Annotated in this window: 55 protein-coding genes, 1 tRNA gene and 2 pseudogenes (1 of these 58 cut by a window edge); 29 read left to right on the forward strand and 29 right to left on the reverse strand. The window is 70.0% G+C overall.

The annotated features are described in order from the left end of the window. Positions 1 to 96: 96 nt before the first annotated feature. The 5 genes from ACZ6ZQ_RS31985 to ACZ6ZQ_RS32005 all read right to left on the reverse strand — a co-directional run bounded on the left by ACZ6ZQ_RS31985 (position 97) and on the right by ACZ6ZQ_RS32005 (position 5,254). Positions 97 to 927: an MBL fold metallo-hydrolase gene (locus ACZ6ZQ_RS31985; RefSeq protein WP_469772015.1), complete on the reverse strand. Its 831-nt coding sequence runs from the start codon at positions 925 to 927 to the stop codon at positions 97 to 99. Then, entirely contained in the window at positions 924 to 1,799 is an 876-nt protein-coding gene (locus tag ACZ6ZQ_RS31990; RefSeq protein WP_469772016.1) for an NUDIX hydrolase, read from the reverse strand. The genes ACZ6ZQ_RS31985 and ACZ6ZQ_RS31990 overlap by 4 nt, the downstream gene beginning before the upstream one ends. Positions 1,800 to 1,881: 82 nt before the next feature. Next, positions 1,882 to 4,377, reverse strand: coding sequence for a PQQ-dependent sugar dehydrogenase (locus ACZ6ZQ_RS31995; RefSeq protein WP_469772017.1), 2,496 nt, complete (start codon positions 4,375 to 4,377; stop codon positions 1,882 to 1,884). 242 nt (positions 4,378 to 4,619) lie between these two features. After that, positions 4,620 to 5,087, reverse strand: a complete 468-nt coding sequence (locus tag ACZ6ZQ_RS32000) for a RidA family protein (protein ID WP_469772071.1) — start codon at positions 5,085 to 5,087, stop codon at positions 4,620 to 4,622. Between the two features lie 8 nt (positions 5,088 to 5,095). Continuing rightward, positions 5,096 to 5,254: a DUF4177 domain-containing protein gene (locus tag ACZ6ZQ_RS32005; RefSeq protein WP_003967454.1), complete on the reverse strand. Its 159-nt coding sequence runs from the start codon at positions 5,252 to 5,254 to the stop codon at positions 5,096 to 5,098. Between the two features lie 391 nt (positions 5,255 to 5,645). Between ACZ6ZQ_RS32005 and bagA the strand changes: the two genes are divergently transcribed. Together bagA and bagB are read left to right on the forward strand one after the other, a co-directional pair. Continuing rightward, a complete protein-coding gene (gene bagA, locus ACZ6ZQ_RS32010; protein WP_469772018.1) occupies positions 5,646 to 6,620 on the forward strand; it encodes an ATPase BagA in 975 nt (324 codons plus the stop codon). 3 nt (positions 6,621 to 6,623) lie between these two features. After that, entirely contained in the window at positions 6,624 to 7,901 is a 1,278-nt protein-coding gene (gene bagB / locus ACZ6ZQ_RS32015) for an ATPase BagB (protein ID WP_469772019.1), read from the forward strand. A 64-nt stretch (positions 7,902 to 7,965) separates the two neighbouring features. On the opposite strand, the gene ACZ6ZQ_RS32020 is transcribed toward bagB, so the two are convergent. Beyond that, positions 7,966 to 8,310, reverse strand: coding sequence for a WhiB family transcriptional regulator (locus ACZ6ZQ_RS32020; RefSeq protein WP_266381103.1), 345 nt, complete (start codon positions 8,308 to 8,310; stop codon positions 7,966 to 7,968). Between the two features lie 381 nt (positions 8,311 to 8,691). Between ACZ6ZQ_RS32020 and ACZ6ZQ_RS32025 the strand changes: the two genes are divergently transcribed. Then, positions 8,692 to 10,905: a transglycosylase domain-containing protein gene (locus ACZ6ZQ_RS32025; RefSeq protein WP_469772020.1), complete on the forward strand. Its 2,214-nt coding sequence runs from the start codon at positions 8,692 to 8,694 to the stop codon at positions 10,903 to 10,905. Positions 10,906 to 10,997: 92 nt separating this feature from the next. On the opposite strand, the gene ACZ6ZQ_RS32030 is transcribed toward ACZ6ZQ_RS32025, so the two are convergent. Together ACZ6ZQ_RS32030 and ACZ6ZQ_RS32035 are read right to left on the reverse strand one after the other, a co-directional pair. Beyond that, complete coding sequence (locus ACZ6ZQ_RS32030) at positions 10,998 to 11,462, reverse strand: GatB/YqeY domain-containing protein (RefSeq protein ID WP_469772021.1); 465 nt, start codon at positions 11,460 to 11,462, stop codon at positions 10,998 to 11,000. Positions 11,463 to 12,002: 540 nt separating this feature from the next. Next, positions 12,003 to 12,203 (reverse strand): VapA/VapB family virulence-associated protein, encoded by a 201-nt coding sequence (locus ACZ6ZQ_RS32035; RefSeq protein WP_469772022.1) that lies wholly within the window; start codon positions 12,201 to 12,203, stop codon positions 12,003 to 12,005. A gap of 190 nt (positions 12,204 to 12,393) precedes the next feature. On the opposite strand from ACZ6ZQ_RS32035, the gene mptB reads away from it, so the two are divergent. From mptB to ACZ6ZQ_RS32055, 4 genes are all read left to right on the forward strand, one after another. Beyond that, complete coding sequence (mptB, locus tag ACZ6ZQ_RS32040) at positions 12,394 to 13,860, forward strand: polyprenol phosphomannose-dependent alpha 1,6 mannosyltransferase MptB (RefSeq protein WP_469772072.1); 1,467 nt, start codon at positions 12,394 to 12,396, stop codon at positions 13,858 to 13,860. Then, a complete protein-coding gene (locus tag ACZ6ZQ_RS32045) occupies positions 13,857 to 15,206 on the forward strand; it encodes a glycosyltransferase 87 family protein (protein ID WP_469772023.1) in 1,350 nt (449 codons plus the stop codon). The genes mptB and ACZ6ZQ_RS32045 overlap by 4 nt, the downstream gene beginning before the upstream one ends. Continuing rightward, entirely contained in the window at positions 15,089 to 16,030 is a 942-nt protein-coding gene (locus tag ACZ6ZQ_RS32050; RefSeq protein ID WP_469772024.1) for a metallophosphoesterase, read from the forward strand. The genes ACZ6ZQ_RS32045 and ACZ6ZQ_RS32050 overlap by 118 nt, the downstream gene beginning before the upstream one ends. A 106-nt stretch (positions 16,031 to 16,136) precedes the next feature. Further along, positions 16,137 to 16,210: transfer RNA gene (locus ACZ6ZQ_RS32055), tRNA-Pro, on the forward strand. Positions 16,211 to 16,305: 95 nt separating this feature from the next. Here the strand turns inward: ACZ6ZQ_RS32055 and ACZ6ZQ_RS32060 are convergent. From ACZ6ZQ_RS32060 to ACZ6ZQ_RS32110, 11 genes and pseudogenes are all read right to left on the reverse strand, one after another. Then, on the reverse strand, positions 16,306 to 17,475 hold the full coding sequence (locus ACZ6ZQ_RS32060) for a site-specific integrase (protein WP_469772025.1): 1,170 nt from the start codon (positions 17,473 to 17,475) through the stop codon (positions 16,306 to 16,308). Beyond that, entirely contained in the window at positions 17,475 to 17,663 is a 189-nt protein-coding gene (locus ACZ6ZQ_RS32065) for a helix-turn-helix domain-containing protein (protein WP_469772026.1), read from the reverse strand. The genes ACZ6ZQ_RS32060 and ACZ6ZQ_RS32065 overlap by 1 nt, the downstream gene beginning before the upstream one ends. Continuing rightward, a complete protein-coding gene (locus ACZ6ZQ_RS32070; RefSeq protein WP_469772073.1) occupies positions 17,660 to 18,937 on the reverse strand; it encodes a replication initiator in 1,278 nt (425 codons plus the stop codon). Before ACZ6ZQ_RS32070 ends, ACZ6ZQ_RS32065 begins: the two co-directional genes overlap by 4 nt. 151 nt (positions 18,938 to 19,088) lie before the next feature. Next, entirely contained in the window at positions 19,089 to 19,292 is a 204-nt protein-coding gene (locus ACZ6ZQ_RS32075; RefSeq protein WP_469772027.1) for a hypothetical protein, read from the reverse strand. A gap of 91 nt (positions 19,293 to 19,383) precedes the next feature. After that, positions 19,384 to 19,698, reverse strand: coding sequence for a SpdD-like protein (locus ACZ6ZQ_RS32080; RefSeq protein ID WP_469772028.1), 315 nt, complete (start codon positions 19,696 to 19,698; stop codon positions 19,384 to 19,386). A gap of 25 nt (positions 19,699 to 19,723) precedes the next feature. Further along, positions 19,724 to 19,879, reverse strand: coding sequence for a hypothetical protein (locus tag ACZ6ZQ_RS32085; RefSeq protein ID WP_329163099.1), 156 nt, complete (start codon positions 19,877 to 19,879; stop codon positions 19,724 to 19,726). A gap of 17 nt (positions 19,880 to 19,896) precedes the next feature. Further along, positions 19,897 to 20,091: a mobile element transfer protein gene (locus ACZ6ZQ_RS32090; RefSeq protein ID WP_018892242.1), complete on the reverse strand. Its 195-nt coding sequence runs from the start codon at positions 20,089 to 20,091 to the stop codon at positions 19,897 to 19,899. A gap of 1 nt (position 20,092) precedes the next feature. Then, the gene (locus ACZ6ZQ_RS32095; RefSeq protein ID WP_469772029.1) at positions 20,093 to 20,287 is read right to left on the reverse strand and encodes a hypothetical protein; all 195 of its coding nucleotides are present in this window, start codon (positions 20,285 to 20,287) and stop codon (positions 20,093 to 20,095) included. Between the two features lie 19 nt (positions 20,288 to 20,306). Continuing rightward, positions 20,307 to 20,995: pseudogene (locus tag ACZ6ZQ_RS32100) on the reverse strand (DUF2637 domain-containing protein). Between the two features lie 148 nt (positions 20,996 to 21,143). Continuing rightward, positions 21,144 to 22,505: an FtsK/SpoIIIE domain-containing protein gene (locus tag ACZ6ZQ_RS32105; protein WP_469772030.1), complete on the reverse strand. Its 1,362-nt coding sequence runs from the start codon at positions 22,503 to 22,505 to the stop codon at positions 21,144 to 21,146. A gap of 6 nt (positions 22,506 to 22,511) precedes the next feature. Beyond that, positions 22,512 to 22,838, reverse strand: a complete 327-nt coding sequence (locus ACZ6ZQ_RS32110; RefSeq protein ID WP_384556912.1) for an SCO3933 family regulatory protein — start codon at positions 22,836 to 22,838, stop codon at positions 22,512 to 22,514. A gap of 168 nt (positions 22,839 to 23,006) precedes the next feature. Here ACZ6ZQ_RS32110 and ACZ6ZQ_RS32115 point away from each other — a divergent pair, with 168 nt between their 5' ends. Both ACZ6ZQ_RS32115 and ACZ6ZQ_RS32120 read left to right on the forward strand, forming a co-directional pair. Continuing rightward, the gene (locus tag ACZ6ZQ_RS32115) at positions 23,007 to 23,843 is read left to right on the forward strand and encodes a sigma-70 family RNA polymerase sigma factor (protein WP_469772031.1); all 837 of its coding nucleotides are present in this window, start codon (positions 23,007 to 23,009) and stop codon (positions 23,841 to 23,843) included. 1 nt (position 23,844) lies between these two features. Continuing rightward, positions 23,845 to 24,660, forward strand: coding sequence for a protein phosphatase 2C domain-containing protein (locus tag ACZ6ZQ_RS32120; protein ID WP_469772032.1), 816 nt, complete (start codon positions 23,845 to 23,847; stop codon positions 24,658 to 24,660). A gap of 381 nt (positions 24,661 to 25,041) precedes the next feature. On the opposite strand, the gene ACZ6ZQ_RS32125 is transcribed toward ACZ6ZQ_RS32120, so the two are convergent. Continuing rightward, entirely contained in the window at positions 25,042 to 25,584 is a 543-nt protein-coding gene (locus tag ACZ6ZQ_RS32125) for a tetratricopeptide repeat protein (protein ID WP_469772033.1), read from the reverse strand. A gap of 986 nt (positions 25,585 to 26,570) precedes the next feature. Between ACZ6ZQ_RS32125 and ACZ6ZQ_RS32130 the strand changes: the two genes are divergently transcribed. Both ACZ6ZQ_RS32130 and ACZ6ZQ_RS32135 read left to right on the forward strand, forming a co-directional pair. Next, complete coding sequence (locus ACZ6ZQ_RS32130) at positions 26,571 to 26,774, forward strand: hypothetical protein (RefSeq protein ID WP_469772034.1); 204 nt, start codon at positions 26,571 to 26,573, stop codon at positions 26,772 to 26,774. Positions 26,775 to 27,302: 528 nt separating this feature from the next. After that, positions 27,303 to 27,542 carry a DUF7660 family protein gene (locus ACZ6ZQ_RS32135; RefSeq protein WP_469772035.1) on the forward strand — a complete coding sequence of 80 codons (240 nt, stop codon included), beginning with the start codon at positions 27,303 to 27,305 and terminating at the stop codon, positions 27,540 to 27,542. Between the two features lie 392 nt (positions 27,543 to 27,934). Here ACZ6ZQ_RS32135 and ACZ6ZQ_RS32140 read toward each other — a convergent pair whose 3' ends face one another. Continuing rightward, positions 27,935 to 28,948, reverse strand: coding sequence for a hypothetical protein (locus ACZ6ZQ_RS32140; protein WP_469772036.1), 1,014 nt, complete (start codon positions 28,946 to 28,948; stop codon positions 27,935 to 27,937). Positions 28,949 to 29,086: 138 nt separating this feature from the next. Here ACZ6ZQ_RS32140 and ACZ6ZQ_RS32145 point away from each other — a divergent pair. Then, positions 29,087 to 29,224, forward strand: a pseudogene (locus tag ACZ6ZQ_RS32145) (short-chain dehydrogenase); the annotation flags it as partial. A 200-nt stretch (positions 29,225 to 29,424) separates the two neighbouring features. Here ACZ6ZQ_RS32145 and ACZ6ZQ_RS32150 read toward each other — a convergent pair. The 7 genes from ACZ6ZQ_RS32150 to ACZ6ZQ_RS32180 all read right to left on the reverse strand — a co-directional run bounded on the left by ACZ6ZQ_RS32150 (position 29,425) and on the right by ACZ6ZQ_RS32180 (position 37,163). Continuing rightward, positions 29,425 to 31,158 (reverse strand): type IV secretory system conjugative DNA transfer family protein, encoded by a 1,734-nt coding sequence (locus ACZ6ZQ_RS32150; RefSeq protein WP_469772037.1) that lies wholly within the window; start codon positions 31,156 to 31,158, stop codon positions 29,425 to 29,427. A 51-nt stretch (positions 31,159 to 31,209) separates the two neighbouring features. Next, complete coding sequence (locus ACZ6ZQ_RS32155; protein WP_469772038.1) at positions 31,210 to 33,312, reverse strand: peptidoglycan DD-metalloendopeptidase family protein; 2,103 nt, start codon at positions 33,310 to 33,312, stop codon at positions 31,210 to 31,212. 9 nt (positions 33,313 to 33,321) lie between these two features. Beyond that, entirely contained in the window at positions 33,322 to 34,008 is a 687-nt protein-coding gene (locus tag ACZ6ZQ_RS32160) for a hypothetical protein (RefSeq protein ID WP_469772039.1), read from the reverse strand. 211 nt (positions 34,009 to 34,219) lie between these two features. Beyond that, entirely contained in the window at positions 34,220 to 34,930 is a 711-nt protein-coding gene (locus tag ACZ6ZQ_RS32165) for a DUF4913 domain-containing protein (protein WP_469772040.1), read from the reverse strand. Between the two features lie 22 nt (positions 34,931 to 34,952). Beyond that, a complete protein-coding gene (locus ACZ6ZQ_RS32170) occupies positions 34,953 to 35,975 on the reverse strand; it encodes a hypothetical protein (RefSeq protein ID WP_469772041.1) in 1,023 nt (340 codons plus the stop codon). Continuing rightward, entirely contained in the window at positions 35,972 to 36,595 is a 624-nt protein-coding gene (locus tag ACZ6ZQ_RS32175) for a hypothetical protein (protein WP_469772042.1), read from the reverse strand. Before ACZ6ZQ_RS32175 ends, ACZ6ZQ_RS32170 begins: the two co-directional genes overlap by 4 nt. Before the next feature lie 67 nt (positions 36,596 to 36,662). After that, entirely contained in the window at positions 36,663 to 37,163 is a 501-nt protein-coding gene (locus ACZ6ZQ_RS32180; protein WP_469772043.1) for a hypothetical protein, read from the reverse strand. 303 nt (positions 37,164 to 37,466) lie between these two features. Here ACZ6ZQ_RS32180 and ACZ6ZQ_RS32185 point away from each other — a divergent pair, with 303 nt between their 5' ends. From ACZ6ZQ_RS32185 to ACZ6ZQ_RS32260, 16 genes are all read left to right on the forward strand, one after another. Continuing rightward, positions 37,467 to 39,299: a conjugal transfer protein gene (locus ACZ6ZQ_RS32185; RefSeq protein WP_469772044.1), complete on the forward strand. Its 1,833-nt coding sequence runs from the start codon at positions 37,467 to 37,469 to the stop codon at positions 39,297 to 39,299. A 56-nt stretch (positions 39,300 to 39,355) separates the two neighbouring features. After that, the gene (locus ACZ6ZQ_RS32190; protein ID WP_469772045.1) at positions 39,356 to 39,622 is read left to right on the forward strand and encodes a hypothetical protein; all 267 of its coding nucleotides are present in this window, start codon (positions 39,356 to 39,358) and stop codon (positions 39,620 to 39,622) included. A 156-nt stretch (positions 39,623 to 39,778) separates the two neighbouring features. Continuing rightward, a complete protein-coding gene (locus ACZ6ZQ_RS32195) occupies positions 39,779 to 40,297 on the forward strand; it encodes a hypothetical protein (protein ID WP_469772046.1) in 519 nt (172 codons plus the stop codon). Between the two features lie 7 nt (positions 40,298 to 40,304). Then, a complete protein-coding gene (locus ACZ6ZQ_RS32200) occupies positions 40,305 to 43,277 on the forward strand; it encodes an ATP-binding protein (RefSeq protein ID WP_469772047.1) in 2,973 nt (990 codons plus the stop codon). Positions 43,278 to 43,332: 55 nt separating this feature from the next. Beyond that, positions 43,333 to 43,848, forward strand: coding sequence for a hypothetical protein (locus ACZ6ZQ_RS32205; protein WP_469772048.1), 516 nt, complete (start codon positions 43,333 to 43,335; stop codon positions 43,846 to 43,848). A 52-nt stretch (positions 43,849 to 43,900) separates the two neighbouring features. Beyond that, positions 43,901 to 46,096, forward strand: coding sequence for a hypothetical protein (locus ACZ6ZQ_RS32210; RefSeq protein ID WP_469772049.1), 2,196 nt, complete (start codon positions 43,901 to 43,903; stop codon positions 46,094 to 46,096). A gap of 12 nt (positions 46,097 to 46,108) precedes the next feature. Beyond that, a complete protein-coding gene (locus ACZ6ZQ_RS32215; protein WP_469772050.1) occupies positions 46,109 to 46,741 on the forward strand; it encodes a hypothetical protein in 633 nt (210 codons plus the stop codon). 37 nt (positions 46,742 to 46,778) lie between these two features. Next, positions 46,779 to 47,402 (forward strand): hypothetical protein, encoded by a 624-nt coding sequence (locus ACZ6ZQ_RS32220; RefSeq protein ID WP_469772051.1) that lies wholly within the window; start codon positions 46,779 to 46,781, stop codon positions 47,400 to 47,402. Further along, positions 47,399 to 48,589 carry a hypothetical protein gene (locus tag ACZ6ZQ_RS32225; protein WP_469772052.1) on the forward strand — a complete coding sequence of 397 codons (1,191 nt, stop codon included), beginning with the start codon at positions 47,399 to 47,401 and terminating at the stop codon, positions 48,587 to 48,589. The genes ACZ6ZQ_RS32220 and ACZ6ZQ_RS32225 overlap by 4 nt, the downstream gene beginning before the upstream one ends. Next, the gene (locus ACZ6ZQ_RS32230) at positions 48,586 to 49,197 is read left to right on the forward strand and encodes a hypothetical protein (RefSeq protein WP_469772053.1); all 612 of its coding nucleotides are present in this window, start codon (positions 48,586 to 48,588) and stop codon (positions 49,195 to 49,197) included. The genes ACZ6ZQ_RS32225 and ACZ6ZQ_RS32230 overlap by 4 nt, the downstream gene beginning before the upstream one ends. Before the next feature lie 283 nt (positions 49,198 to 49,480). Next, the gene (locus ACZ6ZQ_RS32235) at positions 49,481 to 50,800 is read left to right on the forward strand and encodes a WhiB family transcriptional regulator (protein WP_469772054.1); all 1,320 of its coding nucleotides are present in this window, start codon (positions 49,481 to 49,483) and stop codon (positions 50,798 to 50,800) included. Between the two features lie 11 nt (positions 50,801 to 50,811). Next, complete coding sequence (locus ACZ6ZQ_RS32240) at positions 50,812 to 51,051, forward strand: hypothetical protein (RefSeq protein ID WP_469772055.1); 240 nt, start codon at positions 50,812 to 50,814, stop codon at positions 51,049 to 51,051. Positions 51,052 to 51,438: 387 nt separating this feature from the next. Beyond that, positions 51,439 to 51,573, forward strand: a complete 135-nt coding sequence (locus tag ACZ6ZQ_RS32245) for a hypothetical protein (protein WP_469772056.1) — start codon at positions 51,439 to 51,441, stop codon at positions 51,571 to 51,573. Next, positions 51,570 to 52,226: an MOSC domain-containing protein gene (locus tag ACZ6ZQ_RS32250; protein ID WP_469772057.1), complete on the forward strand. Its 657-nt coding sequence runs from the start codon at positions 51,570 to 51,572 to the stop codon at positions 52,224 to 52,226. The genes ACZ6ZQ_RS32245 and ACZ6ZQ_RS32250 overlap by 4 nt, the downstream gene beginning before the upstream one ends. After that, positions 52,223 to 52,456, forward strand: coding sequence for a hypothetical protein (locus tag ACZ6ZQ_RS32255; RefSeq protein WP_469772058.1), 234 nt, complete (start codon positions 52,223 to 52,225; stop codon positions 52,454 to 52,456). Before ACZ6ZQ_RS32250 ends, ACZ6ZQ_RS32255 begins: the two co-directional genes overlap by 4 nt. A gap of 98 nt (positions 52,457 to 52,554) precedes the next feature. Then, positions 52,555 to 53,238, forward strand: a complete 684-nt coding sequence (locus ACZ6ZQ_RS32260) for an HAD family hydrolase (protein ID WP_469772074.1) — start codon at positions 52,555 to 52,557, stop codon at positions 53,236 to 53,238. 87 nt (positions 53,239 to 53,325) lie between these two features. Here the strand turns inward: ACZ6ZQ_RS32260 and ACZ6ZQ_RS32265 are convergent, their stop codons facing one another. Further along, positions 53,326 to 53,700 carry a nuclear transport factor 2 family protein gene (locus ACZ6ZQ_RS32265; protein WP_469772059.1) on the reverse strand — a complete coding sequence of 125 codons (375 nt, stop codon included), beginning with the start codon at positions 53,698 to 53,700 and terminating at the stop codon, positions 53,326 to 53,328. A gap of 118 nt (positions 53,701 to 53,818) precedes the next feature. Between ACZ6ZQ_RS32265 and ACZ6ZQ_RS32270 the strand changes: the two genes are divergently transcribed. Further along, positions 53,819 to 55,627, forward strand: partial view of a S9 family peptidase gene (locus ACZ6ZQ_RS32270; protein ID WP_469772060.1) — the 5' portion only. The gene runs 9 nt beyond the window's last position; only the first 1,809 of its 1,818 coding nucleotides appear in the window; it begins with the start codon at positions 53,819 to 53,821; its stop codon lies beyond the right edge, outside the window.

Consider the following 55,627-nt stretch of genomic DNA (forward strand, 5'->3'; position numbering starts at 1 on the left):
TGTCGCAATCCACACCAGGCCAGAAGGCCCTCACCCATTTCAAGATCGATCAGCCGTGACCCCTGTCACCGTCCACAACCTCCCAGGACAGAACAACTAGATCAGGCCGTGCTCCCGCAGATACTCCAGCTGCGCCCTGACGGAGAGCTCCGCCGCGGGCCACAGGGACCGGTCCACGTCCGCGTACACATGCGCCACCACGTCGGCCGCCGTGCTGTGACCGTTCTCGACGGCCGTCTCGACCTGGGCGAGGCGGTTCGCGCGGTGGGCGAGGTAGAACTCGACAGCGCCCTGGGCGTCCTCCAGGACCGGTCCATGGCCCGGAAGCACCCTGTGCACCCCGTCGTCGACCGTCAGCGAGCGGAGCCGGCGCAGCGAGTCGAGATAGTCGCCCAGGCGGCCGTCGGGATGCGCGACGACCGTCGTGCCGCGGCCGAGGATCGTGTCGCCGGTGAGTACGGCCCCGTCGGCCGGCAGATGGAAGCAGAGTGAGTCGGCGGTGTGGCCGGGGGTGGGAACGACCCGCAGCTCGAGCCCGCCGGTACGGATGACCTCGCCCGCCACGAGCCCCTCGTCACCGAGGCGCAGCGCAGGGTCGAGGGCACGTACCTTGGTGCGCGTCAGCTCGGCGAACCGTCCCGCCCCCTCCGCGTGGTCCGGGTGCCCGTGGGTGAGAAGGGTCAGGGCGACCCGCTTCCCGGCCTTCTCGGCGGTCGCGACGACGTTCTGCAGGTGTGTGTCGTCCAGGGGCCCCGGGTCGATGACGACGGCGAGTTCGGAGTCCGGCTCGGAGACGATCCAGGTGTTGGTGCCGTCCAGGGTCATCGGCGACGCGTTGGGGGCCAGCACGTTGACCGCCCGCACTGTCGCCGGACCGGACACGACCGCGTCGCGCGGCTGCCCCGGCAGCGCCGATGCGTTCGTCATCGGGGGCCTCCCGTGGATCCCTGCGGGATGTGCTTCGTGAATTCGTCGTGGCCGGGCCAGCTGAGGATCAGCTCGTCGCCCTCCAAGCGTGCCTGAGCGAGGATCGGAGTGAGATCCTGCTCGGCGGCCGCCGCGAGGGCGTCCCCGGCGGCCGCGTACCGGCCGAGCACCCGCAGCGTGGCGATCGTCGGCGGCATCATCAGCAGCTCGCCCTTGTCGTACCCCGCGGCGGCCGCCTCAGGCCTGATCCACACCGTACGGTCGGCCTCCGTGGAGGCGTTCCTGGTCCGCTGGCCCTCCGGGAGGGCCGCCACGAAGAACCAGGTGTCGAAGCGCCGCGGCTCGAATTCCGGGGTGATCCAGCGGGCCCACGCGCCCAGCAGATCCGAGCGCAGCACCAGGCCACGGCGGTCAAGGAACTCGGCGAACGACAGCTCCCGGTCGACGAGCGCCGCCCGGTCCGCCTCCCAGTCGTCGCCCGTGGTGTCGCCGACGACCGAGTCTGCGGTCTCACCGGCGAGCAGGACGCCCGCCTCCTCATATGTCTCACGGACCGCCGCACACACGATGGCCTGCGCGGACGGCTCGTCCTCGACGCCGAGCCGGTCCTTCCACTCCGCGAGGGCGGGACCCGCCCACCGGACCGGCCTGGAGTCCCGCTCGTCCACGCCGCCGCCGGGGTACACGTACGCGCCTCCGGCGAAGGCCATGGAAGCGCGCCGGCGCAGCATGTGGACGTGTACGCCCTCGGGGCTGTCCTTGAGCAGCATCACGGTCGCCGCCCGTCTCGGGGTGACGGCGGCGAGCGCGCCCTCGGCGAGCGCCCGGATCCGGCCGGGCCATTCCGGTGGGTACCACTGACCATTGGACATGGGCGGATGCTATGCGCTCACGCCCGGATGTTCGAGGGGTGACCGGCCCGCCGCACCGCGGGCCGGTCACCGCCCGGTCACCTCACGCAGCGGCGTCGGAGTTACCGCGGAGCTTCACGTTCGCGGTGCTCGCGTTCTTGATCGCCGTCTCGATCCGATCCATCGTCGACCCGGAGCCGATCCCCGGCACGGTGGCCGTGTTCAGCGCGTACAGCGTGAAGGTGTACGGATGGGTCGAGCCGCCGGGGCAGGGGCCGAAGTACTTCTGGGAGTTCCCCCCGCTGCCCATGGCCTTCTGTTTCGCCGGGCTCTGGCCCGGCACGTCGAACCCTGAGCCGAGCCCCTCCGGCAGGGAGAGCCTGGCCGCGGGGATGTCCCAGATCGCCCAGTGGAGCTTGTTGCCGCCGTTCGCGACATCGGCGAAGACGATCGCGTACGCCTTGGCCGCGGTCGTGCCCGCGCCCCACGCCAGCGGCGGCGAGGGGTCCTGGCCCGCGGTGCCGTCCCCCGCGCAGGTGTACTTCGCCGGGATGGACGCGTTGTCGTTGAAGGCACCGCTGGTCAGCTTGAACTCACCAGGGGTCGTACCGCCCGAGTAGACGATGTCGATCCGCAGGATCCGGTCGTTTCCGGCCGTTCCGTCCTTGTCGGTGGACGTGGTCAGCCAGATGTCGCCGTCGTGGTCGACCTCGACGGTGCGCAGCCGGTCGTACGTCCCCTGGAAGTACGTCTTCTGCTCGACCAGGCCGGCGGAGGAGTCGATCCGCATCCGGTAGACCCGCTCGCCGCGCGTCGTGGCGACGAAGACATGGTCGTTGATGATCGTCAGGCCGCTGGGCGAGGCCGAGGAGACCGGCCAGGTCTTCTTCGGCGCGATGTAGCCGGAGCAACTGCCCGACGTGCCCTCGCAGTCGGGCCAGCCGTAGTTGCCGCCCTTCTGGATGAGGTTGACCTCGTCCATGGTGCCGTCGCCGAACTCCGCCTGCCACAGCCGGCCCTTGGAGTCGAAGTCCAGGCCCTGCGGGTTGCGGTGGCCCTTCGACCAGACCGCGTTGCCGAAGGGGTTGTCGGACGGGACGGAGCCGTCGGGGTTGATCCGCAGGATCTTGCCGTTGAGCGAGGTGTTGTCCTGCGCCCGGGACTCGGTCTGGGCGTCGCCCATCGACGCGTACAGCTTGCCGTCGGGACCGAAGCGCAGCCGGCCGCCGTTGTGGAACCTGCTCTTCTCCATGCCCTGCAGCAGCACCTTGTAGCCGCTGAGGGTGTTGTTCTCCAGGGTCATCCGTGCGATGCGGTTGCCCTCGGAGGAGGTGTGGAGGAAGTAGAGGTAGTGGTCGGTGGTGAACGTCGGGCTGATCTCGATGCCCATCAGGCCGCCTTCGCCGCCCGTGGTCTGGGAGTTGGGCACCTTGCCGACCAGCGTCTTCGTACCGGACTTGGTCAGCTTGTAGACGTTGAAGGTGTTGCGCTCGGTGTAGATGCCGGTGCCGTCGGGAAGGAAGCCGAGGCCCCAGGCGACGTCCACGCCGCTCGCGAGGGTGGAGACCGCGCCCGGGTCGGGGGTGCCGCCCGGCCGGCTGCCGGCGGTCGTCACGGTGATCTCGGGGCTGAAGCCGGACTTGTTGCCCTTCGCGTCGTACGCCCTGACCTTGAACGTGTAGGCGGTTTCGGCGGTCAGGCCCGCGACGCTGGTGCCGGCCGTGTCGGAGGTGCCCGACAGAACTCCGTCGCGGTGGATCTCGTATCCGGTGACCTTCACATTGTCGGTCGAGGCGTCCCAGGCGAGGTCGACGGTGGTCGCGGTCTTCGCCGGGGAGCGCAGGTTCGCGGGGGCCGTCGGAGCCTGGTCGTCCGGCGGGGCGGGCAGAGTGGCGATGGTGACGGCGTTGCTCGCGACGGAGGCGTTGCCGGCCGCGTCGCGGGCGAAGACGGTCCAGTCGTACGTCGTCCCGGGGTCGAGGTTCTCGACGGTCGCCGCGAGCGTCGTACCGCCGACCTTCTTCATCAGCTGGCCGTGCTGGTAGATGTCGTAGCCGGTGACGCCGACGTTGTCGGTGGCGGCGTCCCAGGCGAGCGAGACGGTGGTGGCCGTCGGCTCCTTGTCCTTGCGCAGATTCGGCGGCGCGGTGGGCCGCTCGGTGTCGGCCGGGCCTGTCGCGGTCACGGTCAGCTTGTCGAGGTTCGGCCCGTCGACGCCCGAGGTCGTGGCGCGGATCTTGTTGCTGCCCGCCTTCAGTACGGCGTTGACGGAGACGGTCCGCCAGGTCGTCCAGGCACCGGTGGCCGGGAACGACCGGTCGTCGGCGACGGTGACACCGCCCACGGCGATGTCCAGCGGACGGTCGGCGGTGGCGCTGGCGTAGCGGAAGTCCAGCTGCACGTCGGCGGCCTGCGCCGAGTCGACGGTGAACTCGACGTACGCGCCGCTGACGGCCGCGAAGTTGACGAAACCGGTTCCGGAGTGGCCGGCGTGGTTGGACTCGACGGCGCCCTGCGAAACGGTCGCCGCCTCGGCCTCGTACCGTACGACGGCGGCGGCCGCGGGCTGGGCGGCCGAGCTCGGATTCGGCAGCGCCACGGCTAACGCCGCGGTGGCCGCGGCCACGAGGGCACCGACCGCTCGGCGCGGTCTGCGGGGGATTGGTGCCACGGGGATCCTCCCGATTCAGATGGATAGGAAAGGTTCCTAACCGTGAACAGAGCACACCCGTGGGCATGATCACGTCAAGAGAGCGCGCAGGGGATTGCCGAAAACGCGAGTGCGACCCCGAGCCCGCCGGGAAACGGGGGCTCAGGGCCGCATGCGTACTGACCGACGATTCAGTCCTGGGCGAGCTCCACCTGGATCTCGATCTCGACCGGGGCGTCCAGCGGCAGCACCGCGACACCCACGGCGCTGCGCGCGTGCACGCCCTTGTCGCCGAGCACCGCACCGAGCAGCTCGCTGGCGCCGTTGATGACGCCCGGCTGCCCGGTGAAGTCGGAGGCGGAGGCGACAAAGCCGACGACCTTCACGACACGGGCGATACGGTCCAGGTCGCCGGCGACCGACTTCACGGCGGCCAGCGCGTTCAGCGCACAGGTGGCGGCCAGCTCCTTGGCCTCCTCCGCGGTGACCTCGGCGCCCACCTTGCCGGTGACCGGAAGCTTGCCCTCCACCATCGGGAGCTGACCCGCGGTGTAGACGTACGGGCCGGACTGCACGGCCGGCTGGTACGCGGCCAGCGGCGGTACGACCTCCGGCAGCGTCAGGCCGAGCTCGGCGAGTTTCGCCTCAACGGCGCCCACCGCGGTCATCAGGCCTTCTCCCGCTTCAGGTAGGCCACGAGCTGCTCGGGGTTGTTCGGCCCGGGAACGACCTGGACGAGCTCCCAGCCGTCCTCGCCCCAGGTGTCCAGGATCTGCTTGGTCGCGTGCACGAGAAGGGGCACGGTCGCGTATTCCCACTTGGTCATGGTGCCGACTGTAGCCGCACGGGCGGGCAGCCTCGTGACGCAGCCCGGCCGGGCCCCGTGCCGCGGCCCGGGTCGACCCGTCGACGCAGGCCGGCCGGCCCGGTGACGCAGCCCGTGCGCAGCCTCGTGCTCAAGCGACCCCAAGCCGGCTTGGGCGGCGTCGCGTGCCGATGACTCCCGCCCGGCCGCGTTGTCGTCAGTCGCCAACTCCCCCGTAGCCCTTCGGGCACGGGAGGTGCCCCCACCGCGTAGCCTCCTTCCTCCGCCTTGCCGGACTCGGCCCTCGGCCCTCCCCCGTAGCCCTTCGGGCACGGGAGGTGCCCCCACCTTCACCCACCCAAGCCGACCCGGGGTCGCTTAGGCGGCGGGGCGACTGGTTAGGCTCGAAGGCGTGAGCAGGCTTCAGGTCGTCAGCGGCAAGGGCGGTACCGGTAAGACGACGGTCGCCGCGGCCCTCGCGCTCGCCCTCGCGACCGAGGGAAAGCGCACCCTCCTCGTCGAGGTCGAGGGCAGGCAAGGCATCGCGCAGCTCTTCGAGACGGAGGCGCTGCCGTACGAGGAACGGAAGATCGCCGTCGCCCCAGGCGGCGGCGAGGTCTTCGCGCTGGCCATCGACGCCGAGCAGGCCCTCCTCGACTACCTCCAGATGTTCTACAAGCTGGGCTCGGCGGGCCGCGCCCTGAAGAAGCTCGGCGCCATCGACTTCGCGACGACGATCGCCCCGGGCGTCCGGGACGTGCTGCTGACCGGCAAAGCGTGCGAGGCCGTACGCCGTCGGGACAAGAAGGGGCAGTACGCCTACGACCACGTCGTCATGGACGCCCCGCCCACCGGCCGCATCACCCGCTTCCTGAACGTCAACGACGAGGTGGCGGGCCTCGCGAAGATCGGCCCGATACACAATCAGGCGCAGGCCGTGATGCGGGTCCTCAAGTCGGCGGAGACGGCGGTGCACTTGGTGACGCTGCTGGAGGAGATGCCGGTCCAGGAGACCGCGGACGGCGTCGCCGAGCTGCGCGACGCGAGCCTCCCCACCGGCAAGGTGATCGTCAACATGGTGCGGCCGCACATCCTCGACGAGGAGGCGGTGCGCACCGCCGCGACCACGAGCCGCCGCAAGGACATCGCCGCGTCGCTCACCGCGGCGGGTGTCAGCGGCGCGGCCAGACTGGTCACGCCGCTGCTGGAGCAGGCCGCCGAGCACGCGCAGCGCGTCGAGCTGGAGCGCGAGCAGCGCGGCGTGCTGAGCGCGCTCGATCTGCCGACGTACGAACTTCCCCTGCTGAGCGAGGGGGTCGATCTGGCCGGGCTGTACCAGCTGGCGGCCGAACTGCGGAAGCTCGGTGTGAACGGGGAGAACGGATAACGCATGACGCCGTCCATGACGCATGGCATCGCGCTGCAGGACACGCCGCTGCTCGACATCGATCCCCTGCTGGCCGACCCGGGGACCCGCATCATCGTGTGCTGCGGCGCGGGCGGGGTCGGCAAGACGACGACTGCTGCGGCCCTGGGAGTACGGGCGGCGGAGCGCGGCCGCAAGGTGGTCGTCCTCACCATCGACCCGGCCCGCCGGCTGGCCCAGTCGATGGGGATCGATCTGCTCGACAACACCCCGCGCCGGGTGGAGGGCATCAAGGGCTCCGGGGAACTGCACGCCATGATGCTCGACATGAAGCGCACCTTCGACGAGATCGTCGAGGCGCACGCGGACCCGGCACGGGCCCGCGCCATCCTGGAGAACCCCTTCTACCAGTCCCTGTCGGCCGGCTTCGCGGGCACACAGGAGTACATGGCGATGGAGAAGCTGGGGCAGCTGCGGGCGCGCGACGAGTGGGACCTGATCGTGGTCGACACTCCGCCGTCGCGCTCGGCGCTGGACTTCCTGGACGCGCCGAAGCGGCTCGGCTCGTTCCTGGACGGCAAGTTCATCCGGCTATTGATGGCCCCGGCGAAGATGGGCGGTCGAGCCGGGATGAAGTTCCTCAATGTCGGTATGTCGATGATGACCGGCACGCTCGGCAAGCTGCTCGGCGGTCAGCTCCTGCGCGACGTACAGACCTTCGTGGCCGCGATGGACACCATGTTCGGCGGGTTCCGCACCCGCGCGGATGCCACATACCGGCTGCTGCAGGCGCCCGGCACGGCGTTCCTCGTGGTCGCCGCCCCGGAGCGGGACGCGCTGCGTGAGGCGGCCTACTTCGTGGAGCGCCTGGCGGCGGAGGAAATGCCACTGGCCGGACTGGTGCTCAATCGGGTCCATGGCAGCGGCGCCGCCCGGCTGTCGGCCGAGCGGGCGCTCGCCGCCGCAGAAAATCTTGATGAGGGCCGCATTGTGGATCAGGAGGCCGGGAAGGCTGGTGTTCGTGACACCACGGACCCCTCTCCCGCCGTGGAGTCGGCGCCCGAACCCTCCCCCTCATCGCAGGCGACCCCCGAGCTGACCGCAGGTCTGCTGCGCCTGCATGCCGAACGGATGCAGGTGCTCGCGCGTGAACAGCGAACGCGCGACCGCTTCACCGCACTCCACCCCGAGGTGCCTGTGGCCGAGGTGGCAGCCCTGCCGGGGGATGTGCACGATCTCGCAGGACTTCGGGCCATCGGTGACCGGCTCGCGACCGGTGGGTCTCCGGCCGGAGCTGCGTAACGGCACCTGCGTACCGGCGGACAGGCCCTAGTGCCGCGACCGGCAAAGCTTGCCGGGAGGGGCACTAGCCCACAGCCGCGTACGTCTCGTAGGTCTCGTCGTCCTCCAGGCCCACGGGCAGGATGCCCGCGCTCCGCTCGTACTCGGTACGTGCGGTCTCGAGCAGCCGGCGCCAGGAGGTCACTGTGGGGCGCCTGCGCAGCAATGCGCGCCGCTCCCGCTCGGTCATGCCACCCCATACGCCGAACTCGACACGATTGTCGAGCGCGTCGGCCAGGCACTCGGTCCGCACCGGGCATCCGGTGCACACCGCCTTGGCCCTGTTCTGCGCCGCTCCTTGTACGAACAGTTCATCCGGATCGGTAGTGCGGCAGGCTGCCTGCGCACTCCAGTCGGTTACCCAGCCCATGCCGGCGCCGTCCTCTCCCGAATCGAGGCTCCCCCACGGCGGCAGCGGCATATTCACCGCTGCCAGTTGAGGACGTTACGGAAGGTGGGCACAGCGCAACACCCCCTTCGGGCCCAATCTTGAATGGCCCGAACGGACTATGCGTACGCGGCAGATCACCCAGGGGAGTGAGCTGAGGGCATACGTAACAATTCCGACAATTCCGGGCAGTTGAGTCCGGGCGGCGGGGGAGGTTGTCGCCTCGGGACAGCCGGGGGTGGGGCGAAGATGGGTGGGGGTGTCACGGAGTATTGATACGCAACCGCACTGCTGTGACAGTTGAGAGCAGCTTAGGCCAAGGCCTATACGCGTGTCCGGCGAATGAGAACGTAGGCTGCCCCCATGGCAAACAAGCGCTCGGGCGGAGGTCTGACCGGGACCCAGCAGGCCGCCAAGTTCCTCGGTGTCAGTGTGCTCTCCGGAGCGGTGCTGGCAGGCATCGCCCTGCCCGCCGCCGGCGCGCTGGGGCTCGCGGCCAAGGGCACGGTCGAGGGGTTCGACGAGATCCCCGCGAACCTCAAGACTCCCCCGCTGAGTCAGCGCACGACCATCCTGGACGCCAAGGGCGGCCAGATCGCCACGGTCTACTCGCGCGACCGCACGGTCGTCGCGCTCAAGGACATCTCGCCGTACATGCAGAAGGCGATCGTCGCGATCGAGGACGCGCGCTTCTACGAGCACGGGGCGATCGACCTCAAGGGCGTGCTGCGCGCGGCCAACCGCAACGCGCAGGAGGGCGGCGCCGCCCAGGGCGCCTCGACCCTCACCCAGCAGTACGTCAAGAACGTCTTCGTCGAGGAGGCCGGTGACGACCCGGACAAGGTCGCCCAGGCCAACCAGAAGACCATCGGCCGCAAGGTCCGCGAGCTCAAGTACGCGATCCAGGTCGAGGAGGAGCTCGGGAAGAAGAAGATCCTCGAGAACTACCTCAACATCACCTTCTTCGGCCAGCAGGCCTACGGCATCGAGGCGGCGTCCAAGCGCTACTTCTCCAAGTCCGCGAAGGACCTGAAGCTGGAGGAGGCGGCGATGCTCGCCGGCATCGTCCAGTCGCCGAGCCGCTACGACCCGGTCAACGACGAGAAGGAAGCCACCATGCGGCGCAACACCGTGCTGCAGCGGATGGCCGACATCGGTGACATCTCCCAGGCCGAGGCCGACAAGGCCAAGGAGACCCCGGTCAAGCTGAAGGTCAGCAAGCCGAAGAACGGCTGCATCACGGCCGTCAACGGCTCGGGCTTCTTCTGCGACTACGTCCGCGAGGTCTTCCTCTCCGACCCCGTCTTCGGCAAGACGAGGGAGGACCGGGCGAAGATCTGGAACCAGGGCGGCCTGACGATCCGTACGACCCTGGACCCGCAGGCGCAGCGGTCGGCACAGGACTCCCTGAAGGATCACGTCTACCAGGGCGACAAGGTCGCGGCGGCGGTCACGATGGTCGAGCCGGGCACCGGCAAGATCGTCGCGATGGGCCAGTCCAAGCCGTACGGGTTCGGTACGAACGAGACGCAGATCAACTACTCGGTCAACCAGAAGATGGGCGGCTCGAACTTCGGCTTCCCGGTGGGCTCGACGTTCAAGCCGTTCGTGGCCGCGGCCGCGCTCGAGCAGGGCAGGCCGCCGACGCAGACGTACCCGGCCCCGTACCAGATGCCGTACCCGGACTCGATCTCCACCTGCACCGACAAGCCGTGGCGGAACCAGGGCTTCTCGCTGGAGAACGAGAACGAGAAGGAGGTCGGCCCCTACGCCCTCAAGGAAGCGATGGCGAAGTCGGTCAACACCTACTTCGTGCAGATGATCGCGGACATAGGACTCTGCCCGGTCGTGGAGATGACCGACAAGCTGGGTGTGGTGCAGGGCAACGGCGCCAAGCTGCCCGTGTCGCCGTCCCCGCTGACCCTCGGCTCCACCGGTATCGCACCGCTGACGATGGCCAACGCGTACGCGACGTTCGCGAACCGCGGTACGTACTGCACGCCGACCGCGATCGAGTCGATCAGGACGGCCGACGGCAAGAGCCTCAAGGTGCCGAAGTCCGAGTGCGGCCAGGTGATGTCGGAGCGGACCGCTGACACCGTCAACACGCTGCTGCGCGGTGTGGTCGACTCCGGTACCGGCCAGCAGGCCGGGCTGACCGACCGGGACAACGCGGGCAAGACGGGTACGACGGACGAGCGGCGGAACGCCTGGTTCGTCGGCTACACCCCGAACCTGGCGGGTGCGGTCTGGGTCGGCAGCGCCAGCCAGAAGGTGCAGATGGTGAACATCACCATCGGCGGGCAGTACCACGACAAGGTCTTCGGTGGTCAGGTCCCCGGTCCGATCTGGAAGGACGCGATGTCGGGTGCGCTGGAGGGCAAGGAGGCCCCCGGCTTCAACACGATCGACATCCCGGACCCGCAGAAGGACAAGGACGAGGAAGGTCCCGACGGCAGGCCCGGGAAGCCGGGCAAGCCCGCCAAGCCGAAGCCGCCCGTCATCACCTTCCCCCCGGATCTGATCGGCGGCAACGTCACCCGCGGCCAGGACGGCGGCGGCCAGCCGCGGCGCTGACGCGCGCGCGCCGAATAGGGCCCCGGTGCTTGGCACCGGGGCCCTTCGTCATGCGCGGGGAGGAGCAGCGGCCGGACAGGCGGGGCTCAACGTCATCCCGCGAGCAGCTTCTTGACCGCCGCGGCCACGCGGCCGCCCTCCGCCCGGCCCGCCACCTTCGGGTTCACGATCTTCATGACCGCGCCCATCGCGCGCGGCCCCTCGGCGCCGGCGGCCTTCGCCTCCTCGACGGCCTGGGCCACGATGCCGCTGAGCTCGTCGTCCGTCAGTTGCTTCGGCAGGTAGGCGTCGAGGATCTCGCCCTCCGCCTTCTCCCGGTCGGCCTGCTCGGCGCGACCGCCCTGGGCGAAGGCCTCGGCCGCCTCGCGCCGCTTCTTCGCCTCCTTGGCGATCACCTTCTGCACCTCGTCGTCGGAGAGCTCACGCGCCTCCTTGCCCGCGACCTCCTCCTTGGTGATCGCGGAGAGGGTCAGCCGAAGCGTCGAGGAGCGCAGCTCGTCGCGCGCCCTGATCGCCTCGGTGAGGTCTTCCTGCAGCTTGGACTTGAGCGTGGTCATGATTCCTTCATAGCCTTTTCACATGGACCCGGTCAATTGAGTTTTCGCAGGTCAGCGGCGACTCGGTACGACTGCGCAAGTGGGGCTCGGGCGACTGAGGCTCAGCGAGCCAAGCGCGGGCGTACCGACTGGACAGGGGCACCGGCAGCGATCTACTGCCGGATCTCACACGTCAACGACGACGATCGAACGGGCGTGACCGGCAAGAGCGTATCCGCCGGGACATTGGAGATCGGCGCGCTCGAGGGATCTGCCGGGGAAGTCGGCCGGCGATCATCGATCGAGGGATGTGGGACGAGGTCCAGGAGCACCGCACCTACCGCTCCGCAGCAAGCGGGGACAACACGCGCCGAAGCGCCCCGGCTTCTGGAGCGCTTGGACGTGACCGGACGCGAAGCCGCCGCCGTCCTCATCGAGGAGGATCACGCGGCGATTGAGGCGGACTGCCATGAGCTTGCCGAGCTGAGCCGTCCTCGTTCCCTCGCCACACCATCAGCTCGAAGTGGCGAGGGAACGAGGGCGGGATTTCCAGGATCAGGCTCAGCTGCCCTTTCCTCCTCCGGTCCCCAGGACGGTGGAGACAGCCCCTGATTCGAAGTGGCCCAGCAGCTTATGACTCTTGTTGAAGAAGTTGACGTTCACGTACAACGCTGTGGCGTTGTACTGGAAGGAGACGGTGTCGCGGTAAAGCGCGTTTATGGCGGCTCGTAACCGCTGTGGTATTCCGGACGCAACAGCCATGTGCCGTGTGCGGGCTTGCCGCCGAGGAGTGATGGCCTGCGGCCGGCCGGCGGCATGACCTCGCACGCTGCCCGGGGATCCCCCGCCCGCCCTCCGCCCGTAAGCCGACGGACACATCGTGGCCGTTCCCGGGTGGGGCGGGCGTCGGCTTCTGGCCACCGGCCGTTGACAGTGTGCCCGCATGCCCGACATCCGCCTCCCCGTCGACACACGCCGCTGCCAGTTGCTGGGGCTGACCGGCTCTGCGGCTCTGGCGGCGGGCGGCGTGGCCGTCGGCGCCGTACCCGTACGCGAGGTGCTCGCGCCGCAGTCGGGGCCCGCCGCACTGGGTCTGGCCGCGGCGTACTTCGGGCTGGTGCTGCTGATCGCCGCCTGGGCGATGCTCGGACGGGCGGTCCGCGGGCCCGAGCCGCCGTCCCCCCGCACCCTGCTGCTCACCCTCGCCCTGTGGGCGGCGCCGCTGCTCGTCGCGCCGCCGCTGTTCAGCCGGGACGTGTACAGCTATCTCGCGCAGGGAGCGATGGTCGACGCGCAGATCGATGTGTACACGCACGGCCCGTCCCGGCTCGGCGGCCCCCTGACCGCCGAGGTCGCACCGATCTGGCAGCACACCCCGACCCCGTACGGCCCCGTCTTCCTCGGCTGCGCCGCCGCGATAGCCGGGTTCGCCCGTACCGAGGTGTCCACCGGCGTCCTCGCCATGCGGCTGGTGGCCCTTCTCGGGGTGGCGCTGATGGTGCTCTGTCTGCCGGCGCTCGCGCGGCACTGCGGCGCCGACCCGCGCACCGCGCTCTGGCTCGGCGCGCTGAACCCGCTCCTGCTGCTGCACCTCGTGGGCGGCGCCCACAACGACGCGGTCATGCTGGGCCTGCTGGGCGCGGGCCTCGTCGCGGCACTCGGCCGGTGGCCGGTCGTCGGCGCCGTACTCGTCACCCTCGCCGCGCTGGTGAAGGCCCCGGCCGCGCTGGGCCTGCTCGCCGTCGCCCTGCTCTGGGCCCGGCGGCTGGACGGCCGCTACCCGCGGCTCCGGGCCATCCTGGCCGTCGGCGGCACCTCCGCCGCCACCACCGCCGTGACGACCGCCCTGACCGGCACCGGCTACGGCTGGATCGCCGCCCTCGACACGCCCGTCTCACCGCAGAACTGGTCGCTGACCTCCTCGCTCGGCCGGATGACCGGGGCCGTACTGACGGGCGCGGGCAGCGGCCTCGCCGAATTCGCGGTGCCCGCCTGGCACTTGGCCGGTCTCGCCGCCACCGCGCTCGCCGTGCTCGCGTTCTGGAAGCGGCACCATCTGCGCCGCCCGGTGTACGCGCTGGGACTCAGCCTGATGGCCATCGCCCTCCTGGGGCCGGCGATCCGGCCGTGGTACGTACTGTGGGGACTGTTCCTGATAGCCGCCGCGGCGCCCACCGGCTCAGTGCGCCTGCGACGGGCCGCGGCGGTGGCGAGTGGCATTCTTGCCCTCGCGGTACTGCCCAGCGGGTTCGCGCCGGACAATAATCAGCTTCTGATCGCGGTTGGTGGAAGCACTCTGGGGGTAGCGGCGCTGTGGTGCGCATACAAGCTGACGGTGCGGGCAGCCAGGAGAGCTCCGCTGAACACGCCGGGCGACGGCCCGACACGCGATACGCATCCGCTGGGCAGCACGGCATGATGCTCCCCACGACCACCCGAAGCCGCGTCCTCGTCGCCCTGGCCATGTCGGCCGTGGTCACGTTCTTCCTGGCGACCGTGCCCTTCCACCGGAACTGGTTCGACCTCCACGTCTATTACGGAGCCGTCGACCACTGGATCGGCGGCGGGCCGATCTACGACTACCTCAAGCCGGGCACGCACTACGGCTTCACGTACCCGCCCTTCGCGGCGCTGTGCATGCTGCCGATGACCCTGGTCGGCTGGGACGGCGCCCTCGCGATCAGCCAGCTGATGAACCTCGCGGCGGGCGCCCTCGTCCTCTATGTCTGCGCCGACGCGACGATCCGCCGGGAGAGCCGTCACCGGTGGTTCGCCTACTCCGTGGCGGCCTGCGCGTTCGCCCTGCTGGAACCGGTCCGCGACACGGTCAGCTTCGGCCAGGTCAATCTGCTTCTGCTGGCGCTGGTCCTGGCCGACTGCTGGCTGCTGACGGCCGGGCGGGAACGCTTCCCCGCCCTCGGCCGGCTGGCCGGAGTCGGCATCGGACTCGCGGCCGCGATCAAGCTCACTCCGGCGATCTTCATCTGCTATCTCCTGGTCACCCGGCGGTACCGGGCGGCCGGTGTGGCCACGGCGGTCGCGGGCGGGGCCACCGCGCTGGCCGCCTGGGTCGCGCCGACCGCGTCACGTACGTACTGGACCGAGGCGATGTGGAACACCGACCGCGTCGGCTCGCTCGCCTATGTCTCCAACCAGTCCTGGCAGGGCATGCTGGCCCGGCTCACCGAGCCCGTCGCCGAGCCCAGCCGCGCCGTCTGGGCCATCGGCGTACTGCTCCTGATGTGGCTGTGGGCCCGTCGCGCCCGGCAGGCCGTCGCCGCCGGCGACGAGCTGGCCGGCTTCGCCCTCACCGGCATCGCCGCCTGCCTGGTGAGCCCCGTCACCTGGGTGCACCACCTGGTCTGGCTCATCCCCGCCCTGGCCGTCCTCACCGACGCGGGACTGCGCGCGGCCCCGGGCGGGCCCCGCCGCCGCCGGCTGCTGACCTGGGCTCTGGCGAGCTACGCCGTCCTGTGCAGCAGCATGGTCTGGCTGTGGCGCTGGAACGACGGCGGCGCGCCCGGCTTCTTCGGCAGCAACGCGTACGTCTGGATATCGCTGATCCTGCTGCTCCTGCTTCCGCTCGGCCGGGCAGCGCGCGGGGACGGGCCGTACGACGGCGGCGGCCCGTCTGCAACGATGGGCGCATGCGCGCACGCTACGGGATCCCCCTCAAAATCGGTGCCGGCATCGCGGCAGCCGGCGCAGCCGGCATCGCCTACGCCGCCGGGTTCGAAGCCCGTTCCTTCCGGCTCAGGCGGGTGACGGTACCCGTCCTGCCGCGCGGGATGCGCCCGCTGCGCGTACTCCAGGTCTCCGACATCCACATGGTGAGCGGACAGCGCAAGAAGCGCGCCTGGCTCCAGTCCCTGGCGGGCCTGCGCCCCGACTTCGTCGTGAACACCGGCGACAACCTGTCCGATCCGAACGGCGTCCCCGAGGTGCTCGACGCCCTGGGTCCCCTGATGGACCTGCCCGGCGTCTATGTCTTCGGCTCCAACGACTACTACGGCCCGAGGCTGCGCAACCCGGCCCGCTACCTGCTCGAGAGGGCCCAGGGTCGCCACGGCCTCAACGGCAACGCCCCGGCGGTCGGCGTCGTCCACAACCCGTGGGAGGACATCCGGGACGCCTTCGACGCGGCGGGCTGGGTCGGCCTCAACAACGCCCGCGGCCGGCTCAAGCTCGAGGACGGCCTGGAGCTGGCCTTCACGGGCCTCGACGACCCCCACATCAAGCGTGACCGCTACGAATCGATCGCCGGCGGCCCGGAACCGGACGCCGACTTCTCCCTCGCCGTCGTCCACGCCCCTTACCTGCGCTCCCTCGACGCCTTCACCACCGAGGGCTACCCCCTGATCCTGGCGGGCCACACCCACGGCGGCCAGCTGTGCATCCCCTTCTACGGCGCCCTGGTCACCAACTGCGACCTCGACACGGACCGCGTGAAGGGCCTCTCCACCCACGAGGTGGCGGACCAGCTCTCCTACCTCCACGTCTCGGCGGGCTGCGGCACCAGCCGCTACACCCCGGTACGGTTCGCCTGCCCTCCGGAGGCGACACTGCTGACTCTGACCGCGCGCGGCTGAACGGGGCCATCGCGGTCGGCCCCGGTGAGGCCCCCGAGAAACCGGATTTCGTCTCCGGGCGCGGGTGGGCTAAAGTAAACGACGTCGCCGCGAGAGCGAGCGACATCGGGGTGTAGCGCAGCTTGGCAGCGCGCTTCGTTCGGGACGAAGAGGTCGTGGGTTCAAATCCCGCCACCCCGACAGAGAAACACCAGGTGAGGCACCTACTGAATTCAGTAGGTGCCTCACCTGTTTCGTCTGCGTGTCTATCTGCGTGACTACCGGTTCCCGCGTGTCTATGGCCGCTGCGGATCAGCGCCGAAGATCCCGTCCATGACCACGGCCCCGGTCTGGATCACGGGCCGGATCTGCTTCCGGTAGACCTCCTCGGTCACGGCGGTCCCAGAGTGCCCGACGAGCCGGGAGATCTCCTCCAGCGGGACGCCCCGGTCGGAGAGCAGCGAGACGAAGCTGTGCCGGAGCTCCCGGGGCGTCCACTCGTCTGCGTCGACCCCGTCGATGTCCTTGAGCGCCTGGCGGAAGGCCCGACGGACGTTGGCCGCGTCGAGCGGCCGGCCCACGGCCGAGGAAAAGACGAGCCCGTGTTCCTCCCACTTCTCGTCGGCTGCGAGCCGATCCCAGCCCTGGTCTTCGAATTGTTGCCACAGGGCCTCGACGCAGCGCGCGGGTAAAGCGAGCGTCCGCCGCGACTTCCGGGTCTTGGTGTCGCCGCTCCGCCGGACCGAACGCCAGACGGCGATGTGCGGAGGCTGGGGCGGAACGAAGTCCGGCCGGCCCTTCAGAAAGACGTGATCCCAGGTGAGAGCTCGAAGCTCCTCGGTACGGGCACCGGTCAGCAGGGCGACGACGATGCAGGCGTGCATCGACGTCCCCGCGGCGCCCTGGAGCACGGCCTCTGCCTGGGCGAAAGTGAGCGCCTTCGAGGGGCGTCCCGCCTGGCCCTGGGGCACCGAGCACAGCTCGACGACGTTGCGCTTCACCTTGTCCCGGGCCATGGCCCGCTTGACCGCGCGGTTCAGACACGAGTGGATCGCCTGGAGGGACCGGGTGCTGAGCGTCTTGGCCTTGGAGGCGAGCCAGCGATCCACGTCTTCCGCGCTGAGATCACGGAGCTTCCGAGCACCGAGCGACGGAATCACGTGCTTCCGGCTCAGGAGAGTAGAGGTCTCGACAGTGCTGGGGTCAAGGCCCGTCAGGCCGTAAGCAAGCCAGTCCGTGACCGCGTCCTTGACCGTGTAGTTGGTGGGCGCGATCGCCAAGCCGTCTTCGTGGTCTCGCAGTACCTCCTTGAGCTTGTTCTTCGCCTCCGTCTTGGTCCTGCCACTCCCCCGCTTCACGATGCGCTTGCCGCTCGGATCGAAGCCGAGGTTCGCCGTGGCGATCCAGCGTTGTCTCTTCTCGTCCCAATGCAGGCCGCCGTCACCGCGGCTACGGCGCTTGGTCATCAGGCAGCCTTATCAATCTGGCCCCGGATGAAGTCGCGGACAGCATCGGCGGGGATTCGGCGGGCGCCGTCAATCTTGATCGAGGTCAGGCGACGTGAGCGGATCAGGTCGTAGACCTTGGAACGGCCGAGCTTGAGCCGTGCCATGACCTCAGGCACGGTGAGGAGTTCAGCGGTTGCGGTGGTCATGCGGTGGTGTCTCCTTCCTGCGGGTCGTGTGTGAGTGAGGCGGCGAGCCATTCCTCGCTACGGGTGAGTCCGGTGCCGGCGAAGGCCCAGTGGGCGAGGACGAGGGTGGTGTCGTTGGCGGGGTCGGCTGGGTTCTGGTCGCCGTGGGCGATGGCGGCTTGGAGGCGTCGCCATTCGGCGCGGGCGGTGCGGAGGGCGCCGAGGGTGGTGGAGTAGCGGCGGGTTTTGGTGGAGAAGTGGCCGCGGAAGCCGAGCATGTGGGCCCATGCCCTGAGCCGGAGGTCGGCGAGGTCTTTGCGGGCGCCGAGGGTCCAGGCGGTGCGGATGAGTCGGCGGGCGTGTTCGGGGATGGACTTGCGGCCGAGTTCGGCGAGGAACTTGATGGGGCGGTCGAGGGTGCCGGTCGCTGTTTCGGCGCCCTTGGTGGCGTACTTGGCGATGTAGGCGGCGACGGCGCGTTCGGTCAGTTCGGTGCCTGCGTCGAGGTCGGCGGTGCGGATGGGCCGGATGTCGAGCTGGGTGCCGAAGGCGAAGGTGTGGGCGCGTCCGTCGATGACGGGGCCGGGCACGTGGGCGGCTGTGGTGGCGGCGCGGATGGCGTCGGTGAGGAGTTCGGCGCTTGCCCAGGGCGGGGGCGGGGTGTGGCCGCCGTCGGGTCCGTCGAGGCGGATGACGGCGTGGAAGTGGATGGCGCCGCGGCGCTGGTACTCGGCGACCTTGGCGAACGACACGCGGGCGTGCTCCTTGAAGGCCCGTTGCGAGAGGCCGGCGCGCTTGGCGACTTCGCGGCGCAGGTAGATGGAGAACCGGGCCCAGATCTTGGAGGCGTGCGCGTTCCAGAGGACGGCTGCTTCGTAGTCGTAGGTGTCGGGGTCGAGCGGGGTGCCCAGTTCGGGTGCGTCGGCCGGGTGCTGGGTGCCACAGCGGCAGCGGCCGTGGGCAGGTCGGTTGTGGACGGGGCCGAAGCTGGGGGCGGTGAAGGTGGCGAACACCCGGGGGCGGGTGGCCACTTCTTCGGGGGTGCCTTTGCCGCCGCGCAGGCCAGCGGTGATTAGTTGGTAGGTGTCGCGGCGGTAGGTCTCGGCGCAGGCGGGGCAGCGGGTGGTGCGGCGGTTGTTGCAGCGGACGAGGAGGTTTCCGGCGGGCAGGTCGCTGGCGGTGAGGTGGTGCAGGATCTCGCCGGTGGTGGTGTGGACGTCGGTGCGGTAGCCGTCGAGTCGGATCGGGGTGGTGCAGCCGCTGAGGCCGCGGAGCTGGCGCATGAGGCCGGGCATGGTGCCGAGCGAGGCGAGGAGGGCGAGGTCACGCAGCGGCGGTGCGGTCGTGGTCACGGTGGTGGGGCCTCCTTCCAGAGGACGCAGAGGGCGAGGGCAGAGGCCGGGGCACCAGTCGGCGGAGTGGCGGCTGGTGCCCCGGGATGATGGGTCAGCGGGTGAACGCGGCGTCGGCGGCGTCCTCGAGGAGCTGGCGCAGGGGCGGGACGGTGCCGGTGCCCTGGCAGGTGCGGCAGTGGGCGGTGATGGTGCGGCGCTGGCCGTTGCGGTCGCGGCCGCCGAGGGTGACGGCGGCGGAGGCGAAGCCGTCGCAGGAGGGGCAGACGCGGGCCGGGGCGTGGCGGTGCTGGGGCATGATGGGTGGTCCTTCCGGTTGATGTCGGGTAGGGGCTGGGGCCGTCCGGGCGGCGGAGACTTGGCGGTTTCAGGGCCGCCCGGAGGGCCGGTCAGCGCTTGTGCTGGTTGGTGAGCAGGGAACGCAGGACGACGGCGCAGACGGCGACCGAGGCCGCGGTGACGGCGACCGCGAGGAGCATCGAGACCAGGACCGCGCCGACGACCAGGACGACGGCGGTGCCGGCCCCGACGAGGGCGAGCGCGGTGCCGGGGGTGAGCTGGACCGTGGGCCGGGCCGGTGCCGCCGGTGCGACAGGGGCCGGGGCCGGGGCCGGGGTGTGGTGGACGATCGCGGTCGGCTCGACCACGGGCGGGGTCACGATGCCGGTCGGGGTCGGCATGGTCGGGATCTTCGGACGGAGCATGAGCGATCTCCCTTCTGCGGTTGGGCTACTTGATGGCGGTGTCGATGACCGGTGCGAGCAGGCTGTCCGCGAGGAGGAAGCCACCGAGGAGGAGCACGGCGACGAGCCACCAAGGCGGGCGGATGAGCTTGATGCCGAGGGCGCCGACGACGATCAGGGCGAGCCAGAGCGGAACGTCCACGAGTGGGGTCCTCCTGTTCAGTCGGTGATGCGGCAGCGGTGCGTGCGGGCGGCGAGCTGGGCGGCGGACTGGGTGGAGTAGTCGGCGGACCAGCCGCAGTTGTCGCGTGAGCAGACCGCGGCGTACTTGGTGCGGCCGTGGCGGTCGCGGTGGGTGCCGATCTGCACGGGGCCGATCCGCATGACGGAGTGGAAGAAGTCGCGGGCGGGCATGTCAGTCGCTCTCCGTTCGGGTGGTGGTGGGGTCGGGGTAGGCGGCGCGGATACCGGCGGCGGTGGCGGGGTCGGTGGTGCGCTGGGCGGCTTCCTCGGCGAGCAGGTGGGCGAGGTAGGGCCGGTTGGCGGCGGTCATCTCGCGGGCGCCGTCGAGGTAGTCGGCGGCAGTCAGGTCGGCCGGGTCACGGGTCACGGTGGTGCTCCCTTCGAGGTCAGGTGAGGTGGGCGGCGAGCTGGTCGGCCATCGGGCCGGGTAGGCCGAGGCGGTCGCGCAGCGTCGCGGCGTCGATCGGGGTGCCGGTCGAGGCGCGGTGGGAGTCGGCGAGCTTGCGGGCGTGGTCGACGAGGGCAGGCGGCACGTCCGCGGGCGGTGCGGCGGGCAGGGCCGGGACCGGCTCGGCAGGCTCGACCGCATCCGGCACGGGCACGGGAGCGGGCTCCGGTTGGGCCGGCGCGGTCACCGGCTCGACCACGGGCAGTGGCTCGGGCTCGACGTGGTCGGTGTCGGAAGTGGTCGGGGTGGTGGGGGTGGTGGGGGTGTGAACGAGGAGGGTGCCGCCGAGGAAGGCCAGGGCAGGCCATCCGGCGACGAGGATGCGCAGCCAGTCGGGCACGTCGTTGAGGCCGAGCAGGCCCGCGGTGGCGACGTTGGCGCCGAGCGAGGCCGCCAGGGCAACGGCGAACCAGGACCAGGCCGCGCGGGCCGGTTCGCCCTGGTCGCGCAGGAGGCGCAGGCGGCGCCAGGCCGCGACGAGGAGCAGGTCGACGGAGACGGGGTAGGCCACGCCTTCCATCCGTCCTGGCCCGCGGCGGCGGCGAGGTCGTGCAGGTGGGCGAAGGACAGGGCCCCGGCGATGACGGCTTGGACGAGAACGGCGTCCAGGCGGACCTTGCGGAACATGGGTCTTCACCTCCTTGAAGGGGGTCGGGCCGGGGCCGGACGACGTACGGCGGGGTGGTCGTCGGGCCCCGGCGGACTGCTGTTTGGCATGGCGGGGGTAGGGACCTGGCGCGTGACGATCGCGCCGACCGTGAAGCAGGGGGAACAGTCAGGCGGTGACGGGAGCCGAGGCCGGGGCGGGGATCTCGGCCGGTGCCGGGTCGAGAAGGGCCGGGCGGAAGCGCTCCAGGCCGTCCAGGGCCGGGGTGCGGTGGGCGTGGGCGGCGCAGGTGTTCACGGCCTGGCGGAGCGTCGTGAACGGGGTGCGGATGCGGACCCAGCCGCCCGAGGAGTCACCGGCAACGGCCAGGCCGGGCCGCTCGACCGGGATCTGTGTGGTCGCCATGACCGCGTCGGGGGAGATGTCGCCGAACGCCATCTTGGCGGAGGCTTCGTCGTTGACCCGGTGCGAGACGCGGCCGGTGAGCTGGGCGCGGAGCATCGTGATGCCGTCGCCGAGTTCGGCGCCGAAGCGCTGGCCGCAGATCTCGACGTAGATCCCGGCGGCGCGGCCGAGCTGCACCAGACGCACGAGGGCGGTGACGATCCGCTCGCGGCGCTTCTTCTCCGCCGTGGTGGAGAACAGGGCCAGCTCCGCGACCTCGTCGACGAAGAGGACGACCGGCACCGGCCGCACCTCCTCGGGCAGGCCCCAGATGTCTGCCGTGATCTCCGCATCCGGGGTGTCCGAGCTGATCCGCTGCTCGCTGCGGATCACCTGGTAGATGTCCGCCATCCGCCCCACTAGGGCTTCCAGCAGATCTGCAGCGTCGTCGGGGTTGTCGGCGAGAGCGGAGAACCGGCGGGCCAGCGGGGCGAGTTCCACACCCTCCTTGCAGTCGATACCCACCAGCGCGACATGGCGGGAGGCGAGTTCCTTGACCAGGTTGCGCTGGTAGACCGACTTCCCCGACAGAGTCGCGCCCAGGTTCAGCGCGTGCGGCACCTCCCGGTAGTCCCGGAAGTGGACTTCTCCGTCCTCCCGCAAAGCGACCGGCACCCGCAGCCCGGCCGTCTCGATGTTCACCGGCATCTGCACGCGCCGCAGCACGTCGTAGCCGGTCATCCGCAACTCGACCACCCCGGACTTGATCTCACGCGAGGCGACGCCGTGCATGGAGAAGGAGTGCCGCAGCCGGTCCGTCGAAGCAGCGAAGTCGAAAGGGTCCTGACCCGGCTGGAGCTTCAGCCGCAGCACAAGCCCGGTACGCGTGGGGCGGATCCGCAGGATCCGCGGCGCCCGGGGATCGGGAGCCGGCCGCCGGGCGAGCCGGGCCAGATTGAGCCGCAGCCGGGACGGCGGGACGGTCAGCCCACACGCGTCCATGACCGAGGCGTACCGGACCACCACCCGGATCATGGCGAGCGTGACACCGATGCTCAGCCAGTACCAGGCCGGGCGCAGCCGCCGCAGCACCAAAGCCGCGACGACCGCCACCAGGGCTAAGACGACGAACGTCGTGGTCGACACGGCCACTCAGCCCTTCGAGGACGGAGCGACGAGAGCGACCGCTCGGAAGGCGATACCGTGCCGCCCGTCCCGCTCCCAGTCCCGGGCCTTCAGGCCGACGACCTTCACCGGCATACCGAGCGTGACTCCCTCCGGAACGCCGGTCTCCGGGACCGAGACGTTGAGGAGGTTCGCCTCACCCTCATCGGCGACGGTCAGGCCGACCGTCATCATCTTCGCCCCGGACTCCCGGTCGACCGCGATCTCACCGGTCTGCTTGTTGATGACCTTCAACTGCGGCTCGACCGCAACGAATACGACAGCGGTCGAAGTGTCGATCTTGAAGCTAGGCACTGGAGCTTCTCCTGCCGGTAAGGGGGGGTTAGCACGCTGAGGACACCCACTCAGCGGTTGCTAAGGGGGGGTTAACACTAAGGTGCACCTGCCTGGCGCAGGTGTCAAGCCCCCCTTATCATCGGGCTGTGAAGCCATCCGCGTGCGTGAGATCGGAGGCGTCGGGCGATGATCGATGAAGTCCGACGTGTAGCAGCCATCAAGGACCACAGCTTGCGAGTCAAAGCCGCGGTCGACCTGATGGAAGAGCTGCAAGCCGCCGTTGTTGAGACGTCCCGGATGCGCAAGGAAAGCATCGCGTGGCTCCGTCAGAGCGGCCTCTCGATGGCTGACGTCGCCAAACTCATGGGAGTGAGCCGAGCCCGAGTCGCGCAACTCAAGGACGCCGGCCCGCCGACAGAGCGCGCCTTCCTCGGAGTCGATCGTGTACAAGTCGCCGTGCCTCAGCGCGCAGGCGAACGGGAGTACGTCGCCCTGGAGGACAGCGCCACAGGCCAGCAGTTGATCAACCTGGCACACCGCCTACAGCTCGATGGGGAGCTGGAGTACATCCCCACCACCGGCGAGATCGACCTCAACCGCGACGGCCTGACCGTCGTCTGCGGCCCGAAGACTTCGCCGATCACCGCCGCGGCGCTCCAGGCCGACCCCCGCCTGTCCTTCGAGACCTTGGACGACGGACGCTGGGCACTGATCGAGCGCGAGACACGGCAGGTTCACACATCACCCAGCGACGACCCAAACACCCCGAAGCCCGCCGACGTTGCCTACTTGGGACGGCTCCCGAGACCGGATGGACAAGGGACCTTCCTCCTGATCGCCGGTGTGCATGCGGTCGGTTCCCTGGGAGTCGCCCACTACCTGACCGGTCACCTCGGGGAGCTCTACGAGCAGATCGGCAGTGACCCGTTCTCCATGGTCATCAAGTGCGAGTACGAAGCCGGAAGCAAGAGGATCCGGAGCACTCAGGCGGTGACCGACATCCTGCGACACGAGGCAGCCTGACATGCGTGTCTCCTTCGCCAGCACGGCTCGACCGGGCCGGGACAACGAGGACTTCGTCGTGGCCAGCACAGAGGTCGCAGTCGTACTCGACGGTGCCGGCATACCCGACGGCCTGCCCACGGGATGCATCCACGGAGTGCCGTGGTACGTCCACCAGCTTGGCGCCGAGCTGCACCGCCGGGCATCGGAACAGAGCGCCAGCCTGACCGATTGTCTGGCCGACGCGATCCGTCACGTCTCCCAGCTGCACGCGACGACCTGCAATCTCCACGACCCCATGACTCCGACCGCGACGGTTGCCGCGGTCCGTCTCCGCGAGGAAGTCATCGAGTGGCTGGCGCTCAGTGACTCCACCATCGTGATCGAGGCCGAAGACGGACTCCAAACCGTGTCCGATCACCGAGTCACAGAAGTGACGTCACGGCAGTGCCAGGCAATGCGGGCGGAGTTGGAAGAGCTGTCCAACGCCGAGCGTCGCCGCAGGCTTGCATACGCGCAGCGCGAGGTTATGAACTCGGCCGACGGATACTGGGTTGCAGCTCACGACCCGAAGGCAGCGGAAGAAGCCCTGACCGGCACCATGCCGCTGTCCGGCGTTCGAGCTGTCGCCTTGCTGACCGACGGAGCCGCAAGGGCAGTAGACGACTTCCACGAGATGACATGGCCCGAGGCGATGCACCAGCTCGAGGCGGATGGGCCTCAGAGTCTCATCGACCGCACCCGCGCGATGGAGAACAGCGACCCGGAAGCCAAGCGCTGGCCACGGGGCAAGCGCCACGACGACGCGACAGCCGTTCTGGTCCGGATAGGGGAGTGAGTAGAAACCTTCTCTACGGGTTCAAGGCGGCTCGCTCCGCTCGCCGCGCGCGGCCCGGCTCGCCGCCGGGCCCGACGCTCCCTGTCTTCGCCACCGCTCCGGGCCCGGCTCCGCCGGCCGCGCGGCTGAAGCGAGCACGCCAGATACGAGACAGTAGCCCGCTGTGGCTGGGGCGGTCGGCTCCGCGGCTTTACGCAGCCACCATGGGGCGAGCCTCGAAGATCGGGGGCCCACATCGGGCTATTGCGGGCAGGTCAGGAGACTGCCCGAGTCGCGGGAAGCTTACGGGCCCCCGATCTCTCGCCCCATGGCAGCTCCAGCCCAAAGCCGCTACACCGACCAAGGGCAGCGTCGGCGGCAAGACGACGGTGACCACCACCATCACCCGGACCCGGCATCCCTATCTGCCTGGGCTTTTCGGCGAGCCTCCGCAATATGCGCAGGTCTGAAGGCTGCTGCTTTCCTCCTTGCTGCCTGCGCCTCGGCCGGGCGGTCCAGCCCCTCCCACACAAGACCGAGGGTGTCCAGGGAGTCGGCGAAGCCGGGAAGGTAGCGGTCGGCGTCGGCACTTTGCAAGCCACGGAAGAGGTCAACGGCTTCCTGGGCGAGCGGCAGCGCCTCGGCCGGGCGGTCCAGCTTCGCCAGCACAAGGCCAAGGGTGTCCAGGGAGTCGGCGAGCCCGGGGTGGTAGCGGTTGGGGTCGCTCTCGGCCAGGCCACGGTAGAGGTCAACGGTTTCCTGGAGGGGGGACAGCGCCTCGGCCCAGCGCCCCAGTCCCGCCAGCAGGGCGCCGAGGTCTTGCAGGGCGATGGCGAGGTCGGGGCGGTAGCGGTCGGGGTCGGTCTCAGCCAGGCCACGGTAGCGGGCAACGGCCTTCTTGGCCGCTCGCGACCGTACCGCCCGTGTCAGCTCAGTGACGATCACAAACCATGCAGCCCCGAGCCCAGCCCAGGCCCACCAGGGCAAGGGCCCTCCGCCCAATGCAGTTGCGAGGAGCGCCGCAAATATCCCCCCGCCGACGATATCCGCGCCCCAGCGACGCCAACGTCTCCGCTCCATGACTTCACCGTTCCCAGACCTGGCCGACCAGGGCCGCACTCCATCCCCCGCGTGCACGTAGTGACCGGCGGTTCGGTGCAACAGAGCGGAGCACTGTGCCCCGGCTGAGCTGCCATACATCAGCCACCTTGGCCGCAGGCCACCACGTCGCCCCCGTGACCAGTGTTGAACGGTGCGGCAGTCCTCAGCAAACCGCCATGCGAGTAGTTCGTCTCGATAAGTGCCATGACATCTACCGCTGACATCAACGACAGCGAACGGGAGCAGCTCAGGGCGGGCCCCCCATGGCGCCGCCCAAAGCAGCCGACGGGAGCGACCGGGGGTGTAGTGGTCGCCCGGCAGAACTTCTCAAGCAGTACAGAGCCCAGAAGCGTTGAATCGCCGTGCCCCATGCGTGCCCGATCGAGCGGGGAATCACGGGGAACACCGGGCGATCACGGTAGCCGGACATGCGACGACCCCTGACCGAGTTGGCTGGTCAGGGGCCGTTCATCTGCGGTGGGTGTGGGATTTGAACCCACGGTGACGTCGCCGCCACGACGGTTTTCAAGCTCGCTCAGGGCTGACTCGCCCATTGACACTCCACCGACCTCGCGCAAGCACGTCCTGCCAACCGCAAGCCGTGATGCCCGGCCTGGGGCCTAGAAGCGATCCACTCCCTGCGATCGCATACAAGGTGTCAGTCGGTCGCGTGCAACTACATGACGCCTCCGGCTCCGTCAAGTCCCGAGTTCTCGGGACATGACCACGCTTTGCCGGTCAGGCCTACTTGAAGCGCGGGCCTCACCGGAGAGGAAACGAGACAGCACGGAGGCGGAATTAATCCCCTCTGTATCAGAAGGAGAAGATCCATGACCCGTCACGCTCACACTCACAACGACGCCCGGCCCAAGCGACGGGGCTTCCGCCTCGCGATGGTTTGCGCCGCGACCGCTCTGGTCTCTGGTGTTGTCGCCCTTCCGGCGTCCGCCTCGACGCCGGTCATGAGCCAGCCCACGGCTGCGACCTCCTTCGTCGACGGCGGCCGTAGCGGTGGCGGTGGCGTCGGCGGCTAGCAGGCTAGTGCTGCGACCGGGAACGTTCGCCGGTCACAGCACTAGACCGCTACACCGGCATGTCTTCGTGGGTGCCCTTCGTGTGAGGGGCGTGTGGATCGCACGAACAGGTTCCCTTCCTACTGCTCCCTCGCAGGTCAGATACCTAGAGGCGCTCTTCCTGATCATGCCCTCCGGAGCCGTTTCTCTGGGGAACAGCTATCGCGGCCCTGGTCCCGACGATGCGGAAAGGACCGCTGATCCAGAGGAAGTCCCAGGTCAGCGCCCTTTGCGACGCTGACGCACGGTGGCTGTCATTGGAGCTCAAGGAAGCACCGGCTCAGCCCAAAACGTGGGGTCGAAGACAGGGACGGTAGCGACCGTCCCGCCCTGCGAGATCAGCTCAGCGACAGGTACAGCAACCGCCACGACTGCAGACGACCGCCACCGGCCCCGGAGATGTCGGCCCACCTGGCCCGGCTCGAACGGGCCAACATTACACGAATCGTCCGACGCCCCTGGACCGTGCCCGACTGTAGGGTGCCGCGCATGACCACTCCTCCTGATCATGTCGACAGCAGAGAAGACCTGGCGGTCTTAGTCCGCTCCCTGCACCGCAGCCATACCGAGGAGGGCGACTCGTGGGAGAACGCGGACCTCGCCGGGTTCCTGGAGACCCTGGCAGCATGGATCGACGACGCGGACGGCTGGTACAGCAACGTCGGCCGCGAGTTGCCCGCCAACGGTGACTGGAGCTTCTTTGCGCGAGCGGCGACCACGTACGAGTAGTCAGGATCTTCGTAGTTGGGCTGTGCTGAGTGTCTAACTGAGCGACAACGCCGACAGACAGCGGCGGACAACCACGTACACCCACGGACCATCACAGCAGGTGGAGGCACGTAACCTCCAGGTCGGGAGCCCGCCCAAGTTGCTTCGGGACGAAGAGGTCGTGGGTTCAAATCCCGCCACCCCGACAGCTGAAACACCAGGTCAGGGCCGGTCTTCCCGCACGGGAAACCGGCCCTGACTCGTTCCTCGGGGCCTCTGGGGAGTGAACGGGGAGTGGATCAAGAAAATCCACTCCCCGAGCGTCACCCCTGGACCGCTTGTCTCGAATCACCTCGCTGACACCAAGCCGCACTTGAGCTCTTTGATGCAGCGTTGAGCTGTGTCCCTCCGTGTCAGCGGACGGGCTCGGCCACTCGGGCCAGCAGGGCGGCCGACTCTTCCGCCGCGAGGGCGTGCTTGTACACGAGCTCGCCGGTCATCCCGGGGAAGAACCGGCCAGCAGGCCAGCCCCTCTGATACGGGGGCGGGTCGAGGACCACGAGCCGGACGCCGTCCACGGCAGGGATGTCCGCCGGTGTGCCTTCGTTCCAGATCCACTCGCCATCGGCGCCGACCAGGTTGAAGGAGCCGGTGGTCGGCACCATCCCAGCCTGGTCGCGGCAGCAGGCGACGGCTTCGGCCGAAGGCGCCTCGCCTTCCACGAGGCCTCGGCCGATCAGGGCGTCGGCGAGGAGGGTGTGCAGCTGGAAGTTGTCGCCGATGCCGGACATCCGCAGCGCGAAGCCGGCGCCGGTGGCGCGGTCGAGCGCGATGAGCGGCTCGTCGTCAAGGACGGCGAGGGCGTACGCGAGGCACTTGAACGGCTCGTCGGACAGCTCCGCGACCCGGGCGACGGCAGTCCGCAAGCCCTCGCGACCGGGGACCTCGCGGCGCACCCGCGGCGAGTTGAGCATCGCCACGCAGGCCATCTCGAACTGCGGGAGCGCCTGCCAGGCCATGATGGCCTCGAAGCCGATCCGCTCGAAGTCGGCCTCCTCCAGGCCCTCGCCCTCGTGGTCGGGCAGCTCGCCGCGGTCCGCAGCCGCCCACCGCTCGCAGAAGACGGCGGCTTGCTCGAAGGCGTCCAGGGCGCTCGCGAACACAGTGGGCGCGCAGGCCAGCGGGTCGGCGCCCCGCTCGACACACGCCCCGGTCATCACGGCCACCACGGCTCGCGGCCCGGGCGGCACCTCCCGCAGTAGGGCGGAGAGCCGAGGCCCCGCCGCCTGAAGCTCTGCGTCCGCCGCCTTGCCGAAACCGCGCGTCAGACGCGCGAAGGCACGCTCGGCCGCGTCCGGGTCCTGGGCCCGTACAGCCGCCTCGAAGTTCTCGACGGCGGCTGGAAACCGCCCACGTCCGAATAGCATGCGCGCACCTTAGCCGACCCCTCGGCCGACCCCTCCACGACTCCTGCGTGCTCGTCGTCCCTCGGCAGCCGGGCGCGATCAACTGCCAGAGCAGGCGAGCCCGGCAAGATCTGAAAGACGGGCCCTAGCGAGCTCTCCACCGCCACCGACCTCAACGGCCGCAGGGGCACCCAGAGCGTCGAAGAAGGCGCGGAGATCATCGTCCGTATGGCCAGCATCGGGGCCGACGGCCCGACCGGCGGCTTCTTCGACGCGGCCGGCCCGGTGCCCTGGTGACGGTCGGACCGGGCGCCGGTCCGACCGACCGCCGCCCCGCCGCCCCGTCAATCGCAAGTCGCGAGCACGTCAACCGCGAGTCCCGAGCACGTCAACCGCGAGTCCCGGGCGCGGCAGCCCCGCGCCGCGGCACGTCAAACCCGGATCCCGGGCACGTCAACCACACGCCCCGGGCACGTCAGCCACGCACCCCGCGCCCGTCAGCCACGCGCCCCGGGGTCGTACTGCGCCAGCGACGCCTGCACCGAGCGCGCGTACGGGCCTTCCCACCAGGGGATCGTCTCCACCAGCACCGGCTTCGTGCCGGACGCCAGCACGAGGGCCCGGCCGGGCGGCATCGAGCCCAGGTCGGAGACCTGCAGCACGCGTTCACGGCGTACGGACTCGTTGACGGTGCGGTTGCCGGACCACCCGCCGAACTCCGACTCACGGGTCGTGGAGAAGTCGCGCAGCTCGAACTCGCCCGCCAGCTCGGAGAGATCGCCGAGGAAGCGGGTGTCCGAGACACCGCCGCCGTAGACCCGGACGTTCGCGGCGGACCAGAGCTTCTCCATGCCGCGCTCGCCCCACACCTCGATGCCCTGGGCCCAGGACTGGAGGATCGTCATCAGGATGATGCCGCGCGAGCCGTAGTGCGAGTAGAGGTCGGGCAGGGCGCGCCAGCGGCAGACGTTCGCCGCCTCGTCCAGGACGCCGACCAGGGGGAGCGGCAGCCGGCCGCCCCGCTGGGTGGTGGCGTACTCCTCGGCGGCCTCGACGACGGCCACGGTCAGGGCGGTCACCAACGGGCCGGCGGAATCGCTGCCCTCGCGGGAGAGCGAGTAGAGGGTGGAGCCGGTACGGACGAACTCGTGCGGGTCGAACTCGGGGCGGTCGTCGTCCGGGTACGGCGTCACCCACTTGTTGACCTCGGGGTTGATCAGGCAGGACGCCATCTGCTGGGCGACGCCGTAGATGCCGCTGCGCTGCTTGTCGGGGGCCGTGATCACACCGGCCAGGGCGTCGGCGGGCATGAGGTGCCCGGCGCCGCGCAGGATGCGCTCCGGGGTGTCGTCCTTCGGGTTGGCCAGCCAGGTGTAGATCTGGGTGATCGAGGACTTGGCCGTGGCCGCCGCGAGCAGCAGGTTGGCGAGCAGGTCCTGTCCGGCGGGGTCGAAGAACGCGTCGGTGGAGGCGTCGGCGTCGCGCGAGCCCGACGCGAAGTGGTCGGCCAGCTTGCGGGCCTTGGCGACATCGGTCACGTACGTGAGCGGGTTCCACCACCAGGCGGGCGGCTCCTGCGCGACCTGCTGCGGGTCGAAGACCCAGACCTGCCCGCGGGACTGGCGCGGGCCGCGGGTCGCGTCGACGATGTCCCGCTTGTTGGAGGTGACGAGCACCGCGCCGGGGGCGTCGAGGATCGCGGGGATGGCGCGCCGGGTCGTCTTGCCGGTACGGGGTCCCCAGATGTCGATGTGCATGTCCTCGAAGGAGCCGTACAGCGGCTGCCGGCCGCGTACGGAACGGCCGATGAGGACGCCCGGCACATTGCCCTGCACGCCGAGGCGCTCCGCGGTCGCCGCGGCGCCCTTCATGGTGAGTTTGCCGAGCTCCTCGCCCTTCGCGAGATGGCGGGCCGCGCCGTCGACGTCCGGCTTGTTGCGGACGCGCTGGCGCACCCGGTACCCGGCGAGCGCGACGATGCCGAGCAGCAGCGCCTCACCTGCCGCGATGGCGCTCGAAGCGCCGCCCGGCCAGGCGTAGTCCCCCTTGACCATGGCCACGGCGAAGGAGAACGGATTGCCCGGCGGGGCCGCTTGGCCGTCGAAGGACGCGCCGAGCCGGGCGGCGAGCCAGGCGCCGCACAGAAGGACGAGGACGGTGCCCACGAGGAGGACGATCTCGATCGTCCAGTCGTCCTCTGCGCGGGGCTTCTTCCGCTGTTCGATGGTCATGGTCGGGGCTTTCCTTCCGCTGAGGCCCGCTGCGAGCCGGCTTCCGCGCCGTTACGCATGTGAGTCGCCGCCCTTGCCGTCGGACTCGACCGCGTTGGTGCCCTGCGGGATCGGCACCCGGTAGACAGCGGTGATCTTGTCCTGCACGTCCCAGGTGCTGAATTCGACGTTCTTGCCGGGGCGCGGGGCGTGGACGATCTTCTTGCCGGCCGGGTCCCACACCATGCCGACGTGCTCCGAACCGCGTGAGCTGGGCCGGAAGAAGATCAGGTCGCCGGGCTGTGCCTCGCTCAGATCGATCTTGTACTTCCGGAGCCTGTCCTCCTGCTCGAAGGTGGTCGCCCCGATATTGATCTTGCCGTTGCTGGCCTGGTAGTAGGCCCACTGGGTGTAGCTGGAGCAGTCGAACGTGGTGGGGTTCCTGCCCTGCAGTCGCGGAGCCCCCAGGACGTACGGCACACCGAGGCCGCGCTGCGCCCAGCCGAGTGCGGCCCGCACCACCGGGTCGTCGGAGTCCGGCAGTACGCCGGTCACGCCGGCGCCGTCCGGGGCGACCGGGGTGCCGTTGCCCTCCTTGGCGCAGTCGGCGTACTCGGCGTCCTTGCCGCCGTCACCGTTTCCGCCGGGCACGCTGCCGTAGTCGGGGTTGGCGGAGACCTTGCCCTCCAGCCAGCCCTCCGGGTCGACCATGCCGGGCCCGCGGTCCTGGCCGCCGACGAAGGGATTGTCGACGCCGGGGACCCGTACCTCCCAGTGGAGGTGGGGTCCGGTGACATTGCCGGTCGCGCCGACCGTGCCGATCTGGTCCCCGCGCTTGACGGTGTCGCCGACCGAGACCGAGACGGTCGTCTGGTGGGCGTACAGGGTGATCACACCGTTCGCGTGCTCGATGTGGGTCTCGTTGCCGTACGAGCCGCCCTTGGCGGTCTTCACCACCTTGCCGTCGGCGGGGGCGTAGATCGGGGTGCCACTGGAGGCGGTCAGGTCGAGTCCGGTGTGGTACCCGAGGCTCCACATGCCGCCGCGCGCACGGTACTTCGTGCCGATCTGGTACGTGCCCTTCTTCATCGGCCACTGCCAGCTCTTGCCGTTGGCGGGCTGCGGCTCGTCGAAGGGCCGGGCCGCCGGAGCGGACAGCGGACGGGAGTACGAGACCGGCGCCATCGCGGTCGCCACCTCGTCCCCCTCCCCGCGTTCGCCGTTGCCGTCGAGGGGCGGGGTGGACCAGGAGCGGGGCGAGGAGGCCGAGATGCTCAGCGCCTTGCTCGGGACGGCGTTGTTGCCGACCGGCTCCGGGATGTCCGACTGCTGGCCGAGAGTGGGGAAGTCCGGGTTCTTCTCCACGGTCTTCTTCAGATGCGCGTACCAGTCCTTGATCAGGTCCTTGTCACCGGTGAGGGTGCCGCGGTAGCGGGCGGCCTGGGTGAGGACCACGCGCATGTAGATGGTGTTGTTCTTCTTCGATCCGGAGTAGGACCGGAGCGCTTCCCAGGCGTCGGTCTCGGCGCCCTTGGCGTGCAGGAAGTTGGCGGCGGCGAAGGCCGCGTCGTCGATGTTGTACTTGTCCTTCGTGCCGTCGCCGTTGCCGTCGGCACCGTAGTCCGTCCAGGCGTCGTCGCCGAACTGCAGCAGACCCATGTACCCGGCGCTGTTCTTGCCGCCCGGTGCCGCTGACTTGTCCTGGCCGAACTTGGTCTCCTGGTACATCTGCCCGGCGATCAGCGTCCAGTCGAGACCGTCGTAACGCGCCGCGGCCCGCATCGACGCGAGGATCATCTTCGGGGGTATCTCGTGACGGGCCGTCCTGCTCGGCATGTAGGCCTTGCCCGCCGGCATGATCGGGCTGGTGGCGGCCTTGTCACCGGTGTTGCCCGCCTGGGCGTTGTCGCCGTAGTCACCGCACGCGGCCTGGGCGGTGCCGCCGCCCAGCCCGCCCACCATGCCGCTGATCATCACGATGGCGAGGAAGCCGACACCGGCGATCGGCAGCAGACCGCCGCCGCCGATGAGCAGCAGCATTTTGCCGCTGCCCTTCTTCTTGCCGCCGTCGCCGCCACCCCCGCCCTGGCCTGCGGCCAACTGGGCCGCGTTCTTGGCGGACTTGGCCGCTTTGGCGGCCTTGGCCGCGGCCGCCAGTACGGCAGGAGCCACCATCGGTGCGTCTCACTCCCCCGTCTCGTCGGACGCGCCCACGTTGCCCAGGCCGTACAGGTCGAACGCGGAGACCTTCCACTCGCTGCCGCTCTTCTGGACGCTCACCAGCCAGGAGTTGGTCTCCGTGCCGGTCGCCCTGCCGTCCTCGGAGCGGGTCGCGGTCACCTTGACCACGCTGGAGATCGTCTTGCCACTGCCGCGCGTGAGGTCGTCGGCGATCATCGCGTCGCGGACCACGACCGCTTTCCCCTCGGAGCTGCACCGGGCTGCCAGACAGGCGTCCCACTCCTTGCCGGAAGGCAGGGTGGTCTCCTGCTTCAGCGCCTCGTCCCGGGTGGTGAGCGCGAGCAGCGGGGACGCCCAGGAGGCGTCCTTGTCGGTGTGCTCGTACGTGTTGAGGCCCGCCATGTAGCCGGCCATCACCCGGTGCGCGGCCTCCACGTCGTCCAGCGGGACGATGGGGGTGGCCGCGGCGCCCGGAGAGGTTCCGGAGTCCTTCGCTCCGCCGCCGGCCCCGGAGTCCCCGGAGTCCCCCGAGTCCTGCGTGGCGCCCGCGGCGGGCTTGCCTCCGGATACGGCGTCCGTGTCGTCCTCTCCGTCGAAGACGGTGAACAGCACCAGAGCACCGACGAGCAGAACGCCCAATACCGCCAGGGCGAGTACGGCACTTCTCTTGTTCTCGGCGGGTGACTCCACCGTCCCGGGCCTCCCTCAGTCAGGTCGCCGGGACACGGTAGGTGGAGGGACGGCTGCCGGACTGCTCATTTTCCTCGTGAGGAAAAGCGCGGAAAGCGGACGGGGAATTCGGGAAATGCGGAGGGGATCCGCACGAGGAAACCCATGAGGGGAATTGGTGAAGGGCCCTCGGGAGATCCTCACCGGTCCGGCCCACCGCCCCCTCGTCGCCTCATCCGGCGGCGTGCGCCTGGGGATCGTACGGATCCACGGGAAGCGGCTCGAAGGGGTACGCCGTGTGGCCGTCCTTGGGCGAACAGGCCGCGAACGGGCCCAGATCCGGGTCCATCAGCACTCGAAGATGCGGATCGGCGTGGTGCAGCCACCAGGTGGACATGCCGAGCGCCGGGTCCTGGCGCAGATGCTCCCAGGCCAGCCAGAGCGCGGAGAGCCGGGCGCCCGCTTCGGGGTGCTCCCACCAGCGAGGACACCAGGTGGCGGAGGAGCCGTTCACCCGGCGCCGCACCATCTGCGAGAGGTACTCGGTGACGAAGACGAAGACGTCGGCGTAGTAGAACTCCGCCTCCTCGTCGCCGGACGGCTGCTGCGACTGCGGCACAGACTCGGCGAGCATCGGGAACGCCTGATGCAGGGCCTCCAGGGCGTCCCCCCGATCGCGGAGCTCGGCATGCACCATGGCAGTGAGCTCGGCCTGGGCGGTCGCGTCGGATGTCGCGTAGCCGGCCGCGCGAGCGGCGAGCAGGCGGGCCTTCCAGTCGTCCAACTGACGGCTACGGTGCTCTTCCTCCTGGGACGAGCGGGCCCCGGCCAGGAAGAACGTCAGCTTCATGTGCATGGCGTCCCAGGCCTTGGTCCCCGCGAAGAAGACCGCCTTCTCCGCCATGGCCTGAGCCGTACGGGCGTGGTCGTTGTCGCTGCTCACGAGGTGGTGCCTCTTTTGCTGCTCAGCGCTCGACACCGGTCTGTGCCGGGACGAGGGCGGGGGCCGGGGGTTCGACGGTCAGGTTGTACACACCGTGCCCGGTCGGGCCCCGGGGAGCGGCGGGACGGGAGACGGGACGTTCGGTCACGCCGGGGGTGAAGGCGGAGCCCTTCTGCTCCAGCGTCTGGTTCTCCACGGCGCGCGTGACGAGTTCGTCGTAGCTGTTGGCGGCCGCGAGCCGCCACAGCGCGCCTTCGTGCGCTTCGCGCTGGTTTTCGGGGACGTCGAGGTCGGCGAGCTTGGCGGCGAAGTCCTTGGGTGACTTGTCCGGTCTGTAGTCCTCCATGTGCATCTGCGCCCTGAGCGGCGGATCGGCGATCAACGTCTCGATCTCCGGGGGCAGATGCTCGTGCTCGGGCAGGGGGACGGGGAACTTCACGCCCTCCTTGCCGACCTTCGGATGCGCCAGGAGGATGGGCAGCTCGTCCTTGCCGAGCACGGTCCGTTCGGCGATGTCGCCCACGAAAGCGACGACCGGCCCCTCCGCGGCCATCGCGTAGCGCTCCGAGAGGGTGACCCACGTCTGGTCGACGACGGCCTTGAGTTCCTTGCCATCCAGACCGGATTTCCGCTCGAGGGTGCGCTGCATCAGCTCGTTCTCCAGGCGGTACGAGTCCATCTGCCCGCCGGCATCGGTGTCCTGAAGCACCTGAAGTCCGCGCGAAGCTCCGCACGCGCGAGCCAGGAAGCGGTGTGGGATGGGCTGGTCCGCCCCCTCGGGCTGGGACTCGTAGGCCCAGAACGCGCGGGTGCTGCCCCTGTCCTCGGCGGTGACGGAGCCGTGGTCGCCGATATCACGGATGAAGGACAGCAGGTCCGGGGCGATGGACCGGCCCTCGGCGTGCGCCGTCTGCCAGTCCTCATAGATGCGGCTGGCCAGGACGCGGGCCTCGTTCCGGTTCGAGGGGGTGGCCTTCGCGTACTCGTCCTGAAGCCGCAACGCCGTGTTGGTCTCCTCCTGGGAAGGAGGGGCGTCGTACTTCACCGACTCCTCCGCGAGCCCTGGGGCGCATACACGTCCAGCGCGACGGTCGAACTGCCGGGCATGTCGGCGGTCCACGTCGGGAACGACACGGACTGCTCGAGTACGAAGAAGGCCTGGCCGGGCGGATCGCCCACGGGCCGCCAGAAGGCCAGTCGGTAGGGGCTGCGGGTCTCCAGACGGGATTCCCGGTCATCCCAGAAGCGGGGCTCCGGCGGCTCGGGGAAGTCGGGGGCGTCCCATGCGCCGCTCCACACGGCCGGGCCCATGACGCTCTCGGCTGCGCTCAGGTACTCCGGCCAGGCCGCGTCGGCTCGTGCGACGACATCGGCGTTCTCCGCCGGAGAGGAGGCCCGCAGGCGTGAGGCGTAGTGCGTAAGGCTGCTGACCGGGGTCCACAGGCCGTCCGACCAGAAGGTCATCTCACCGCCGGTGCGCGTACGCACCTCGAGATTCCGCTCGACGGTCTGCGGCTCCCAGCCGTACCGTCCGCACCAGTCACGGAATTCCGGCGATCCGCCCTGCGGCGGGCCCGCCCACACCGAGGCCCAGTCCACCCCTCGCAGCCCCGTCAGCTCGGCAGCCAGGTCCTGGGCGGTGCGGCCGGTCTTCTCCGTCAGCATCGTCTCTCCTCAGCCCGATCCACTCACGCGATACGCGTGTTCGACCGTATCCCGGTCAGGACTCCGATCAGGTGAGGAAGATCCCGAGGACCAACAGTCCGATGACCACGGCGCCCATGATGAAACGGGCCTTCGGGTCCTCGCGCTCCCACAGGTCGTGGACCACGGCCCAGCCCGTCAGGCGGGCGGCACGGCCGTCGTGGAGACCCGCGGCGCGCCCCGGCTCGGAGTCGTCGGATTCGTCCGCGCCGCTCTCGGCTGCCGGATCGTCCGGGCCGAGGATGTCGGTCGTTCCCTGTTGCTCCTGCGCGACCATGACCAGGCCTTCAAGGAGTTCGGGCATGGTGTGCGGGGTGAGGGGATAGACGACGGGGCCGTACGGGGTCTGCAGGCAGAGCCTCGCCTGCCAGGGGTTGCCCGGCTCGTAGCCGTCTATCCAGGCGGCCTGGGCACCGATGACCTGCGCCGGCGGAGCGGCGACGGGTGCGGCGCCTTGAGGCGCGGGGGCGGGCGGGGCCGCGGCGGCATGGGGTGCGGTCTGCTGCGGGTGGGCGTACTGGTCGCTCAACTCTCGTCCTTCGGGATGTCGGTGACAGCTCAGCGCCCGTCCCCCGGGCACGAACCCGCATTCTGACCGAGCACCGGAGGCCTCCGCCCGCCCCGGATTCCCGCACATTCCCCGGAATTCCGCATGAGGATTCCTCACGCTTCCCCGGCTTTCCTCGTGCGTCCTCACGCTTTCCCCGCCTGGGAAAAGGCGGGAGCCGATGCGCCCTCCGTTTGCCACACTGCCGTCCGCACCTGGCCTCACCAGGGCCCGCCGCACGCCCGACCGGCGGACGGGGATCACACGCGGGGAGAGACCGAGTCGATGACGGACCACAGCAGCTCTGCTGGCGGGGTCGGCGGAGGCCAGCCTTCCGGGCAGCCCGCGCAGTTCGGCCCTGCGGAGCAGGCCGCCTGGCAGCAGGCACAAGCGCAGGCGCAGGCACAGGCACAGGCACAGGCACAGGGGCACGGACAGCAGCCGGGGCAGCCCCACCACCAGGGCCAGTATCCGCACGCGCAGCACCAGCCCCAGCAGCCGCAGCCCCAGCCCCAGCCCCAGGCCCAGGCCCAGGCCCAGGCCAACCACCAGCCGGCGCCCGGTCCGTACGGCTATCCGACAGCCGCGGCCCCGGCCCCGGCCCCCCAGCAGCAGCTCCCCTCGGAAGCGGCGCGCGCACAGGTCGCCGCCGCGTGGGTGCGCCGCGCCCCGCAGGCCGCGGTGCCGCCGAGCGAGGCCGCCGTACCGACCCTGCCGCCGCGCGCCAGCCGGCCGACGGGTGAGTCGAAGAAGGACAAGCGGGAGCGGGCGAAGGCCGAGCGCAAGGCCGAGTACGAGCGCAAGAAGGCCGAGCGCGAGGGCCGTAAGCAGGGTGGCGGCACGGCCCCGGCGGCCGGCCACCCGCACGCAGCCCCCGCCGCAACCACGACCGCCACCACCGCAACCCCCGCCGCACCGGCGTCCGCCGCCCCGCAGCCCAGGGCCTCGGCACGCGCCGGCGCCGGGTTCGATGTGCCGCGCCCCGGTGGGCGGCTGCCCGCCGGTGGCCGGCGTACCCATGTCGCGCTGCGTGCCACGCTGCTGATCACGACCTGTGTCTTCGCGCTCGGCTCCTGCGGTGTCATGGGTCTGGCGATCGGCAAGTCGTCCGGCGCGCAGACCGCGGCCCTGGACGACGAGGACGTGACGCGTTACCGGCTCACCGAGTTCCCGACCCAGGCCGCGGCGACCTTCGCCGAGGAGTACGCGAAGCTCTGCATGACGTACGCGCCGAAGGACGCCGACGCGCGCCGTGAAGCCCTGACCCGCTACGCCTCGACAGGCGTCGACCGCGACTGCGGCTGGGGCGGGCAGGGTACGCAGAGCGCCACGCTCGCCACCTGGGACGGGACCGTCGAGGAGCTTCCCGAGTACGGAAAGAACGGCCGGTACCTGGGAGTTCAGGTCACGCTGTCGACCGGGCGCGTCACCACCCTCTCCGTACCCGTGTACGTGAAGGACCTGGCCACCGCGTCGGGGCTGCGCATCGTCGGCGACGTGGGTGAGATGCCGTTGCCCGTGCGCGGCACCGCGCCCGAGGTGGACCAGGACGACGAAGTCGTCGACCAGGACCTCTCCGACCAGCTCAAGGCGAAGGTCCTGCCCGGCTACTTCGTGGCCTGGTCGGCTTCCGACACGACGTCGATGACCCGCTTCACCACCACCGACGCGACCCACGCGGCCACCACGGGACTGGCCGGCGCGCTGTCGGCGCCGCAGGTCCGCGACGTGGCGGCCCTGGCGCCGGCGGGCACCGACGACGGCGACAAGATCACGTACAAGGACGGCCAGTCCGTCCAGGCACGGGTGACGGTCGAATGGGGCGGCGGCGGCGAGAACGGCGATGCCGAAGCAGGCACGAAGGTCCTTCGCTCGTACCGGGTCACGGTGGTCAACACCGCCCAGGGCTGGTTCATCAAGGACATCCGCGGCGGCGTCCTCGACCCCGCCGGCGGGCGCGCGGACGAGGGCGAGGCCGACGCCCCGGCACCGGACGCCAGCACTCCGCCCGCGACCGGGGGAAGCACTCCGCCCGCGACCGGAGGAGGCGCTCCGCCCGCAGGCGCGAGCCCCCCGCCCGCGACCGGCGGCGCGGGCCGCGCGAACGGCACCTCCTGACCGCAACACCCCCGACGTAACGCACTCAGGCACCACACAGCGAAAGGACGCACGACGTGTACCTTGCAGCAACCTCCCTCGAAGGCATGTTCGGCGAGATCCAGGACATCCTCCGCAGCGCCGGGACCATGGTCGCGGTGATCGCCCTGCTCATCCTCGGCATCCGGATGCTGCTGTCGATGAAGCGCGGTGACGGCATGCGCGAGGCGTTCCAGGGCTTCGGCATGATCGCGCTCGCCGCCCTGATCATCGGTGGCGCGACCGGTCTGGCCGGCGTGCTCATCGACCTCGGCGGCCAGATCGGCGGCGGCGGCAAGGGCTGAGCCCGGTTACGGGCACGGCCGGCCGTAGCCGGTGGCCCGCGCCCGTGACCCGCAGCCCATACCCGGTAATTCGTAGCCCGTGGCTCATAGCTCGTAGCTCGTAACGCCGGTCCCGCAACGCGCAGCCGTAAACACACAGGAGAGGGGGAGTGACTGGTGGCACTGGAATCACCGGACGAACCGGAGCCGATGGTCGCCTACGACCACACGGATCTGCTCAACCGGCCCAAGCGCATCTGGAACTGGGGCAACATCCCGCTCCCCGGCCTGCTGCTGCCCGCCCTGGGAGCCGCCTTCGGCTTCGGTGTGCTGTGGCTGGTGGCGATGCTCTCGCTCTCCGCCTTCGTGCCCTTCCTGGGCCTGTCGATGATGACGTCGGTCCTCTACATCGGGCCGCCCGTCGCCGTCTACTTCGTCTGGGGCCGGCCGCTGCCCTCCGCCCTCACCCTCAGCCAGCAGCTGGTGGTCTGGGCCGACTTCTGGTTCCAGCCCAAGCGCCTGCAGGGGCTGGCCGCCGACCGTGAACCCGAGGAACTGCACTGGCAGGTCATCCTCTGGCAGCCGGGTTCGCCGCGCTGGCAGCAGCGTTACGACGACGCGGCCGCCGAAGCCGCCCGGCACGGCTCCTCGTACGCCGCGCAATCCCCGACCGCACACTCCGAGACCGCAGGATGACTCCTCCATGTTCTTGCTGATCCTCCTGGGCGGGGCGGTCGCCTTCTTCGTGATCGCCATGCTCATGGCCGCCAACTCCAAGGGCGCCAAGGGAAACCAGGGTTCCGGTGGTTCGCGGGGCTCGGGCGGCTCCGGGAACCAGGACCGGTCCGCCCGCCGCGAGGACATGCGGCTCCCCTACCGCTACGCCGACGACATGATCTTCGTGCACGGCGACTCGGTGTGGACCGGTATCGCCCTGCCCACCGCCATCGACGAGTACCTCAACGCCACGGAACTGCAGACGATGGCCGAGGGCCCGGCCCGCGCGCTGCTCAACCTCGCCCGCGGCGACCGCAACGTCGAATGCCACTACCGCAAGGTGTACCGGCCGATCACCGCCACCGACTGGGCCGAGCAGCTCAACGCCGTCGCCTGGGACCCGACCGAGAACTACAAGGCGTACAACCTCCGCAAGGCCGAGTACCAGGAGCGCATCGGAGCGATGCGTGAACGCAACATCCTGCTGGTCAAGCTGGGTTCGCTGAAGCGCGGCTCGGGTGACGACGGGGTGCTGCCCGGCGGTGACGACCCGTTCGACGAGCCGGGCCTGGCCCGCGGCATGAGCGGCGTCGCCGACAAGGCGGCCGCGAGCGCGACCGGCGTCCACGGCGAGTACCTGTCGCCGGCCGTGCTGGCCCAGTGGACCCAGGTCGCCCGCGAGGTCCACGAAAGCCTTGACGGTCTCGGCGGTGCTCCGCTGACCCGCGAGGAACTGGTCTGGCTGATCCGCAAGCCCCTGCACGGCGATCTGCCGGTGCCGCCCGAGCCGGTGCTCGGCTCCCGCTCCTGGGGCCCGGACCAGTTCGACCTGGTGGTCGACTTCTCCGGCGAGAACCGCAAGACGCACATCGTGCTGCACCAGTACGACGAGGTCACCGGCGAGCAGCACACCAGCTACACGACGACGCTGGTGGCCGCCAGCTGGCCCACGGAGACCCGCTTCCGCCAGTCCTCCGCCTGGGCCCGCTACGCCGCGCAGAACGTCGAGTTCCCCGTCGAGATCGACATGCGGTTCACCCTGATCCCGTACCTGAAGTTCAAGGACCGGGCGGGGAAGATCAGCGGCAACCTCGTCGACGAGATGAACGACATGGCCAACTCCGGCCGCTCGCCCGACACCAAGCTCGCCAGCCAGGTCACCCGTGCCAAGCACCTCCTCGACGACGTCGAGGAGCACAAGATGCCGGGCATGGAGGCGCAGATCCGCTTCACCATCTCCGCCCCCGACGTCGCCGAGCTGGAGCGCCGCCGCCGCATCCTCGAGATGCAGTTCAAGCAGGATCTGAAGGTCACCCTGCTGCGGCCGACCCGCCAGCAGTGGCGGCTGCTCCAGTCCCAGCTGCCGGGCAACGCGCCCAAGCTGCCCATCGCGCCGTACCTGCGCCTGCAGGAGGTCGAGCAGCTCGGCGCCGGGCTGCCCACGGCGGGCACCGAGCTGGGCGACAATCCCGAGCAGCGGTCCGGCAAGCGGCTCGGCTGGGTGGGCAATCTGGTCGGCTGGGCCGGCAAGATGCCCGTCCACTACTCCCTGCACGTCGGACCCGCCCGCAACGACGGCGGTGGCCTCGCCATCGTCGGCGCTTCCGGCGGTGGCAAGTCCTCGCTCGCCCTGCAGAAGTTCTACGAGGAGTCGGAGTCGGGCGTGCGCTGCCTGGTCATCGACCCCAAGACCGACTTCGCCCAGCTCTGCTACTACCTGGCCTTCGGCTCCCAGGTGAACGACCCGGAGTTCGCGCACGACGCGGAGACGGGCATCCTCGGCACCGCGCACAGCCGGTTCCAGCCGGTCAACCCGGAGTTCTGGGCCGAGACCGAGGTCGTCGACCTGCTCAAGGGCCAGGCCGGGGTGCTCGACCCGTGGGTGATCGCCCGTGACGTGCCCGCGGGTCGGCTGCTCGCCGAGTCCATGCTGCGCGGTTTCCTCGGCGACGAGGACTACCAGCGGGTGCGGCTGCCCGTCATCGAGGCCATGGCGACCATCGTTGGCTGGTACAACTCCGCGATCCGGCAGGCCACCGAGCAGGGCCTGAGCGCGCGCGATGCCGAACTGCGGGTGCCCAGGCCGACGTTGTGGCAGGTCGTCGACGAGGTCGTACGGGCCTACGACCAGGCGGTGGCCTCGGGTGACCGCGAGGCCGCCAAGGACCTCAAGCTCGCCCAGATGCTGCTGACCGAGCTGCGGACCCTGCCGTATGCCCGGCTCGCCTTCGCCGAGCGCCCGCAACCGCTGTCCGCGATGCGCAAGCGCCGCACGGTCATCACGCTGCGCGGCTTCCAGTCCCCGGCCGCCTCCGACCCGCGCAACTGGAACCCCGCCGAGCGCCTCGCCGCCACCGCGCTGATGGCGGTCGTGGAGCTGGGCAGCCAGATGCTCGACGTCGGCTACGAGAAGAACCCGGTGACGGGCGAGATCGGGCTGCGGCCGAAGGCTCTGTTCGTCGACGAGGCCTACGTCGTCACCGCGACCGAGAGCGGCCGCGACCTGATGCGCCGCGCGCTCAAGCAGGGCCGCTCCTACCTCGCCGTCACCGTCCTGATCACCCAGCAGGCCATCGACCTCGTCCAGATCGAGGACTCCGAGGCCCGCAGCGGCGGCGCGAACCAGATCCACACCGTGTTCGCCTTCAAGCAGAAGTCCGCCCAGGAGGCCTCCCTGGTCGCGCCGCTGCTCGGACGCCCCGAGAACGACGCCAAGGTCATCTCGGCCCTCCAGGAGCTCCGTACCGGTGTCTGCCTCCAGCGGGACGCCGACAAGCGGGTCGGCACCGTCGCCGTCGACCTGGTCTTCAAGGAGATCCTCGCCGCGACGGACACCAACGGCACGACGCGGCCTGCTCGTCAGGGGACCAACCCGCCGCTCAGCGTGTGGGACTGGACCTTCCTGCAGGAGGCGGACCCGGAGCCGGAGCGGGAGTCGGCGCCGACGGCTGTGGCCTGAGCGTGGGCCGGCCCCCCTTTCCTTTCTCCCTCGTAACGAAGGAACTCTCATGCGCATGTCCAGGACCCTCACAGCCGGTGCCGCCCTTGTCGCGCTCGCTGCGCTCAGTGGCTGCAGCAGCGACCCGATGGAGGATCTCGGGCTCCCGGCGGCGGACGATATGGCGTCCATCGAGAAACTGATCAACCAGTACTCCCAGTGCAATGAACTCGAGATGGCCGGCCCGGAGGAAGGCGCCATGGACGATGTGGCCAAAGACCCCAACTGGGCCATCAAGGAACGCGCCACCTGCGAAGACGGTGACAACGACAGGATCACTCTGATCGCCATCTCCGACATGGCGAAGTTCCAGGCGGCGAACAGCAAGGCGGCCGCTGCCGGCAAGGGGCGCAAAGCCCTGGTCGGTCAGAACTTCGCGATCGTTCCCGAGAACGACGAGACCGTGACGGCACTCAAGCCGAGCGGGCTTCTCTTCCTGTCCTGCAAGCGCGACTTCGAGGTCCCCAGCGGCTACCAGAAGCACGCAGGACTGGCCGAGGGCTGTGTCCTGACCGACTACTTCCCCTCGTAGCGCGCAGCCCCTCTCCCATGCCCCGTGTCGCGGAACTACAGAAGGAAGGCCGATGTTCGTGCGCCGTAGCGCCAAGTCAGGCGGTGCTCTCAACGATGCCTCGTCGCTCCGCGACCGGGTGAAGCGCGCCGGCCGGGCCGCCAGGGCCGGTGTGTTCCTGATCCTCGCGCTGCTCGCGCTGACACTTGCCGCCCCCGGCACGGCACACGCGGACTTCGCCTGCGACTTCACCGGCGACGACAGCTACCAGATGGACACGCCGGGTTCCAACGGCGAGTCCCTCATGCCCGCGGTGAATCAGTGGGAGGGCAAGGAGGACCGTGCCAAGAACCTGAACGACACCACCGGCATGGTCACCGGTGCGGTCAAGATGCCGAAGAGCGCCGATCAGTACACGTTGTACGAACTCAACGGCATGCGCGGCATGAACTGGTCCATGACCTTCAAGGGCAAAGGTGACGCGTCGGAGGACAACGGCGACTTCGGCAGCGGCGCCGACGACTGCGAGATCATGGACTACGTCAACAACGGCGTCGCCGACATGGTCTTCAACGGCACCAAGATCCTGACCCGTACGGCCATCTCCATCAAGGAGTCCGCCTCCAACCCGAGTCCGCTCAGCGGGCTGTACGCCGGTCGCGACAGCGTGGTGAAGACGCTGAAGCAGAACGTCTTCATTCCGGCCGTCCCCGTCATGATCGCGCTCACCGGCCTCTGGGTCTTCACCAAGTGGCGCAAGGGCGAGATGCGTGAGGTCTGGTCCGGTGTCGGCTGGGCCTCTCTGACGACCATCGCCGTCGTGGCCCTTCTGACGGGCGGAAACTACGACAAGGTCATCGACCAGGCGGACTCCGGTATCGCCCAGGTCAACTCCGCCCTGTCCGAGGCGGTCCTCAGCGGTGTCTCGGGGCAGATGCAGTCTCCTTGCGACCTGCCGGAGGGCGCGTACAACCGGGGTCTGCGCATTTCCAGTTGTGCCATGTACGACACGCTGGCGTTCCGGCCGTGGGCGCTCGGCCAGTTCGGCGAGGGCGGCACGAACTGCATCTTCAAGAAGAACGAAGGCGGCCGGATCGAGGACGGTGCATGCCGGCCGAAGAGCGCCGGCACCGAGTGCAGCTGGGGCAAGGGAGCTCGCTGCGAGGACCTGCGGGCCCGCCAGGTGGTGGCCCAGTCCATGACCAACAAGGACATCCAGGCCGAGAAGGAAGAGAACAAGGAGTTCAACAAGTTCGACAACGATTGGCAAAGCGTCAGGAAGGACATCGCCGTCGGCGAGAAAGCCCCTGACAAGAGCATCTACCCGGTCGCATTCAACGACTGGGCGGGCAAGAACGCCGGGAGCCGCGTCGGCCTCGCCTTCTACTCCCTGGTCGCCGCGCTCATCGTCGGCCTGATGGTCATCGTCCTCAGCGCGCTCACCCTCCTGTGGCACGCCGTGACGCTGATCCTGATCATCCTGCTGCCGCTCGTCGCCACGCTGGGCATCCACCCGTCCCAGCAGAAGCTGCTCAAGGGCTGGCTGGAGACCTTCATCCACAGCTTCGTACTGCGTGCGGGCTTCGGTGTCATCCTCACCGTGCTGCTCGTGCTGTACCAGATGATCCTGCCCGCGAAGATCGCCCTGGGTATGCAGCTCCTGCTGCTCCTGCTGGTCACCGTCGCCGTCGTGATGATGCTGAAGAAGCTGCTCGCCGGAAACTTCAGCCCGCAGATCGCGGGCGCGCAGGACGCGCTGGGCGTGCGAGACATGGCCAACACGGTCAGCGGCAAGGTGGCCGACAAGGCGCCGGGCACCGCGCGCGCCACGGGGCGTGTGGCCGGGAACGCCGCCGCGCGCGTCGGCCGGGGTGTGGACGGGGCGGTGCTCGGGGGCCGGCTGCAGAAGGGCGGATGGCTGCCCATGAACAACTCCAAGCGCCAGCAGCGCAAGGGCGCGTACCGGGCCCGGTCCGCCCAGCAGAACGCGTACGAAAAGCAGCAGAACCAGGACCAGGGCCAGGGCCAGCAGGAAGCCGCTTCCGCGCCGCCCGTGGCCGAGGCCCCGCGTCCGCGCCGCAGCGGCCGGGTCAGCGCCCCCGCGGCCTACGAGAAGCCCCAGGGCGCAGGCCAGGCCCCGGCCGCGCCTGCCGCTCCCGCGCCGCAGTCCGGCGCCCCGCGCGCCCCGCAGCCGCCCGCCCAGGTCCCGCCGCAGCCGCAGCCGCCGCAGGCACAGCCGCCCCGCCCCGACCACCGCATGCCCCGATAGAAGGCACCTGTCATGGCAAGCCTCATCACCGACCACAGCCCGGCGGAACTCGCCGCCGAGCTGAACGCGCTGCTCGACCTGGACTGGCCCACCGTGTGGGCCGGGGTCCCAGCAGACGAGACCAAGCGCGGTTACTGGTGCGAGGGGTTCGGCTGGCAGCCCCTGTGGTTCCAGTCGGGCCTCTGGGTCCGCACACGTCAGGGCGGCCGTCTGCACCTGGCATCGGTCCGTCCCGGCCGCCCGGTGACCGGCGTCTCGTACACGGCGTGGCAGGTCCGTGCCGACCACGCCGACGAGAACCCGTCGCTGATGACGGCGGCCGCCGACCGTTTCGGAGCACACCTGGCGGCCCTCCGCGAGATCCTCGGTCCCCCTGACTGGCACGGCGCCTGGGACGCGCCCGACTTCCCCGAAACGCGCACGTCAGGCCAACGGGACGACGCCAAGCGGCGCCACGAGCACCAAACCCCGCACCGGTTCGCCCGCTGGACCTTCCGCACCCCGGCCGCCCCGGTCTTCGAACTCAGCGCGGGCCTTGCGGCGGGTACGGCGCCGGGCTGGGGGCCGGGCGGTGCGACGATCTCTCTCACCTGCAACGGCCAGGCGGACCCGAACGCGTCCGAGGGTCCTGGCTGGCTGCTGTGACGTGCGAGATCGAAGAGACGGAAGAGACGGGAACGACATGGGTCTGAAGCTGGAACGGGAGAGCCGCAGCCCGCAGCAGTTGATTGCCGAGCTGCGTGGGCTGGCCGACGTGGACTGGGAGACCGTCTGGAACGGTCCGCCGTATCCGGGGCAGGGCCTGGACATGTGGTGTGCGCAGTTCAACTGGGTGCCGACGAGTTTCGAGCGGGTGCTGAGCGTGCGGACCGACTCCGAGGGAAAACTCACCCTCTTTCCTCGCGGAGGCAACTGGGCTCCCGTCGTGTCCGTGGTCCAGCAGCAGTGGGGGGCCTGGGCTGAGGCCGGTGCCGACAACGTACTCGTGCGGGAACGAGCGGCCCACGTCTGGCCGCAGTACCTGACCGCCGCATGCTCCGTCCTCGGCGAACCCACCTGGGAGGGGACCTGGGCGAGCGAGGACTTTCCCGAAAAGCTCGGCGGCTACCGGATTCCGGATGCAGAGGAGCGCATCGAGGACCAGGACCCGTACCGACTGGCCTATTGGATGCCGGGCTCTGCCGACCGGCCATTGGCACTCCTGGATCTCGGCCTCGGACTCGACGCGGCCGGCACGGAGGAACCGAGTGGCGCGACCTTGGATCTGAAGTTCTATCCGGCGCCCTTGGAGAGCGGACAACTGTGAGCGCAGCGCCGATACCGGAGAACGTCGAGGCACTAGCACTTCAGCTGGCCAACGAAGAGGCCGCGAAAGTAAAAGAGGCCAGGGCCAACGCGAAGAAGATCGTCCGACGGCTGAGGGCAGAGGCTCGAGCTGAGAACAAGAGCGTCCATGACTATCTGCTGGACTTCGTCCAGCAGAGCGAAGGCGTCACGCCGCCTGAAGGAACCGCTCCGACCAGTGCCTTCTGGTCGTTCGGTGCTGACCATCCGGAGGCTCCGAAGAATCACGAGGGCAAGAACTTCCTCGACAACCGCTATGTCGCGGAGGCGTGGGCCCAGCTGCAGAACAATGAGCGTCCCGGTTCAGCGCAAACCCTCGAAACCACTGCAGCAGGCCGTCGCCTGAACGCGATGTACCTCTGGCAATCTGAGGTCACCCTTTTGCTCAGTCGGGATGATCCCCGGATCGATGTCGACGGCGAGTTCGCCAGGAAGTGTTGGGCCGGCCTCTCCAAGACCTACGCCGAGGCAGCCAAGGGGCAAGTGGTCGTCTTCGCCGAGAGCGGCCACACCCGCTCCATCCTCCACAACGTGGAAAGCCCCGCCCTCCAGGCCAATCCGCACGTCGGCCTGGAGAACATCCACTTCGCCTTCGAACCACCTCAGTGGTGGCCCGAGACTTCGCGCGACGAGATCGGCACGAACGCCGTTCGCGCCGTCGCCCAGTTCGACAATCCGAGCCTCGCTCGCTACCTCGACCCCGCGGTCTATGCGACCTGCGAACCAGAGGTCCGCAAGGAGATGCTCAGCAAGGTCATGGCGGGCGCGACCCCCCAGAAGGAGGCGCCGCAGAAGGAGGCAGCACAGCAGGAGGCGCCGCAGCAGGAGGCAGCGGCCGTCGGCTCGAAGACCACTGAAGCTGCAACAGAAGCCACCACGGAAGTCGCAACCGAAGCCGAAGCCGCAACAGAAGCCGAAGCTGCTGCCGAAACCGGAGCGGAAGCCGAAGCCCCCGCCGTCCAAGCGCCCGCTCCCGCCGCCGCCACGGCCAGCCCCGTCCCGCCGCCCCTCTGGCAGATGGGTTTCACCCCCCGGCCCACCCGCATCAAACCCGGCTCCTCCGGCCCTTCCTCGACGACGACCGAGCCCCCCGGTGTCGACACCGGGCTCGCTTCCCGTGCCGCCGGAAATGGAATGGAGGGCCCATGAGTTCCCGCTCCGCCCTCACCCCTCTACGACGCCTCCTGCGCCAGGACAGCAGCGACACCTGGGCCGTACGACTGCTCCCCCGCATCGTCTTCGGGCTGGCCCTCGCCTACACGCTCTTCGTACTCGCGTCGGCCGGCATGTCCTCGTTCATCGCGGTCTGCACAGTGCTGGCCCTCGCCGTGACCGGCTGGCTGCTCCGTCGTCGTGGGCAGTTGCTGCTCGGGCTCGTGTCGACGACCGTCACCGCCGCGGTCACCGGCGGCCTGGCGGCCGCGGGTGACATCGCCCGGGGCACCGCGAGCGGACTCCTCAGCGGGCAGGCCGTGTTCGGCTACTGGGCGCTCTCCGGGATGGCCCTCCTCGGGGCCTGGATGGGCAAGGAGCACCCGGGCCGCCGGGGCGTCACCGTGGTCATCGCCGACGTGGTTCTCGTCACGATCGCCGGCGTGGGAACAGTCCTTCCCTCGGCGTCCGTTCCCCTCGGGTTCCTGGGCGTGGTCGCGGTGCTGGCGGCCCGCGGGGGCGGCATCGCCGCAGTACGGAAGCGTATGCGCGGGATGAGCCGGCCCGGGCGACGATCTCTTCCGGCCGCCGATTCGGACGGCTAGCACCCTGATGAGTGGTCAGCATCCGACGGGCGCATGCAGGGCGATGCGTTCGAGACAACTTTGCGGTCGCCAATTGGCTTGTTCTAGAGTCCCCGCGGGTCATAGATCAAATCGGGGGATCACGTTTATGGTCACAACAGCCCATAGGGCGCTACCTGCACTCATACGGCCAACCATCAGGTCCACGCCCAGGTCCACGCCCAGGTCCGCGCCCAGGTCCGCGCCCGCGTCCACGCCTTTGCCCTGCCGACGGCGGCCCGACATTTTCCGCCACCCGCTCCTCGTGAACCCGCCGGCCGGCACCACGGGCCTCCCCATCCAGACGCGACGACTCCAGGCTCTCGTACACGCGGCCCGGCAGCTCTGCTCCTCCTGCCCGCTCTGGGCGGAGTGCCTGCGGGACTCCGTCACCCAGTCCGATCCGGGTGGCTATGCCGCCGCCACCACCCAGGAGGACCGTCGCCGGATCCGCCGGCGGCTCGGAATCGGCAACGCCCAGGGAGACCTGGGGTTGCCGCCTGACTCCGGGCACCGCACGGTCGGATTCGACGCCGTACTCGACGCGTTCGATGCCCAGCAGGAGCGCCGGAGGGACCGGCCCGGACGGCAACCGCAGCACCCCCGGGAATCCACAGCACACCGCGTCGCGGCACGCGGTCAGCAGCACGACAACACACACGAGGTATCAATGGCGGCCCCGGCAGGCGAACGAATAACTTTCTCGCTCGAAGATCCGGCCCTCGCCATACAGAAGGCCGTCCTCGGCCCGCTGGTGCACTCCACGCTTCCCACCCTCGAGATCACCGAGCAGCTCGCCGGGATGATGGCGCACGCGCCCTCCGCCGGGCTGACCTCCCAGCTGCTCGAAGCCTTCCGGGAGGCACGCCGCTGCCTCGAGTCATGGCGTGCGAAGACCGGCGACGACACCCCGCGCCGTCCGGCGGACCACGGACTCACCGGATCCGTCAGCGTCGAGCTCGCGACCAGTGACCCCCTCGCCGCCCTGCGCCAGGACATCTTCGAGCCCCTGGTGCGACGCCTCGCCGAGTCACTCGGCCGTATCGAGGCGATCACGGCGGTGCTCGTCGCGGCCCCGGGCCACACCGTTCCGCACGGCCCTGAACTCGAGGCGGTGCACGCGGCACTGCGCGATCTCGGATCGCAGCTGGAGCAGTACGACGCCATCGCGCCGCTTCACGAGGACCACTTCTGCGGCCACGACGCCCCGCAGCACGACGCGCACCCCCGGACCGACCCGCATCCCCGGACCGACCCGCTCCCCCGGACCGACGCGCGCTTCCGGTCCGAAGCGCATCCCCGGCCCGCCGCGCCCGGCACCTCCGCCGGGAGCGTGATCCCGCTCGCTTCCTGGACCGCGCCGAGTCTGCGCAGGGCGGTGGAGCTGGCGGTGGCTTCCTTTCCCGGCCCCTTCACCGGTCGTGACATCCTGCTGGCGCTGCCCCCGGGTTCGTACCAGGATTCGGCGAAGTCGGTCAGCAACGCCCTCTCAGCCATGGTCAAGTCGGGCCGTCTGCGGCGTGTGTCCCGCGGCACCTACACCGTGGCCGCCCAGTCCACCGACGCCATCGCCGCGCACTCCTGAAGGGCACTGCCTTGCATCCCAGCCACCCGGCCGCCGATGTCCGCATCTTCTCCCCCAACGCGGGCCTGATCGACGGGGTCCCCGTCACGGCGCCGCCCTACGGCGACATCCAGGAAGTCGTCATCGCGATCCTCCAGCAGCGCGCCCAGCAGCTCGGAGCCCCGACACCGGCCGTCATCACGGACGGCCGTTACGGCGGTGCGATCCGCATCCTCATCCACCCCGACGGCGCCACCGAAGCCCTGGACTGACCGCCCGCCGGTCACCGAAGCCGAGCGCCCAGCCGGCCGACCTCCGCCATACCGCGGTTCTTCGGTACGGCCGGACGTCCGTCCATTTGCGTTGTCGCGCGACGGATCCATGCCCGTCGGCCTTCTCTCTTCGGCCTTTCCACATGTCGTGGCTGCACTCATCCGGCCGGGAGGGCCGGGACGGCCGGTACGCACCGCAGACCGGATACGCCGCGCATGCCCGCTGCCCGGCCGAGAAGCGGCTCCTGACCTGGCCGCCGACCGAACACGCCGCTCTCAACACGCCGTTGCGGTCGGCCGAGGCGGATCCTCGCAGACATCTTCGCCCGGCCGCCGACCGCCGGCCACGGCCCGTACGCCCGACCATTGGCAGGAAGGACACGACACATGAGACTGCTGCGCTCCGACAGCCCGCCGGTCGACCGGCCGACCGAGGTCGGCGCCGGGATCCGCGAGGCGCCCACCATGCCGAACGTCACGGAGGCCCGGCGGCCGGGCCACGGGGACGGGGTCGCCTCGTGACCGCCGTACTGTCCACCGTCAGCCTCGGCGTCGAGCGCACCGGCTCCTGGACGGACGTCGGCCGCAGCGGGATCGACAAGCGCCCGGTCGGCCAGCGCGTGACGGCCCGCACCTGGGGCCTGGAGGGCGATCTGATCGCCAACCTGAAGGTGCACGGCGGCCCGGACAAGGCCGTCTACGCCTTCGCCCGCGAGGACGCCGTCTTCTGGGAGCGGGAACTGGGGCGCGAAATCGAGCCCGGCAACTTCGGCGAGAACCTCTCCACCCTCGGCCTCGACATCACCGGGGCCGAGGTCGGCGAGCAATGGGCCATCGGGGACGCCGTGTTCGAGGTGATCAGGGCGCGTAAGCCGTGCCGCGTCTTCGCCGGCTTCTGGGACGTACCGGACCTGGTCAAGCGCTTCATCGCACACGGGGCGCCCGGCGCGTACCTCCGCGTGCTCAAGGAGGGCACCGTCGGCGCGGGCGACCCGGTCGAGATCATCAGGCGCCCCGGCCACGGCGTCACCATCGGGCTGATGCTGCGGGCCCTGACCACGGAGCGCCATCTGCTGCCGCGCTTCCTCGCTGCCCCCGAGATGCTCCCCAAACACCATGAAAAGGCCCGCCGGTGGCTTGCCGCGCAACAAGAGACGGAGAGTGTGACGCGATGACGACCGACACGCAGCCGCTGATCGACCCGACCTGGCCGGCCGCCCTGGACTGGAGCGACATGCCGGCCCTGCACCGTCTCATGGACGCGATGAAACGCGACACCGGCGAGGCGTGGTGGCAGTACGGCCAGAAGGCCGAGAGGCCGGAGGACCAGGCCAAGCACCGGCTGGGCGCGGAGCGGGTCGAGGAGATCCGGCAGCTGCTGATCAGCCAGGGCTGCATCCGTTGACCGGGATCGCAGCCGAGAACGGGAGCGGAATCGGGAACGGGAACGGGAACGCAGCCGGGAACGGGAACGCGGCCGGGAACGCGACCGAGCCGGTCGAACTGGTCATCTTCGACTGCGACGGCGTGCTCGTCGACAGCGAGCCCATCGCCGTACGGACGCATGTCGCGCTCGGCGCCGAGCTGGGCTGGCCGCTGACCGAGGCCGAGGTCATGGAGCGCTTCGTGGGCCGCTCCACCACCTCCATCGGCGAGCAGATCGCCGAGCGGGTCGGCTCCGACACCGCGCGGATCTGGGACGAGCGCTTCCGGGAGATACACGCGCGGGCGGTGGACATCGGCCTGAGGGCCGTCAGCGGCATCGCGGAGGCCCTCGACAGCCTGGAGGTCCTCGGTTTCGGGCCGCAGCAGCGGTGCATCGCCTCCAGCGGCAGCCACGAGAAGATGCGCCACACCCTGGGCCGGGTCGGACTGTACGACCGTTTCGAGAACCGGATCTTCAGCGCCCACGAGGTCGAGCGCGGCAAGCCGGCCCCGGACCTCTTCCTGCACGCCGCCCGCTCCCTGGGCGTTGACCCGGCGCGCTGCGCGGTCGTCGAGGACAGCCGCTTCGGCATCCAGGCCGCCGCGGCCGCCGGCATGCGCGGCTTCGGGTACGCGGGCGGTCTGACCCCGGCCGAGTGGCTGACGGGTCCCGGGACGGTGGTCTTCACCGACATGCGGGAACTGCCGGCTCTGCTCTCGGCGCACCGGACGGAGAGGGCGGGCCATGCCGCAGGGGATTGAGCGCAAGTACCTGCTGGGCGCGGCGGCCGAGGACTTCACCCCGCCCTCCCCTGGCGCGCGGCGGCAGGCTCGAACGTGCGCCACGCTTCAGTAACGCTCGACCAGGTGCTCGCGTCCCGCCGGCGGCTCGTACGGCTCGGGCCAGAAGTCGGTCACGGTGCTGATCCGGCCCTCCGCGTCGGCCGTGAAGAAGTTGATCGCGTGCATCTCCTCGAGGCCGGCCGTGACATGTATCCAGGTCACGGCCCCCTCCTCGTCGGCGACGACGCGCTGGACGCGGACGTGCCAGTCGCCCGGATACTCCTGGTTGAACCGGACATAGGTCTCCCTGCCGCGGATCCGCTCACGGGTCTGCGGCAGGTCGTAGACCACGTCCTCGGCGAGAGTCGCTGCGAAGGCCTGCCAGTCGCGGGCCTCCGCCGAGGACCAGTACGTCTCAACTGTCTTGCGCAGTGCTGTCATACGGGGGAGTGTGCATCCCGCCACTGACACTCAGACCGTGACCTGCTTCGCCGCCGGTTATCCACAGGCTGCGGACGACGCGAACGGATTGTGGGCGGAGCGGCGCAGAATGGTGGGCATGACTGAGATCACCGAATCCACGGCGTCGAACCCTGCGGATGCGCCGACGGCCACGCCGGCCTGGGAGCAGCGGTTTCGCGCGCCCCGCGTCTCGCTGCCCGACTGGGCGGAGGACGCGCCGCACCGCTCGCTCTTCGTGTCGAACGCGACGGGGACCTACGAGCTGTACGCATGGGACCGCGCGACCGGCGAGCAGCGCCAGGTGACCGACCGGCCGAACGGGACGACGGACGGGATACTGACGCCCGACGGCGAGTGGATCTGGTGGTTCTCGGACAAGGACGGGGACGAGTTCGGGGTCTGGATGCGACAGCCCTTCGGCGGCGGGGCGGACGAGCCGGCGGCGCCCGGCCTCGACGCCTCGTACGGGGCGGGGCTGGCCCTTGGCCGGGACGGCACGGCCGTGGTGGGCCGCTCCACGGACGAGGAAGGTACGACGATCCATGTCGTACGTTCCGGGTCGGACCCGGTCGAGATCTACCGGCACCGGGAGTCGGCCGGGGTCGGCGATCTCTCGCACGACGGGACGCTGATCGCGATCGAGCACACCGAGCACGGCGACGCGATGCACTCGGCACTGCGTGTCGTACGGCTGGACGGCACGAAGGTGTCCGAACTGGACGACACCAAGGGCGGCTCGGTGGAGCTGGGCCTGGAGGTGCTCGGCTTCGCGCCGGTGGACGGGGACACCCGGCTGCTCGTGGGCCACCAGCGGCGGGGCCGCTGGGAGCCGATGCTGTGGGACGTGGCGTCCGGCGAGGAGACCGACCTGGCGATCGAGCTTCCGGGCGATGTGAGTGCCGAGTGGTATCCGGACGGCTCGGCCCTGCTGATCGCGCACAGCTTCGAGGCACGCAGCGAGCTGTGGCGCTTCGACCCGGCGACGCGCGAGCTGTCCCGGGTGGAGACCCCCGCGGGTACGGTCTCGGGCGCCACGGCCCGGCCGGACGGGACGGTGGAGTACCTGTGGTCGTCCGCCGCGCACCCGCCGAAGGTCCGCTCCACAGCGGGCCGCGAGGTGCTGGACCCGCCGGGGCTGACGGCCCCCGGATCGGTCCGGGTCGAGGACGTGTGGGTGGACGGGCCCGGGGGCCGTATCCACGCACTGGTGCAGCGGCCGGAGGGAGAAGGGCCGTTCCCGACGGTCTTCGAGATCCACGGCGGCCCGACCTGGCACGACAGCGATGCGTTCGCGGCCGGGCCGGCGGCCTGGGTGGACCACGGCTATGCGGTGGTGCGGGTCAACTACCGGGGATCGACCGGATACGGGCGGGAGTGGACGGACGCCCTCAAGCACCGGGTCGGGCTGATCGAGCTGGAGGACATCGCGGCGGTCCGTGAGTGGTCGGTGTCCTCCGGCCTCGCCGACCCGGCGAAGCTGATCCTGGCGGGCGGCTCGTGGGGCGGCTATCTGACGCTTCTCGGGCTCGGCACACAGCCCGACGCATGGGCGCTCGGCCTGGCCGCGGTGCCGGTCGCGGACTACGTGACGGCGTACCACGACGAGATGGAGGCCCTGAAGGCGATGGACCGCACACTGCTGGGCGGTACGCCGGAGGAGGTCCCGGAGCGGTTCGAGGCGTCGTCGCCGCTGACGTACGTGGACGCGGTGCGGGCGCCGGTCTACATCTCGGCCGGCGTCAACGACCCGCGCTGCCCCATCCGCCAGGTCGAGAACTATGTGGACCGCCTCGCGGCCCGTGGCGCCGTCCACGAGGTGTACCGGTACGACGCGGGCCACGGCTCGCTGGTGGTGGAGGAGCGGATCAAGCAGGTGCGGCTCGAGCTGGCCTTTGCCGAGAGGCAT

The organism is Streptomyces sp. NPDC053673, from assembly GCF_055585225.1.

Bases quoted from the DNA above. Each gene is read 5' to 3' on its own strand.
- ACZ6ZQ_RS32175 (WP_469772042.1), bottom strand. From the start codon at position 36,595: ATGCTGACGGAGAAGACCGGCCGCACCGCCCAGGACCTGGCTGCCGAG.
- ACZ6ZQ_RS32245 (WP_469772056.1), top strand. From the start codon at position 51,439: ATGAGACTGCTGCGCTCCGACAGCCCGCCGGTCGACCGGCCGACCGAG.
- ACZ6ZQ_RS32220 (WP_469772051.1), top strand. From the start codon at position 46,779: ATGGGTCTGAAGCTGGAACGGGAGAGCCGCAGCCCGCAGCAGTTGATT.
- ACZ6ZQ_RS32120 (WP_469772032.1), top strand. From the start codon at position 23,845: ATGCGTGTCTCCTTCGCCAGCACGGCTCGACCGGGCCGGGACAACGAG.
- ACZ6ZQ_RS32080 (WP_469772028.1), bottom strand. From the start codon at position 19,698: ATGCTCCGTCCGAAGATCCCGACCATGCCGACCCCGACCGGCATCGTG.
- ACZ6ZQ_RS32140 (WP_469772036.1), bottom strand. From the start codon at position 28,948: ATGCTATTCGGACGTGGGCGGTTTCCAGCCGCCGTCGAGAACTTCGAG.
- ACZ6ZQ_RS32025 (WP_469772020.1), top strand. From the start codon at position 8,692: ATGGCAAACAAGCGCTCGGGCGGAGGTCTGACCGGGACCCAGCAGGCC.
- ACZ6ZQ_RS32035 (WP_469772022.1), bottom strand. From the start codon at position 12,203: ATGGCTGTTGCGTCCGGAATACCACAGCGGTTACGAGCCGCCATAAAC.
- ACZ6ZQ_RS32020 (WP_266381103.1), bottom strand. From the start codon at position 8,310: ATGGGCTGGGTAACCGACTGGAGTGCGCAGGCAGCCTGCCGCACTACC.
- ACZ6ZQ_RS32090 (WP_018892242.1), bottom strand. From the start codon at position 20,091: ATGCCCGCCCGCGACTTCTTCCACTCCGTCATGCGGATCGGCCCCGTG.
- ACZ6ZQ_RS32230 (WP_469772053.1), top strand. From the start codon at position 48,586: ATGAGTTCCCGCTCCGCCCTCACCCCTCTACGACGCCTCCTGCGCCAG.
- ACZ6ZQ_RS31990 (WP_469772016.1), bottom strand. From the start codon at position 1,799: ATGTCCAATGGTCAGTGGTACCCACCGGAATGGCCCGGCCGGATCCGG.
- ACZ6ZQ_RS32205 (WP_469772048.1), top strand. From the start codon at position 43,333: ATGTCCAGGACCCTCACAGCCGGTGCCGCCCTTGTCGCGCTCGCTGCG.
- ACZ6ZQ_RS32215 (WP_469772050.1), top strand. From the start codon at position 46,109: ATGGCAAGCCTCATCACCGACCACAGCCCGGCGGAACTCGCCGCCGAG.
- ACZ6ZQ_RS32075 (WP_469772027.1), bottom strand. From the start codon at position 19,292: ATGCCCCAGCACCGCCACGCCCCGGCCCGCGTCTGCCCCTCCTGCGAC.
- ACZ6ZQ_RS32115 (WP_469772031.1), top strand. From the start codon at position 23,007: ATGATCGATGAAGTCCGACGTGTAGCAGCCATCAAGGACCACAGCTTG.
- ACZ6ZQ_RS32005 (WP_003967454.1), bottom strand. From the start codon at position 5,254: ATGACCAAGTGGGAATACGCGACCGTGCCCCTTCTCGTGCACGCGACC.
- ACZ6ZQ_RS32130 (WP_469772034.1), top strand. From the start codon at position 26,571: ATGACCCGTCACGCTCACACTCACAACGACGCCCGGCCCAAGCGACGG.
- ACZ6ZQ_RS32060 (WP_469772025.1), bottom strand. From the start codon at position 17,475: ATGACCAAGCGCCGTAGCCGCGGTGACGGCGGCCTGCATTGGGACGAG.
- ACZ6ZQ_RS32030 (WP_469772021.1), bottom strand. From the start codon at position 11,462: ATGACCACGCTCAAGTCCAAGCTGCAGGAAGACCTCACCGAGGCGATC.
- ACZ6ZQ_RS32050 (WP_469772024.1), top strand. From the start codon at position 15,089: ATGCGCGCACGCTACGGGATCCCCCTCAAAATCGGTGCCGGCATCGCG.
- ACZ6ZQ_RS31985 (WP_469772015.1), bottom strand. From the start codon at position 927: ATGACGAACGCATCGGCGCTGCCGGGGCAGCCGCGCGACGCGGTCGTG.
- ACZ6ZQ_RS32070 (WP_469772073.1), bottom strand. From the start codon at position 18,937: ATGCCCGGCCTCATGCGCCAGCTCCGCGGCCTCAGCGGCTGCACCACC.
- ACZ6ZQ_RS32155 (WP_469772038.1), bottom strand. From the start codon at position 33,312: ATGGTGGCTCCTGCCGTACTGGCGGCCGCGGCCAAGGCCGCCAAAGCG.
- ACZ6ZQ_RS32045 (WP_469772023.1), top strand. From the start codon at position 13,857: ATGATGCTCCCCACGACCACCCGAAGCCGCGTCCTCGTCGCCCTGGCC.
- ACZ6ZQ_RS32065 (WP_469772026.1), bottom strand. From the start codon at position 17,663: ATGACCACCGCAACCGCTGAACTCCTCACCGTGCCTGAGGTCATGGCA.
- ACZ6ZQ_RS32255 (WP_469772058.1), top strand. From the start codon at position 52,223: ATGACGACCGACACGCAGCCGCTGATCGACCCGACCTGGCCGGCCGCC.
- ACZ6ZQ_RS32200 (WP_469772047.1), top strand. From the start codon at position 40,305: ATGTTCTTGCTGATCCTCCTGGGCGGGGCGGTCGCCTTCTTCGTGATC.
- ACZ6ZQ_RS32210 (WP_469772049.1), top strand. From the start codon at position 43,901: ATGTTCGTGCGCCGTAGCGCCAAGTCAGGCGGTGCTCTCAACGATGCC.
- ACZ6ZQ_RS32150 (WP_469772037.1), bottom strand. From the start codon at position 31,158: ATGACCATCGAACAGCGGAAGAAGCCCCGCGCAGAGGACGACTGGACG.
- ACZ6ZQ_RS32265 (WP_469772059.1), bottom strand. From the start codon at position 53,700: ATGACAGCACTGCGCAAGACAGTTGAGACGTACTGGTCCTCGGCGGAG.
- bagB (WP_469772019.1), top strand. From the start codon at position 6,624: ATGACGCCGTCCATGACGCATGGCATCGCGCTGCAGGACACGCCGCTG.
- ACZ6ZQ_RS32185 (WP_469772044.1), top strand. From the start codon at position 37,467: ATGACGGACCACAGCAGCTCTGCTGGCGGGGTCGGCGGAGGCCAGCCT.
- ACZ6ZQ_RS32135 (WP_469772035.1), top strand. From the start codon at position 27,303: ATGACCACTCCTCCTGATCATGTCGACAGCAGAGAAGACCTGGCGGTC.